The sequence below is a fragment of the Microvirga lupini genome (genome assembly GCF_014191055.1).
Taxonomy (GTDB): Bacteria; Pseudomonadota; Alphaproteobacteria; order Rhizobiales; family Beijerinckiaceae; genus Microvirga; species Microvirga lupini_A.
In genome coordinates this window covers 55,710-111,478 of record NZ_JACHWB010000007.1, presented here as the reverse complement: position 1 = coordinate 111,478, position 55,769 = coordinate 55,710, and the positions used below count along the sequence as shown (strand labels likewise).

Genomic DNA, 55,769 nt, shown 5'->3' with positions numbered 1-55,769 from the left:
GCGAGCGGATGACGTCTCGCCTGAAGACCCTCTCTCAGCGCCAGGGCATGGAGCGGATCGGCGACATCCGCGGGCTGGGCGCCATGGTGGCCTTCGAGCTGATCGAGGATCGAGCCTCGAAGCGTGCGGCATCGGAACTGACCACCCGCATCGTGGCGGAAGCCGAAAAGCGCGGCCTCATTCTCATCTCCTGCGGTACCCGCTTCAACGTGATCCGGTTGCTCGCGCCGCTGACCATTGCCGATGAGACATTGGCTGAAGGGCTCGACATTCTGGAAGAGGCGGTCGAAGCAGCCTTCTCGGCCTTTTGAATTCGCCATAGGCCTCCCCACCTGATACAGGCCATTCCTCCACTCCACGGAACCGATCCAGCCATGAATGCGATGACCCAGGCCTATCCCGACACGCAGCTCCTGATTGACGGCGTATGGCGTCCTGCCGCCCAGGGTGGCGTCATTCCGGTTCTCGATCCGGCCACGGGCGAAACCATCGGGACGGTTGCCCATGCCCGCCGGGAGGACCTCGATGCCGCGTTGGCTGCCGTCGAGAAGGGCTTCAGGACCTGGAGCAGCCTGTCGGCCTATGACCGCTCCACGATCATGCGCAGGGCCGCCGACATCCTGCGCACGCGCAAGGACCAGATCGCCTGGATCATGACCCGCGAGCAGGGCAAGCCGGTTGCCGAGGCCAAAGGCGAGATCGGGGCCGGCGCCGACATCATCGACTGGTTCGCGGAGGAAGCCCGGCGCACCTACGGCCAGATCATCCCGGCCAGGGCACCTGGCGTCATGCAGATGGCCGTCAAGCTGCCGGTCGGCCCCGTTGCGGCTTTCACGCCCTGGAACTTCCCCATCAACCAAGTGGTGCGCAAGCTCTCGGCGGCGTTGGCGGCCGGCTGCTCGATCATCGTGAAGGCTCCCGAGGAAACCCCGGCCTCGCCGGCAGAGCTGATCCGTGCCTTCGTCGAGGCCGGCGTTCCGGAAGGCGTGATCAACCTCGTCTACGGCAATCCAGCCGAGATCTCGGAATATCTCATCGCCCATCCGGTCATCCGCAAGATCTCCTTCACCGGCTCGACACCGGTCGGCAAGCAGCTCGCTGCCCTTGCGGGGCAGCACATGAAGCGCTCCACCATGGAGCTTGGCGGCCACGCGCCTGCAATCGTCTTCGACGATGCCGATCTGCAGAAGGCCGTGAGGGTTCTCGCCGGCTCCAAGTTCCGCAATGCCGGCCAGGTCTGCGTCTCCCCGACCCGGTTCCTAATTCAGGAAGGAAGCTTCGAGCCCTTCCTCGACGCTGTCACCGCGGCCGCCAAGGGTATCAAGGTCGGCAACGGGCTGGAGGACGGGGTGCAGATGGGCCCGCTCGCCAACGAGCGCCGCATCCCGGCGCTGGAGAGCCTGATCCAGGATGCCGTCGAGCGCGGAGCCGAGGTCAAGACCGGCGGCCGGCGCATCGGCAACAAGGGCTATTTCTTCGAGCCGACGGTCATCGCCAATGTGCCGAAGGACGCCCGATTGATGAACGAGGAGCCCTTCGGACCCGTGGCTATCGTCAATCCCTTCTCGACCCTGGAAGATGCCATCGCGGAGGCCAACCGCCTGCCCTTCGGCTTGGCGTCCTACGCCTTCACCGGGTCGACCGATACGGCTCATCAGCTCGGGATGCGGATCGAGGCCGGCATGACGACCATCAACCACAACGGCCTCGCCCTGCCGGAACTCCCCTTCGGCGGCATCAAGGATTCGGGATACGGCTCCGAGGGCGGATCGGATGCCGTCGAGCCCTACCTCATCACCAAGCTGGTGACGCAATCGGGACGCTGAAGCCTCTACACGCCGCACCCTGTTGTTTCAGGAGCCTTGCTCACGGAACGAGGCTCCGCCTTTCCTGGACCAACCGAGACAGGTCTTCAGGCGACCTGTGAAGGCCGCTCGCTTTCAGCTTTTGAATATGACGGATGCCATGTGATGGGCGAAGAAGCCCCGTGTGCATCACTCGGGCGCCTTCAAGCCTTTGATTGACTGAGAAGTCTTTGCGGATCAACCCCTTAAGGGATTGTTGGTGCCCAGGAGAGGACTCGAACCTCCACGGTGTTACCCGCTGCTACCTGAAAGCAGTGCGTCTACCAATTCCGCCACCTGGGCATGCCTTACCGGCGAGGCTTCGTTTACGGTGCTTCTGGCGGCGCGTCAATCGCTGAAAACGCGGCAGATGTGCTTTCTTCAGCCTGCACCTCTTCACAGGTCAACGGCGTTTGACTAGAGAGATTCAAAATTTCACACCCAAGCTCTGGACCACGTTCTTATCCGGGCAGGAGAGTTTCATGATCGGTGCCCTTCGCACGCCTGAGCAGCAAATCGTCACCGTCTTCGGCGGGTCGGGCTTCCTGGGCCGCTATGTGGTGAGCCTTCTCGCCCAGCGCGGCTACCGGGTGCTCGTGCCGACCCGGCAGCCGAACATGGCGAACTTCCTCCCCTTGGGAAAGGTGGGGCAGATCCACCCGATCCATGCCAACCTGCGGAACGAGGATTCGGTCGCCCATGCGGTCGCCCGGGCCGACCATGTGATCAATCTCGTGGGCATCCTTCAGGAAACCGGCCGTCAGCGCTTCGACACGTTGCAGGCTCAGGCGCCGGCCATGATCGCGCGGCTGGCCAAGAAGGCCGTTTCCTTCACCCATGTGTCGGCCATCGGGGCGGATGCGAACTCGGAATCGGCCTATGCCCGCACCAAGGCCGAGGGCGAGGCGGGCCTGCTCCGGGAGCGCCCGGATGCGGTGATCCTGCGCCCCTCCTTGCTGTTCGGACCGGGCGACAGCTCCTTCAACCGTTTCGCGACGCTCGCCCGCATGCTCCCCGTGCTGCCCCTGCCCGGCGCAGAGACCCGCTTCCAGCCGGTCTATGCCGGCGACGTAGCGGCCGCCATCGTGGCGGCGGTAGACGGCCGGGTCCCGACCGGCCGCACATATGAGCTCGGCGGACCTGAGATCCGCACGATGCGCCAGATGATGGAGTTCGTGTTCGAGGTCACCGAACGCAAGCGCGCTATCGTGCCCGTGCCGGGCAATGCCGCCCGGGCCATGGGCGGCGTCCTGGGCACGCTCGACTGGCTGACCCTCGGCCTGCTGCCGAACGAGCTTGTCACCACCCGCGACCAGGCGATCCTGCTCGAGAGCGACAACGTGGTGTCGGACAAAGCCGTCGCCGAGGGCCGCACGCTCCAGGGCCTGGGCATCACGCCCACGACCATTGAGGCCATCGTGCCGAGCTATCTGGTGCGCTTCCGCAAGACCGGTCAGTTCGACCTCAAGCGCAATGCGACGCAAACAACGCCAGACCTGCTCGCCCCCCGGTCAGGAGGGTCTGCCTCCGACTTCCACCCGGAACGGGCCTCCGGTCCGGCCGTCGGCCAGCAGGCGAGCCGCTGAACTGAGAAGCCCGTCCTTTTAGCGGCTGCCGAGGGAGGCCTGCCCTTCGCGGCGGTCTTAGATCGCCGCCCGGCCGCGGGTGAGCTTCTTATGCAGGTGAACCATCATCGCGGCGCCGAAGACCGGCGTGATGAGGTTCACCACCGGCACGAGCACGAGACCGGCCAGGACAGCGCCGGCGGCCAGCACCGTGCCCCGGTGTTCGACGCGCAGGCGCGCCACATCCTCGGCCGGCCAGAAGCGGCCCGCCGCGAGCTCGAAATATTCGCGCCCGAGCAGATATGCGTTGGCGACGAAGAACGCCCCGATATTGATGCCGGGGATGAAGAACAGCAGCAGGGCGACGAGATTCACCAGCAGCGACAGGCCGGCGAAGCGGATGCCGTAGAGGATCGCTTTGCCGAAGGGCAGCGCCCGGCCCGGCGGATCGGCCGGGTAATCCTTGTGCTCCACCACCTCGGCGACGTCGTCGAGAAAATAGCCCGCCACGACGGCCGAGACCGCCGGCAGAAGATAGACCAGGGCCACGAAGAGCCCGAAGCCCGCGAGGAAGAACGCGAAGCTGTCGATGATCGGATAGGTGGCACTGAGATCGTGATTGGTGAGGAAGATGTCGAAGAGCTTCGTCAGGCCAAGCCAGACCAGGACGAGCAGCGCCAGGGTCAATCCGATCGATTTCCAGAGAATGCGCCGCAGCGCGGGCGAGAAGACCTCGCGGGCCGCCGCGAAAACCGACTGGATGAGCATCTGTCCTTCGTCTCCTCGAACTTCAAGGCCAAGCTTGCTGTATGGCGCGGAGCTTACTTATGAACGAAGCCGTCGCAAAGCGAGGGGTGTGGAGCCTGTGTCGTTGGAAATCGAATCGTGGATTGCCCCTGTGGCGGATCCAGACGTGATCATCGTCGGCGCGGGCAGCGCCGGCATTGCGGCGGCGCGGCATCTCATGGCCCACGGGCTGACGGTCACGCTCCTGGAGGCTAGGGACCGCATCGGTGGTCGCACGCTGACGCGACGCTTCAAGGGCCATCCGCTGGATCTTGGCGCCCACTGGCTTCATGCGGGCCCGATCAACCCGCTGGTGAAGCTCGGTCGGGAGCGGCGCGAGCCCCTGCGCCGGGCTCCCGTGGACGGGCATTTCTTCGTGCGGGGCCGGGCAGGCCGCAGGGTTGAGCGAGCAGCGCTCGACCGCGCCTTCGCCATGGCCGACAGGGCCATGACTCAGGCGGCGAAAGCCCGTGAGGACCAGGCAGCCGCGAAGGTTCTGCCTCCCATGGGGCCGCAGGGGCACCGGGTGGCGGCCATCCATGGGCTGGTCTCAGGGCGGCCGCTCGAGGAGGTCAGCCTGCACGATTTCCCGAGCATGGAATATGCCGACAATCTCTTCATCGCCGGAGGGCTCGGCGCCTATGTGGCAAGGCTTGGGAAGGACCTGCCAATTCAACTGGAAGCTCCCGTCCGCGCCATCGACTGGTCGGGATCGGGCGTGCGGGTCGAGACCGCCGTCGGAACGCTGCGCGGAAAAGCCGTCATCGTGACCACCCCCATGGCGGTGCTGCAGCAGGACGCGATCCGCTTCGCGCCCGCCCTGCCGCAGGCCGTCCACGAGGCAATCCACGGCTTCACGCAGGGCGTCTACGAGCATGTGGTGCTGCACTGGCCGGATTCGCCGTTCCGCGGCGCGGATCGGCTGGCCAGCCTCACCGGCACGCGCCGGGAGCCGCCGGGCCTTCTCACCTGCATCGACAGCACGCCGTTCCATTTCTTTGAGCTCGACCAGCCTATCGCAGCCAGCTTCGACCGGCGGGATGCCCACGCGCCTTTCCGGTTCGCCCGCGACGTTCTGGCGGAGCATTTCGGCCACCGGGCCATCCGCAGTCTCACGGCCCTGCACGGCACCGCCTGGCGCAACGATCCGTGGTCGCGCGCCTCCTGGGCGGTGGTGCCACCGGGGCTCTCCGCCATCCGCGACACCCTGAAGGCGCCAGTGGGCGAGCGGATCTGGTTTGCCGGCGAGGCGCTCTCGCGCGCTCAATGGGGCACGGCGGGCGGTGCCTGGGAGGAGGGCGAGCGGGCCGCCGGCGAGATCGCCGCCAAGCTTAGCGGTCCTCGTTCTGCAGGCTGAGATACGTGGAGGTGAACTCGCCCACCGTCTTCAGCCGCTCCCAGTCGAGAATGGTGAGCGCATCGCCCTGGAAACGGATCAGCCCTTCCTTGCGCAGCTCCTGCAGCACGCGGTTCACGTGGACGGTCGAAAGCCCCAGGGTGTCGCCGAGCTCCGCCTGGGTGATCGGCAGCTGGACCGTGTCCCCCTCGGCGCGGCCGACGGCCCTGAGGCGCAGGTAAAGCTCGCAGATCAGATGCGCCATGTGGGCGGTCGCCGAGAGGCGCCCCATGGCGGTGAGCCATTCCCGGTGGATGGCCCCATCGATGAGCGTATTGAGCCAGAGCAACCGCGTGAGGTGCGGATATTCGTCGGTGATCTTCTCAAGAGTCGTGTGCGGCACGGTGGCGATCCGGCAGGTGGTCAGCGCCAGAACGCCGTGATCCATCGTCTTCAGCAGGAAGCTGTGCAGATCGAGGAAGTCGCCGGGCACATGGAGCGCGGAGATCTGCCGCCGTCCGTTCGACACGATCTTGTAGCGGGCGGCAAATCCATCCAGGAGCAGGGAACTCTCGGCCGGGCGGTCGCCCTCCCGCACGATGTCCTCGTCGGCCTCGACCACCCGAATGCGCGAGATCGCGTTTTCCAGCGTCCTCTTCTCTTCGTCGGAGAGCTGGTCGCGCTGTTCAAGCTTTAAAATCAGGGGGTTGGTCATACAGATCGTTGCTGAGGAGAAGAGCAGCCCTGTTCTGGCCAAACTCCGTTCTTAGCCGCACTCACATATGTTTATGCTCAAGGTGGTTTTCAGTTGCATCGTGACGCAGCCCACATGTTCACATCCAGGTGAGGGCTGTGGGTGTCAGGCATGCCGTCCAAACACGGATAGGGGCGCAAAGCCGCCCCTCTTGAACGTCAGATCAGAAGAGCCTCGATCGTCGCCGCCGAGTCGCCCTTGCTGCGGGGTTCGGCATTGATGTCACAGCATGCTGGGCAGCACGCGATCCGGTGGCTTGTGGCCGTCCACGAAGGCGCGGATGTTGACGATCACCTTCTCGCCCATGGCGACGCGCCCCTCGTGCGTCGCCGAGCCCATATGGGGCAGGAGCACCACCTTGCCCTGCTTGGCCAGCCGCACGAGGCGCGGATTGACGGCCGGCTCCTCCTCGAACACGTCGAGGCCCGCACCCGCGATGGCGCCCGCTTCGATGAGCTTGGTGAGAGCCCCCTCGTCGATGATTTCGCCGCGGGCGGTGTTCACCAGGATCGCGTCGGGCTTCATGAGCTTCAGGCGCCGGGCCGAGAGCAGGTGATAGGTGGCGGGCGTATGCGGGCAGTTCACGGACACGATGTCCATGCGGGCCAGCATCTGGTCGAGGGATTCCCAGTAGGTCGCCTCGAGCTCGGTCTCGATCTTCGGCGGCACGTGGCGACGATTGTGGTAGTGGATGGACAACCCGAAGGCTTTCGCACGCCGGGCCAGCGCCTGGCCGATGCGACCCATGCCGACGATGCCGAGGCGTTTGCCGGTGATGCGCCGCCCCAGCATCCAGGTGGGCGACCAGCCGGCCCAGTCTCCGTCGGGGATCACGCGGGCACCCTCGGGAATGCGGCGGGCCACCGCCAGGATCAGCGCCATGGTCATGTCGGCCGTGTCCTCGGTGAGAACCCCCGGCGTGTTCGTGACGGTGATGCTCTTCGCCACCGCGGCCGAGACGTCGATGTTGTCGACGCCGTTGCCGAAATTGGCGATGAGCTTCAGGTTGGGTCCGGCCTGCCCGATGACGCCCGCATCGATCTCGTCGGTGATGGTGGGAACCAGCACGTCGGCCGTCTTGACGGCCTCGCTAAGCTCTTCGGCTGAGAGCGGCTTGTCCTCGAGATTGAGGCGCGTGTCGAACAATTCACGCAGGCGCGTTTCGATCACGTCGGGCAGGCGGCGGGTGACAACGACCACGGGTCTTTTTTTCATCGGCTCACATGCCCCCAACACCGAAAAAACCGCGAACTGTAACGAGTTTCACGCTCTCTTAACCCTGGCTCAGTCATCAAAGGGGACGACCCGCCACATGGCGGCATCCGTCAAGCTTATCTACCAGAGCCGGCCATCCAAGACAAAGTCATGTTCGGAGGAACCATGCGCAAGATCATCCTTGCCCTTGCTGTCGCGAGCCTGAGCACTGGCGCGGCTCTTGCGCAGCAGCCTCCGGGCGGACGCCTGGGCACCGGCCTGCCCGTGCCCCGCTATGTCAGCCTCAAGACCGACCGGGTGAACCTGCGCGAGGGACCGTCCAAGGACCACCGAACCGCCTGGGTGTTCCAGCGCGCCGGTCTCCCCGTGGAGATCATCGCCGAATACGAGACCTGGCGCCGCATCCGCGATTCGGAGGGCACTGAGGGCTGGGTTCTCCACTCGCTCCTGTCGGGGCGCCGCACGGCCCTCGCCATGCCCTGGGCCAAGGGCAACCAGCCTCCGATCAGCCTGTTCGACCGCGCCGACGACAAGAGCGCCGTGGTGGCTCATCTTCAGCCGGGCGTGATCACCAACATCAAGGGCTGCGACGGCAAATGGTGCCGGGTGATGATCACCATGGACGGTGCCCGGGACGTGGATGGCTTCATCCAGCAGGAAAAGCTCTGGGGCGTCTATCCCAACGAGACGGTCGAGTAGGCCTTTACCGATTTTTCAAGAATTGCAGGGCTAGAAGGCAACATCGTAACCCTATGCGCGAAAGCCTTCTTCCATGAGTCTGAACCTGAGCTTCAAGCTGCTCCCGATCCTTGCCATCGTGCTGGGCATCGCCTCCCTGGTCGCGCCCCGTTTCCTCAACGTCTTCGTGGCGATCTTCCTGATCGTCTACGGGCTCGTGGGCTTCGGCTTCATCCGCTGAGGGCTACGGCTCGTCCTAAACCGCCCTGCGCCCCACGAGGCGCAGGCCGAAGACGTTGAAGGCGAGCCCCAGCACGATCACCGCTCCGCCGACGGCCTCGATCGGGTGCACGGCCTCGCCCAGGATCAGAACCGAGCCCAGGATGCCGGCTACGGGCACGAAGAGCGCGAAGGGTGTCACCGTGGCGGCCGGGTGGCGGGAGAGCAGATAGGCCCAGATCCCGAAGGCGAAGATCGTGGTCGGATAGGCGAGATAGGCCACCGCCGCCAGCGTCCCGCCATCCATCCGGGTGAACGCCGCCATCACCTGATCCGGACCGTCGAGCCACAGGGACAGCCCCAGCAGCGGCAGCGGCGCGACCAGGCTCGACCAGACGATATAGCCCAGCATGTCGACCCTCCCGGCCCGCTTGGACACGATATTGGCCACGCCCCAGCAACCGGCGGCGATCACCGTCATGAGAAACGGCCCGGCGCCCCCGCCGGTCATGCGGGGCCAGGCGATGAGGACGAGACCCAGGCCGGCAACAACGCCGCCGACGACCTGATGGGGCCCGGGCCGCTCGTTCATCAGGATGGCGGCGAAGAGGATCGTGAAGAAGACCTGCGCCTGCATGACCACGGAGGCGAGGCTCGCCGGCATGCCGAACGCGATGGCGGCAAAAAGCAGCCCGAACTGGGCGACGCCGAGGAAGAACCCGTAAGCCACCACGTTCGTCCAGCGGGTCTTCGGACGTGGAACGAAAAAAACCGCCGGGACGGCGGCGAAAAGGAAGCGAAGGGCTGCCAGCAGCAGGGGCGGCGTGGTGCCGACCCCAAGCTTGATGACCACGAAGCTCAGGCCCCAGAGGAGCGTGACGAAGAGGGCAATGAGGCTATGGCTGAGCGGCATCTGGAGTATCGGGCCCAAAAGTGGAAGGCACTTTTGGGATTGATCCGATGCTCAATCCCTTAAGCTGCGCCTCGTTGAGGCGGACCCAGCGGGCCGGGCTAGCGAAAACCGGGGCCACTTTTCCGCGCGCGATGGGCTAAACGGGGACGCCGCTCTCCCGAAAAGGATGCAGGTTCTCAGGCGCCCTTGCGGCGCAGGCGGACGATCACCTCGACGCCCGCCACCTCCATGCCCTCGGGCGGCTGGGGCAGGTCGGCGACGCTGAGCCCCGAGGAGGGCATGTCCACGAGCTCGCCCTCTTCCTCCAGGAAGAAATGGTGGTGCTCGGTGGGGTTGGTGTCGAAATAGGCCTTGGCGCCGTCCACCGCGAGCTGGCGCAGGAGGCCGGCTTCCGTGAACTGGTGCAGGGTGTTGTAGACGGTCGCGAGCGACACCGGAACGCGGGCGCGGGACGCCTCGTCGAAGAGCATCTCGGCCGTGATGTGCCGGTCGCCCTTGCCGAACAGAAGCCAGCCCAGGGACACGCGCTGACGGGTCGGACGCAGACCCACGCGACGCAGCTTGTCCCGCAATTCGGACACGGGGCAACCCTTCCGGTGAGCCGGAGCGGTGGTGGATGCGATGTAGGCGGACAAAGGATCGGTCATGTCACGGAACTGAATGGACGAATGCGCGCTTCTAACATCACCATCATAGGAAAGCGAGAGGGTTGCCGCAAGGCTGCCCCCACATGGCTCATGGGAAGCAGGGTTCTTGGCAAGGTTGTTGGGATCAGGTTTGAGGCTGCAAAGAATCCTCGCGCAGGTGCTTTGATGGATGGCCAAGCCTGTGCTACCAGAGCCGCATCCATGGCCCTGGGGTATCCCGCGGCCGCTCGTGCGACATCATGAAAGGATCGGCATCCGGCATGGCCCGCCAGTCCAGCTTTACGTATGAAGAGCTCCTTGCCTGCGGGCGCGGAGAGTTGTTCGGCTCCGGCAATGCGCAGTTGCCGCTCCCGCCCATGCTGATGTTCGACCGCATCACCTCCATCGGTGAGGACGGCGGCGCCTATGGCAAGGGCCATGTGGTGGCGGAACTCGATGTGCGGCCGGACCTCTGGTTCTTCCCCTGCCATTTCAAGGGCGATCCGGTGATGCCGGGCTGCCTTGGCCTCGATGCCCTGTGGCAGATGACCGGCTTCTTCCTCGGCTGGGGCGGCTCTCCGGGCCGCGGCCGGGCGCTCGGCGTCGGCGAGGTGAAGTTCTCCGATCAGGTGCTGCCCACCGTCAAGAAGGTGGTCTACGGCGTCGATCTCAAGCGCGTCTTCCGCTCTAAGCTCGTGCTCGGCATCGCCGACGGCTGGCTCGAAGCCGATGGTCGCCGGATCTATGAGGCCAAGGACATGCGCGTCGGGCTGTTCCAGGCCGAAGCCCCGGCGGGCGGGTAGTTCTGATCCAAACTGTTGACAAAGCGCGATCTTTTTTAAAGAACCGGCCCTGTCGTTCCACGGCAGGGCCTTCGTTCTTGGGATCACGCTTCATCCCATTCGCATGGCTCACTGTTGAGAATGCGCATCGTCGGCCTTACGTGTTGAATCGTTAAGGCAGGCCGTGAAGGTCCTTAGATAGAGGGTAGGCTATGAGGCGCGTCGTCGTCACCGGAATGGGCATCGTTTCGTCCATCGGCAACAACACCCAGGAGGTGCTGGCCTCTCTGCGCGAAGCGAGATCCGGCATCAGCAAGGCCGAGGACTTCGCCAAATACGGCTTCCGCTGCCAGGTGCAGGGCGCCCCGAGCCTGAACCCGGAGGAGATCGTCGACCGGCGCGCCATGCGCTTCCACGCCCGGGGCACGGCCTGGAACCATGTGGCCATGGACCAGGCGATCCGCGATGCCGGCCTCGAGGAGAGCGACATCTCCAACGAGCGCACCGGCATCATCATGGGCTCGGGCGGCCCCTCCACCCGCATCATCGTGGAAGCGGCCGACATCACCCGCGAGAAGGGCCCCAAGCGAATTGGTCCGTTCGCGGTGCCCAAGGCCATGTCGTCCACGGCTTCCGCGACGCTCGCCACCTGGTTCAAGATCAAGGGCGTGAACTATTCAATCTCGTCCGCCTGCGCGACCTCGAACCACTGCGTGGGCAATGCCTACGAGATGATCCAGTACGGCAAGCAGGACGTGATGTTCGCCGGCGGCTGCGAAGATCTGGACTGGACCATGTCCAACCTCTTCGACGCCATGGGGGCCATGTCCACCAAGTACAATGACACCCCGTCACGCGCCTCTCGCGCCTATGACGTCAACCGCGACGGCTTCGTCATCGCGGGCGGCGCGGGGGTTCTGGTGCTGGAGGAGTTGGAGCACGCCAAGGCGCGCGGCGCCCGCATCTATGGCGAGATCGTCGGCTACGGCATGACTTCCGACGGCTACGACATGGTGGCGCCGTCCGGCGAGGGCGCGATCCGCTGCATGCGCATGGCGCTCAAAGACGTCCATAACCCAGTCGACTACATCAACCCGCACGCCACCTCGACCCCCGTGGGCGACCAGAAGGAGATCGAGGCGATCCGCACGGTTTTCGGCTCGGGCGACAAGTGCCCGCCGATTTCCGCGACGAAATCGCTCACCGGCCACTCGCTGGGCGCCACCGGCGTGCAGGAGGCGATCTACTCGCTGCTCATGATGAACAACGGCTTCATCTGTGAGAGCGCCCATATCGACGAGATCGATCCGGAATTCGCCGACATGAACATCGTGCGCAAGCGGGTCGACGACGCCCGGATCGACACCGTCCTGTCGAACTCCTTCGGCTTTGGCGGCACCAATGCCACACTCGTCTTCAGCCGCTACAACGGGTAAGACATTGTCACAAACTTGAGACGGCACCATGCGAAGCCCCGGTGATTTCAAGGGGACCTCGCATGGATACGCTCAATCACACCACAATTCCGGCTCGCGATGCACACTTTCATAACAATTGGCGTCGCACTCTGGAGCCGATGCAGAGGGGGACCCACGTGAGCGGTCTGATGCAAGGAAAGCGCGGCCTCATCATGGGCGTCGCGAACGACCATTCCATCGCCTGGGGCATCGCCAAGGCCCTGGCGCAGCATGGCGCGGAACTCGCCTTTACCTATCAGGGCGAGGCGCTCGGCAAGCGCGTGACCCCACTGGCGCAGTCGCTCGGCTCCAACCTGGTCGTTCCCTGTGACGTGGAGGATCTCGCCTCCGTGGACCAGGTGTTCGACACCCTCGACAAGGCCTGGGACGGGCTCGACTTCGTGGTCCACGCCATTGGCTTCTCCGACAAGTCGCAGCTCAAGGGCTCCTACGTCGACGTCACCACCCGCGAGAACTTTTCCCGCACCATGGTGATCTCCTGCTTCTCCTTCACGGAGATCGCCCAGCGCGCCGCCAAGCGCATGCGCAAGGGCGGGTCGCTCCTGACTCTGACCTATGGCGGCTCCACCCGGGTCATGCCGAACTACAACGTCATGGGCGTGGCGAAGGCGGCGCTCGAGGCTTCCGTGCGCTACATCGCCAACGACCTCGGCCCGACGGGCATCCGCTGCAACGCCATCTCGGCCGGCCCCGTGCGGACCCTGGCGGGCGCGGGCATCGCCGATGCGCGCCTGATGTTCACCTACCAGAAGGCCCATTCGCCCCTGCGCCAGAACATCACCATCGAGGATGTGGGCGGCTCGGCCCTCTACCTGCTCTCCGACCTTTCCAGCGGCGTGACGGGCGAAATCCACTACGTGGATGCTGGCTACAACATCATCTCCATGCCGCGCCCCGAGGTGCTCAAGGCCCAGGATGCGGCCGGCGTGACGGGCGAGGAAGAGTAACTCCGGATTCCTGCATTCGAACATCACTCATTCCGAATAATTCGAGACCGGTCAGCGCAAGCTGGCCGGTCTTTTGCATGAGGCGGAGAAGATCTTCGGGGTGATTGGCGAATATCGTTAACGGTTCCTTCGCGTAGCCGCTCAAGGATGCACCCGTCTCTGCAGCACGAATATTTTTCTGCTCAAGCTATGCTTGTGAAGCTTCAACCGGAAGGAGCCATGACTGATCCGGTTTACCTTTCTGACCTTATGGATCTTCGTATGGATGGACAGGAGAATTGATGTCAGCCAAGATTTTGGTCTTCCTTCGGCAGTATTTTTAAGTCCGTTATATGCAGCGCAGCCAATTCATAACTCCTTTCCCAGGAGGTAGAAGTCACCGCGAGAAAGTATTTGAAGCGCCTGAGGGTAGCTTTTCCGAAACAGAGAATTTATACCGTTACGCAATCGAGCTGAGCCACCAGACTCCGTGGGTTTCGGATACAGAAGGCAATATCCTCTATATCGGGCCGGGCTGGGCGGACATGGTCGGCCACCCTCTCGAAGACCTGCTGGGATTCGGTTGGATGAAATTCGTGCATCCGGATGATGCCGAACGCCTCAAGCAGGCCCGCCGCGACACCCTCGCATCAGGCGCCTCCTACGAATGCGAATATCGGATCAGAACAGCCGACGGCAGCTACCGGTGGTTCCGCTCCAGCGCCGGAGCACGCCGAAATGCGGACGGCGCGGTCATGCTTTGGTATGGCACCACCCAGGACATCCATGACCGCAAGCTTGCCGAGCTGACCCACCAGGGCCATACGCGGGTTCTGGAGATGATCGCTGCCGGACGCCCGCTCGGCGAAGTGCTGACGGCTCTCTGCCGGCTGGCCGAAGACCAGATCAACGGGGCGCGCTGCTCGGTCCTTCTTTTCGATCCGTTGCGCCAGCTGCTCCGGAACGGAGCAGCACCCAACCTTCCGGCAGCCTACAACGCGGCCATCGATAACCTGCCCATCGGGCCGGCTGTCGGATCATGCGGCACCGCCGCCTACCGCCGCAGCACCGTGATCGTCTCGGATATCGCGAGCGATCCGCTCTGGGCGCCCTGGCGCGATCTCGCCCTGCAGCACGGCCTGCAGGCCTGCTGGTCGAAGCCGATTCTCACACGCTCCGGCGATGTGCTCGGCACCTTCGGCTTCTACTATGCCGAGCCGCGGTCCCCGACCCAAAGCGAGATGGCGAGCATCGATGGAGTGTCGCATCTGGCGGCCCTGGCCATCGAGCGGCAGCGCAGCGAGGCCGCCTTGCGCGAAAGCGAGGAGCATTACCGCTATTCGGTCGAGCTGAACCCGCAGATTCCCTGGACGGCGGATGCAAAGGGCAACGTCATCTCCACCTCCTCCCGCTGGAGCCAGCTCATGGGGGGCACGACCGACAAAACGGAAGGATCTGGCTGGGCCACGGCCGTGCATCCCGAGGATCTCCCCTTCGTTCGGGAGAACTGGTTCGAGGCTGTCCGCACCCGTGGTGCACTGGACGTGGAATGTCGCGGGTGCCTTGCGGATGGAAGCTACCGCTGGTTCCGGAGCCGGGCGATCCCGCGTTTTGCCGAGGACGGCACGGTGATCCGCTGGTACGGAACGGTCGAGGACATCCACGACCGCAAGGTCGCCGAGGAGCAGCTGCACCGGGCCGCATACCACGACGACCTCACCGGCCTCGCCAACCGGCGGTTCTTTCGCGAGCGCCTCAAGCACGCCCTGGACGGGGTTTCTGACGATTCACGGGCCGTCGGCCTCCTGGTCATGGATCTCGACCATCTCAAGCAGATCAACGACCGGTTCGGCCACGATGCCGGCGACGATCTCCTGAAGGAATTCGCCCAGCGTTTGCGCGATGGGGTGGCGAGCACCGATGTGGTGGCCCGCCTGGGTGGCGACGAGTTTGCCGTGATCCTGTCCGACGTCGCCGGCGAGGAGGAGGTTGCCGAGATCGCCCGGACGATCCTGTCACGGATGCAGGAGCCGCTGAAGCGGAGCGGGAAGGCACTCGATTGCCGCACCAGCATCGGCGGTGCCGTCGCATGCGGGGCCGGAACCAGCCCCGAAGATCTCCAGAAGCAGGCGGATCTGGCGCTCTATCACAGCAAGAGCTCCGGGCGCGGCGCGTTCAAGATGTTTATTCCGGCCCTGCGCCAGGAGGCGCAGCGGACGGCCTCGGCCCTGGAGGTGGCAGCGAAAGCGATCGAATCCGGTTGGATCATGCCGTTCTACCAGCCCAAGGTGGTGCTGGCCTCCGGCGCTCTTGGCGGCTTCGAGGCCCTGTTGCGCTGGCAGCACCCGCGCGGCGGCATCCAATCGCCCGAAAAGATCGCCCCGGCTTTCAACGACACCGAACTCGGCACCGCCATCGGCGAACGCATGCGCTCCTGCGTATTGTCCGACATGCGCGGCTGGCTCGATGCCGGGCTGAGCATCGGGCGCATCGCCATCAATGCGTCGGCGGCCGAGTTCCGGCGCGACGATTATGCCGAACGGGTGCTCGAGGAGCTGAGGCGAACAGGCGTGCCGGCGCGCTACCTTGAGGTGGAAGTCACCGAGAGCGTATTCCTCGGGTCCAGCACCCAGCTGGTCGAGCGGGCCCTGCGCACGTTGAGCGCCGAGGGCGTCACCATTGCGCTGGACGATTTCGGCACGGGCTATGCCTCCCTGTCCCATCTCAAGCGCTTTCCGGTGAACACGCTCAAGATCGATCGCAGCTTCGTGCAGGGCCTGGAATCGGACGCGGGGGACGCGGCCATCGTGAAGGCCGTGCTGAGCCTCGGACACAATCTCGACATCGAGGTGGTGGCGGAAGGCGTCGAGACGGCGTTCCAATCCTCTCTCCTGCAGCGCATGAGCTGCGACCTGGTCCAGGGCTACCATTTCGGACGCCCGATGCCGGCGAGCGACGTGCCCTCCTTCATCATTTCATGGCAGGGGGCGTGACCCCGAATCATTCCGGCACCTCGTCATAGGACAGGGCCCAGCCGGAACCGGTGAAGCAGGACCGTCCCGGCGGAGCGCTCTGCCGCCAGATCAGGCTGCGTACGAACTCCATGCCGCCGCTCTCGAAGGCGGCCTGCAGCGCCTGCCTGTCTTCCCCCGGCTGCGACAGACACCCTTCCGCGCAGACGAAGGACACGTGGCCGAGCCATTGCACGGCAAGGCCGGCGCTCTTGCGCGTCACGCACAACCCCGCGCCGTGAAGCGAGTGCGTGCCTCCCCAGGGGCTCTTCTTCGGCCGCGGAACGCCGAGGGGAAAGATGAGACGTCCGTTCAGTCGCAGATGCTCGATCCAGGTCTCGGCCGGTCGCTCCACGGCGAAATTCACATAGACCGCATCCACATCCTCGCGCGGCCATTCGGCCCCGTCCCCCTGCACGACGGTGACGTTGGGCAGGTCAGCCAGATTCGTCCGCGCGCGCTCGGCGAGAACGGAGTCGAACTCGACCGCGAGCACATGCCCCTGTGCTCCAACGAGATGCGCGAGCATCGCCGTGTAATAGCCCGTTCCCGCGCCGATATGGGCCACGCGCTCACCCGCACGCAGCGATAAGACGTGGAGGCAGCGGGCATGGAGGGATGGGCTGCCGTTGTTGACACCCTTGTCGGACGCGAGCGCGAAGAGCGCATCCTGATAGAGCACAACCGGGTCGTGCGAGGCCACGGTCTCGTAACCCCTTGCACCGCGCGACATCACCCACGGCGGCGCACCGAGGAAACGCTCGCGCGCAACCGCTGCGAATGCCTCTTCAAGCCTGTGATCGTCCCCGATTCCGGCAGCCGCCAGGATCTGCTTCGCATAGGCGAGCCGAATCAAGGCCAACGCGTTGTGGCTGAACACGGGACTCATCGGGCTTCCTCACATGGTGCACGGATTGTCGGCAGGATCGATGCCCGATGCAACTCAATAGCCAGGCTTCGTGCTCGGACGCGATCTTTCACGAGTGTGCGAGTGGGCAAACCTTGGCCTTGCCATCGCCATGATCGAACGGCACGAGGAGACTCCATCCCGCTGAGTTCGCTTTGTCATGATCCTGTCCCGCCGCACCCTTCTGGCCGGTCTCGCCGCATCCGGCACCGGCCTTCCCGCCTTCGCGCAATCCGGGCCGGAGCCGCAGCTCGTCCCCATCGAGCTGGTCGAGGACACGCTGAACCTGCCGTCCGCCGTGCGGCTTGGTCACAAGCATGGCGACGTGATCATGATCGAGTATTTCGATTACAACTGCCCCTGGTGCAAACGCTCGGCCGGGGACCTGCCGGCGCTCCTGAAGGCGGAGCCCGACCTCTCCTACGTGCTGGTGAATTTCGCCGTACTCGGCATCCCGTCCGTCACGGCCCACAAGGCGGCACTCGCCTATCTCCAGCTCCACGGCCCCGAGCCCTATCTCGACCTGCACCTCGCCCTGTTCCGCCTGCGCGGCGCGGTGGATGGCGGGCGGGTGCTCGCGGAAGCCGAGCGCCTCGGCGGCGACCGGAAGCGCCTGGAGGAAGCCGCCAACACGGATCGCACGGCGCAGTGGATGAAGGACACGCTCAAGCTCGGCGAGTCCCTGGGCTTCGTCGCAACCCCGTCCTTCCTGGTCGCCACGCAATCCTATGCGGGCGGCATGACGCTGGCCCAGAAGCGCGAGGCCATTGCACAGGCGAGGGGCTGATCAACCACTTCGCAAATTCATCCTCGGTGTCATTCCCGGCCGGAGCATAGCGGAGGGGAAGGGAATCCATAGGGCTGAGCGTGCCGGTGGATCCCCTTCCCGCACTTCGTGCGCCGGGGATGACACCAGGCAGCACTTCCTACCCTGGAACCAGTGGGAGAGTTGCACGATGCGACGCGAACTGGCTAAGTCCGAGGTTCATGTCGCTCATCCGCTCCTCCCTTCTGGTCGGCCTCGGCTCCATTGCGTCGCGCATCCTCGGCTTCGCGCGCGACGTGCTGTTCGCGCAGGCCCTGGGTGCCGGCCCGGTGGCGGATGCGTTTCTGGCGGCCTTCCGTCTGCCGAACCTCGTGCGTCGCATCCTCGGCGAGGGCGGGCTTAATCCGGCGCTCGTGCCGACCTTGAGCCGTCTGGGAGCGGACGAGGCAGCGGAAGCTGCAGGCGATACGCTCGGCGCCTTCGCCCTTGTGCTGCTGGTGCTCACGGGTCTCGTGGAAATCGGAGCGGGCCTTATCGCCTTCTTCCTCGCGCCGGGCCTTCACGACGATGGCGAGACGCTGGCGCTGGTCGCGCTTTATACCCGCCTGTCCTTTCCGATCGTGATCTGCGTGACGCTTGCCTCCATCGCGGCGGCCGTTCTCAACTGGCGCGGGCGCTTTACCGCGACGGCGCTTGCGCCGCTGGCGGTCAATGGCGGGCTGATCCTGGCGCTCATCGCGCTCGAGAGCGGCTTCGATCTTCCGCTCGCCCGAAAAGCCGCCTGGCTTGCCGCCGCCTCATCCCTCGCCGGCCTGATCCAGCTCGCCATCGTGGCCGTGGCACTCCTGAAAGGCGGACCCCGACTCGTGCGCTTTCGCCGACCGCGCTGGTCGCCGCTTCTGAAGAGCCTGCTCCTGGCAGGGCTGCCCGTCCTGGTAGCCAGCGGCGCGGTGCAGATCTTCTTTCTCGCCGCCACCCAGATCGCCTCGTTCTGGCCCTCCGGCGTCTCCTGGCTCTACTATGCCGAGCGGGTGATGCAGCTTCCGCTCGGCCTGATGGCGGGCCTGAGCGCAGGCCTGCTCCTGCCGGAGTTGGCCCGGCGCCACCAGGCGGGCGACACGCTCGCTCTCGTCACGGCCCAGAACCGGGCACTTGAGGTGGCGCTGCTGCTCGCCCTGCCGGCCAGCGCCGCCCTGTTCCTCCTCGCGCGTCCCATCAGCACGGTTCTCTTCGAGCGCGGCGCCTTTGAGGCGGCCGATGCCGAGGGCACCGCCCTGGTGCTCATGGCCCTCAGCCTGGGGCTTCCCTTCGCAACGGTGGGGAAGGTCCTGAGCCAGACCCTCTTCGCCCTGGGCTCCTTGAGAGCGGCACTCGCGGCGGCGGCCCTCGGCCTCGTCGTGACCGTGACCGCCTCCCTCCTCCTCGCCTGGTCGCTCGGCCAGACCGGGATTGCCCTGGGGGTCAGCCTCGGCTGCCTCGGGCATGCGGGCGCGGTGATCCTGGGTCTGCTCCGATTCGGCCTCTGGTCTCCCGGCCTGGACACCCTCAGCCGTCTCGTGCGAACCGCACTTGCTGCCCTCCTCATGAGCCTTGGGCTCCTGGGCGCTCAAAATATGCTTCCCGAGGCCGAGCCTCTCGTGCTGGCGGCTTTCTGCCTCGGCGGCCTGGTGCTTTATGCGCTTGCCGCCTTCGCGACTGGCGCCCTGACCCGCGACGATTGGGTCTCTCTCACGAAAAAATCGTCACAACCCTTGCGTCCCGACGCGGGCCTGTCATAACCCGCGCCGCAGAGAAGCATGTTCCGGAAAGGCGGGTCTTTCGCCTTCCGTCGAGACGATGCATTGAAAATTGGTTTGGGGCAGCGCGAGGATCCTTCGGCTCGCATGCATGTCCCGCGGGAGTTCAAGGCGATGGCGCAGTTCAAAGAGCTGGTATTCTCGGGCGTTCAGCCCACGGGAAACCTTCATCTCGGGAATTATCTCGGGGCCATCAAGCGCTTCGTGGCCATGCAGGAGAACTACGACTGCATCTACTGCGTCGTGGACATGCACGCGATCACCGTGCCGCAGAACCCAGCCGACCTCACCCGGCAGATCCGGGAGGTGACCGCCGCCTTCCTCGCCGCCGGCATCGACCCCAAGCGCCACATCGTCTTCAACCAGTCCCAGGTGCCCCAGCATGCGGAGCTCGCCTGGGTGTTCAACTGCGTCGCCCGTCTCGGCTGGCTCAACCGCATGACCCAGTTCAAGGACAAGGCCGGCAAGGACCGGGAGAACGCGTCGGTGGGCCTCTACGCCTACCCGAGCCTGATGGCGGCCGACATCCTGGTCTACCGCGCCACCCACGTTCCGGTGGGCGAGGACCAGAAGCAGCACCTGGAGCTCACCCGCGACATCGCCCAGAAGTTCAACAACGACTGGGCCGAGTCGATCGCGGCGCACGGCTTCGGCGAGGCGTTCTTCCCGTTGACGGAGCCCATGATCCAGGGCCCGGCCACCCGGGTGATGTCCCTGCGCGACGGTTCGAAGAAGATGTCGAAATCGGACCCCTCCGATTATTCGCGCATCAACCTCACGGACGACGCCGACACCATCGCCCAGAAGGTGCGCAAGGCGAAGACCGATCCCGAGCCTCTGCCCTCCGAGGTCGAGGGTCTGAAGGCGCGGCCCGAGGCCGAGAACCTCGTGGCGATCTATGCGGCGCTCATGGACACCACGCCGGAGGAGGTGCTGCGCCAGCATGGCGGCGCGCAGTTCTCGGGCTTCAAGGCTTCGCTGGTGGACGTGGCGGTGACGAAGCTCTCGCCGGTCGCCGACGAGATGCGCCGCCTCATGGCCGATCCCGGCCATATCGACGCGGTGCTGGCGGACGGCTCCGCGCGGGCGCGGGCGCTCGCCTCCGTAACCATGGATGCGGTGAAGGACATCGTGGGCTTCGTGCGCGCCCGCTGACCACATGGGCTGCTTAAAAGAGCGGCGTGAGACCCGCTTGCCCTTGCCCCAAAGGCAGGGCAGCATCCGGGTTCATCAGGAGAGCGTGCCGTGAGCGACAAGCGCCGATCCTACGAATCGGGCCACAGGCCGAAATTCATGGTGGTGGTCGACAAGACCCCGGAATGCGCCCGCGCGGTGCACTTCGCCTCCCGCCGCGTGGTTCGCACAGGCGCCAGCATGGTGATGCTGGCGGTCGTCGATCCACCCGACAATTTCGAGTGGATCGGCGTGGGCGAGGCCATGATCGAGGAGGCGAGCGAGGAAGCCCAGAAGCTCCTCGATGCTGCTGCCCGCGAAGCCCGCAATGCGGCCGGTGTCGAGCCCGAGCAGGTGATCCGCGTCGGCACCCGGGCGGACGAGATCATGAAGCTGATCCAGGAGGACGAGGACATCTCCTTCCTGGTGCTCGCCGCCGGCAGTGCCAAGGAAGGGCCGGGCCCTCTCGTCTCCACCCTTGGCGGACGCGCCGCCGCCTCCTTCCCGGTCCCCATCGTGATCGTGCCCGGGAGCCTGTCGGACGAGCAGATCGACGCGCTGGCGGGGTAATCAGCGACTTCTCAGCCCGGATGCCGCTCCCGCAGCCCCGCATGGCGGTCCCGGATTGCTTCTCCTCTTGGAATTCGACCCGATTCGATCCACATTGGGACAGGAATCTGTTAGAATAATTCTAAATCCCCCGCTCGGCCGGCCTTGAACCGGCGCAGAGGACCCAAAAGCCATGTTCATCCAGACTGAAGCGACTCCCAATCCGGCTACCCTGAAGTTCCTGCCCGGCCGCGTGGTCATGCCCGAAGGCACGTTCGAGGCGAAGACCCCCGAGCAGGGCGAAGTCTCGCCGCTGGCCCAGCGCCTCTTTGCCGTGCCGGGCGTCACCGGCGTGTTCTTCGGCTACGACTTCGTCACCGTCACCAAGGCGGATGGCGAGTGGCAGCACCTGAAGCCTGCGATCCTCGGGGCGATCATGGAGCATTTCATGACCGGCGCGCCGCTCTTCGCCAACGGCTATGGCGCCACGCAGGAGGACGGCGAGGAGTTCTTCGACGATGCGGACGCCGCCACCGTCGAGACCATCAAGGAACTGCTCGAGACCCGCATCCGCCCGGCCGTGGCCGGCGACGGCGGCGACATCACCTTCCGGGGCTTCAAGGACGGCACGGTCTATCTCGTGATGAAGGGCGCCTGCTCGGGCTGCCCATCCTCCACCGCCACCCTACGCCACGGCATCCAGAACCTGCTGCGCCACTTCCTGCCGGACGTGCGCGAGGTGCAGGCCGTCTAAGGATCGGTCGATTCCAACCTGTTTTTGCGACCGAAGCGCGGCTCCTGCAGCCGCGCTTTTCGTTTGATCAGAGCTTTGGGTTCTTCCTTGGATCTGCATAGGCTCAAAATTACAGGGAAGCCACAAACCGGGTTCCCACTCCTCCCGGTCATGCTCTAAAGAAACGGCACGACCTGACGGAGACTGACGTTGCGCGTCCTTGCCATCGATACCGCCCTCGGCGCCTGCTCGGCCTGCATCGTCCAGGCCGGCGAGACCGTGCCCCTGGCGGCCGACACCATCCCCATGGAGCGCGGCCATGCGGAGGCCTTGATGCCGCTCCTCGACCGCCTCTCCGCCCAGGTGGACGGCGGTTTCGAGAGTCTCGACCGGGTCGCCGTGACGGTCGGTCCCGGCAGTTATACGGGCCTGAGGGTCGGCATCAGCGCGGCCCGCGGCATCGGCCTGGCGGCCGGCATTCCGGTTGTGGGCGTCGCCACCCTGTCGGCGTTCCTGGCGCCGCTCATGACCGGCGACAGACGCGGGCTTTTTACCGCCGCCATCGACGCCAAGCACGGCCACCTCTACATCCAGGCTATCGCGCCGGGCGGGCGCACCATCATCCCGCCGGGGCTGATGACCTACCGCGACGCGATGCGGCTTCTCGGCTCGGGGCCGATCATCGTGGCCGGATCGGCCGCCCCCATGCTGGCCGCCGAGGCCCGGGTTCAGGGAGTCGAGGCGCATATCAGCGATGTGTCGGCCTTCCCCGACATCGCCTGGGTGGCGCGCCTCGGGGCGCTCGCCGACCCGGCCCAAGCCCTGCCGAAGCCGCTTTATCTGCGCGATCCCGACGCCAAGCCGCAGGACGGGGCGCGAATCGCCAGGCAGTAAGAATTCTCGCCATGAGCATTCTCGATCGCTTCCTCCATCCGCCTGCGCCCCATGTGGAGCCTGTCGGCACCGAGGCCGCCGCACGACTCGCGGCGATCCACGCCTCGGCCTTCCCGCGGCCGTGGAGCACCCTCGATTTCGAGCGCCTGCTCGGAGAGCGCAGTGTCATGGCGGACGGGCTTTTCCTCGGCCGCACCACCAAGCCGTCGGGTTTCATCCTGTCGCGGACCGTGCTGGACGAGGCGGAGATCATCACGGTGGCCATCGTCCCTGAGGCGCGGGGGAAGGGCCAGGCGCGCGCCCTGCTCACCCACCATCTCGACGCTCTGTCCCGTCGCGGCGTCGCCCGCGTGCATCTGGAGGTCGAGGAGGGGAACGGGCCGGCCATCGCCCTCTACCGCCGCGCCGGGTTTCGCGAGACCGGACGGCGGGAGGGCTATTACCACAAGGCCGATGGCACGCGGGCTTCGGCGCTGACCATGGCCCTGGACCTATAGCCCGCTTCGTTTCTGTCCCGTATAAGGCTGCCCAAGGAGACCTTTCAGCCTTGGCCACACGCAACAGCACATCCGCCAGAACGCGCCGGTCGGACGCCATCGAGCGCGCCTGCCGCGAGAAGGGCCTTCGCATGACGGGGCAGCGCAAGATCATCGCGCAGGTGCTCGATTCGGCCGAGGACCACCCGGATGTGGTGGAACTGCATCGGCGCGCGGCACAGGTCGACGACCGCATCTCGCTTTCCACGGTCTATCGCACGGTGAAGTTGTTCGAGACCGAAGGCATTCTGGAGCGGCTCGATTTCCGCGACGGACGCTCGCGCTATGAGCAGGCCGCCCGTGAGCACCACGACCACCTGATCAATCTCGAGACCGGCGACGTGATCGAGTTCCGCTCCGAGGAGATCGAAGCGCTCCAGAACCAGATCGCCAGACGCCTCGGCTACAAGGTGGTCTACCACCGGCTCGAACTCTATGCGGTACCGCTGGACAAGGACGACGCGTGACGACACTCGCCGTCGCCTTCAGGCTGGCGCTGCTCGGTCTGTGCAGCCTTGTGCTCGTGCCCCTGCAGATGCTGGCCCTGCGCCTCGGCTGGTCGGCCACCCTGCACGTGCTGCCCGTGTGGTTTCACCGGGCGCTTCTTAAAATCTTCAACGTGCGGGTGATCGAGCGGGGCACGCCGCCCGGCCGGGCGGCGACCATCGTGGTGTCGAACCACGTCTCGTGGCTCGACATTCCGGTGATCGGGTCGCTCCATCCGCTCTCCTTCATCGCGAAATCCGAGATCGAGGGCTGGCCCGTGGTAGGCTCTATGGCAAGGCTCCAGCGCTCCGTCTTCATCGACCGCCAGCGCCGCAAGGCGACGGCCGAGGTCAACGACACGTTGGCCCACCGGCTGGTGAAGGGCGAGGTGATCGTGCTGTTCGCCGAAGGCACCACGGGCGACGGCAACCGGCTCCTGCCCTTCCGCTCCTCCCTGGTGGGCGCGGCCCAGACCGCGCTCATGCATGACAGCGTCGAGCGCGTGCTCCTGCAGCCGCTCGCCATCACCTACACCCATCGCCTCGGCCTGCCCGTGACCCGGCGCGACCGCCCCTTCATCGCCTGGTACGGCGACATGGAGCTCGCGCCCCATCTGAAAATGTTCATCCGGGGCATCCCGCTCGATGTGGTGGTGACCTGGGGCGAGCCGATGCCCTTCAACGGCAGCCGCAAGCAGGCGACCGCCTTCGCCGAGGCCGAGGTGCGGCGGGCGCTGAGGGCGGCGTGAGCAGGTTCATCCCCGGCGGCCCGCAGGACCGGGAAGGGGATCCACTCGCACATGCAACGCTATGGATTCCCTTCCTCTCTGCTTTCGCTCCGACCGGGAATGACACTACGACCCTCCGCTTCCTGCGCCTTTGCCTCGTCTAGCAGCCAGGCTCTGAACGCCGCGATGGCTGGCCGGTCCGCCATCGCCTCGGGGCAGACGACGTAGTAGCGGTAGGCTCCCTTCACCTGATGCGGGAAGGGCTGAACCAGGCGGCCCGCCTGGAGATAGTCGCCGATGAGGACGCTGGTCGCCAGCGCCACGCCCTGGCCGGAGGCGGCCGCCTGCAGGCAGAGATAGGTGTGAGGGAAACTCGGGCCGCGGGAGGTGTCCACACCCTCGACACCGATGGCGGCCAGCCAGCGGTCCCAGGTGGTGTAATCCGGGATGCTGTAGACGGATTCGTGCACCAGGGTGTGGTGGCGCAGATCCGCAGGCTCTCTCAAGGGACGCTTCGGATTGTTCAGCAACGATGCGCTGCACACGGCGAAGAAGAATTCCTCCATCAGCAGATCGGTGCGCAGGCCTGGATAGTTCCCCTGTCCGAAGCGGATCACCACATCCACGTCCTCGCGGGCAAAGTCGGTCAGCCGCGTGTCGACCGAGACCCGCACCTCCAGGTCAGGATGCCGCTCCTTCAATGACCCGAGCCGTGGAATGAGCCAGCCGGAGGCGAAACTCGGCATGGAACTCACCGTGATCACGTTGGCCCGGTCGGATCGCAGGGCCTGGGCCGTTGCCTCGTCGAGGCGGTCGAGGATGTCGGAGAGCGAGGCGGCGTAGCGCTCGCCCAAGGGCGTCAGCACCACGCCCCGGCTCGGCTGGCGCACGAAAAGCGGCCGCCCGAGCCAGGCTTCGAGGGATTTGACCTGCTGGCCTACGGCGCTCGCCGTGACGGCGATCTCGCCACCGGCCTTTTCGAAACTGAGATGACGGGCGGCAGCCTCGAAGGCGCGCAGAGCGTTGAGGGGCGGGAAACGACGGCGGGACATGGCAGGCCCTTGAGGTGCTTTGCCCAAGATTTGCTTGGGCTAAACTGAAGAACTTCTCGTTTGCTTATAACCTATCACAGGAGCACATTTCTCTCCAGTAAAACGCCATTGAAGGAGAACCGTCATGGCGACCGGTTATGCCACAGCAAATCTTGGGTTCCACACCACCCACCGCAATCATGGGAACACGCTCATGAATCTGCTTTTGCGCTATGAGGCCTGGCTCGACCGGCGCAGGACCTCCAAGATCCTGTACGAACTCGACGACCATGCGCTGCATGATATCGGTCTGTCGCGGGCCGACGTGGAGGGCTTGAATGAGGCCTCCTGGCAGGATCATCTGCCGCCGTCCCTTGGCCGCTAAGCACAATTCGAAAGGCTTTCGATGAAGCTCTATTCCGGTCCCGTCAGCCTCTTCTCGCGTAAGGTCGAGATTGCCCTTTACGAGAAGGGGCTTGCCTTCGAGCGCATCGAGGTCGCCTTCACCCAGACCAGGGGCTACTCGCCCAAGCACCCGGACGTGCAGGCGCTCAACCCGAAGGGACAGGTTCCGGTCCTCGTCGACGGGGATCTGTCTCTCTACGATTCGACCGTGATCGTCGAATACCTGGAAGACGCTTACCCCGAGCCGGCCCTCTACCCTGCCGATCCCCGGGAGCGCGCCCGTTGCCGCCTTTTCGATCTCTTCGCCGACGAGGTGATGCTGGCCCCCTTGCGCTTCCTCATGCACCGGACCGAGCCGAAGCCGGAGGATCTTGAGCGCTGGGAGGCCAAGGAGCTGAAGGCCCGCGAGGCCGAGCCTGTGCTGGCCGACCACTTCACCACGCTCGACCGTCAGCTCCAGGGCCGGAATTATCTCTGCGGAGCGTTTTCCGCCGCGGATATCGCAGTGTTCATGACGGTGTTCTGGACGCGGCGCCTCGCTGGGCCTTCGTTAAGGGGGTATGAGAACCTAGCCGGCTGGTATGAGCGGCTGAGCAGCCGACCAGCCTTCGCGAAAGTCGTGTCCGAAATCCTCGCAGCGGACGCGGAATTGTCAGCCCCGGTCGAGGGTGCTTTCCGGGAGTAGAGCCTTGGTGTCATTCCCGGCCGGAGCGCAGCGGAGGGGAAGGGAAGCCACGATCAAGCGCCGGGCTATGGATCCCCTTCCCTCGCCTGCGGCTCGCCGGGGATGACACAGGGCATTAAAATCCTTGAGCCAAACGGCCGCTATTCTCTTGCACGCATAAAAGGCTTAAAAGGGCGCTCATCTTCGCCCGCCCGATTGCAAGCAGAACAGGCCGACCTCGTGAAAAAAGTCTTCGTCAAATCCTATGGCTGCCAGATGAACGTCTATGACGCCGAGCGCATGGCCGACATGCTGGCCAGCGAGGGCTACAGCGAAACCAAGGCCATGGAGGAGGCGGACCTCGTCATCCTCAACACCTGCCATATCCGCGAGAAGGCCGCCGAAAAGGTCTATTCCGAGCTTGGCCGGGTGCGCGAACTGAAAAAGGAGCGCGAGGCTGCAGGCTACGAGACCAAGATCGTGGTGGCGGGCTGCGTCGCCCAGGCGGAAGGCAAGGAGATCCTGCGCCGGGCGCCCGCCGTCGACGTGGTGGTGGGCCCCCAGAACTATCACAACCTGCCGAGCCTCTTGAATAAGCCGCGCTCCGAGCGCGTGGTCGACACGGAATTCCCGGTCGAGGACAAGTTCGACCATCTGCCCAAGCCCTCCAAGGCGGCGATCCGGAACCGGGGCGTGTCCGCCTTCCTCACCATCCAGGAAGGCTGCGACAAGTTCTGCACCTTCTGCGTGGTGCCCTATACCCGCGGGGCCGAGGTCTCCCGTCCCGTGGCCAAGATCGTGGATGAAGCCTTGCGGCTCGCCGATGCGGGCGTGCGCGAGCTGACCCTGATCGGCCAGAACGTGAACGCCTATCACGGCGAGGGACCTGACGGCGCCGTGTGGTCGCTCGGACGGCTGCTGCACCGCCTCGCCGAGATCCCCGGAATCGCACGGCTGCGCTATACCACCAGCCACCCGCGCGATATGGACGATGAACTGATCGCCGCCCACCGCGACCTGCCGGCAGTGATGCCCTACCTGCACCTGCCCGTGCAGTCCGGTTCCGACCGCATCCTCGACGTCATGAACCGCAAGCACACGGGCGACGAGTACCGCCGCCTGATCGAGCGCATCCGCAAGGCGCAGCCCGATCTGGCGCTCTCCTCCGACTTCATCGTGGGTTTCCCCGGCGAGACGGATGCGGAGTTCGAGGACACCATGCGGCTCATCGCCGATGTGGGCTTTGCCAGCTCCTTCTCGTTCAAGTACAGCCCGCGCCCCGGAACGCCAGCGGCCGATATCGAAACCCAGGTTTCCGAGGCCGTGAAGGCCGAGCGTCTGGCGCGGCTGCAGAATCTGCTGGAAATCCAAAGACAGGCCTTCAACCACGGAACCGTGGGACGGACCCTCGACGTTCTCTTGGAGAAGCCGGGTCGTCACCCGGGCCAGATGGCCGGCAAGTCGCCTTATCTGCAGCCCGTGCAGTTCGAGAGCGATCGCCATGCCATCGGCGAGATCGTGACGGTGCGGATTATTCAAGCAGGCTCGAACAGCCTGTTCGGGGAAATATCCGAGCCCGGCAACCAGGCCGCGGCCTAGATCCTTTCCCTGCGAGACCCCATATTCGTCCGTCGCCACACCGGCAGCGGATCATCAGAGGAGAGGCATTTGAGCCCAGCGGACAACGCGACCGCACGTGCACAAAAGGGACGTAACCCCAGCGGCTTGCATCCCGGCGTCGTCGAAGAGGCCGAAATCATCCTCACCTTCGACGACAATCGCCTCGCCAGCCTCGTTTTCGGACAATACGACCAGAACCTCGCCCATCTGGAGCGGCGCCTCGACGTAACGGCCATCGCCAACGGCAACCGGGTCACCGTGAAGGGTACGCCGGAAGCCTCCGAGATGGCCCGGCGCGTGCTGGAAGGCCTCTACGAGCGCGCCCGCCAGGGCGGAGCCCTCGGCACCGGCGACGTAGACGGCGCCATCGAGGAGAGCACCCTCCAGGGCAGTCTCTTCCCGGCTGCCGAGGAGCAGCCCGCTCCGGGACTGACCGCCTTCGATCAGATTTCCACGCGCCGGCGCGGGCCGGTGCGTGCCCGCAACGCCTCGCAGAACACCTATATCAAGGCGCTTAAGACCAACGAGCTCGTCTTCGCCGAAGGCCCGGCCGGCACCGGCAAGACCTGGCTGGCCGTGGGCTATGCGGTGTCGCTGCTCGAAGCAGGCCAAGTCGACCGCCTGATCATCTCGCGGCCTGCCGTGGAAGCGGGCGAGCGCCTCGGCTTCCTGCCCGGCGACATGCGCGAGAAGGTCGATCCGTATCTGCGCCCGATCTACGATGCGCTCTACGACTTCATGGAAGCGCGCCATGTGGACCGGGGCCTGCAGACCGGCATGATCGAGATCGCGCCGCTCGCCTTCATGCGCGGACGCACGCTGACCAACGCCCTGGTCCTGCTGGACGAAGCCCAGAACACCACGTCGATGCAGATGAAGATGTTCCTGACCCGTCTCGGCGAGGGCTCGCGGATGATCATCACCGGGGACCCGACACAGATCGACCTGCCGCCGGGGCAGAAATCCGGGCTCGTCGAGGCTACGCGTATCCTGAACGGGGTGGAAGGCATCGCCCGCGTGACCTTCAAGGAGGCGGACGTGGTGCGCCACGATCTCGTGCGCCGCATCGTGACTGCCTACGACAAGGCTGCCCGCGAAGCGCCGCCGGAACCGCCGCGCCAGGATTATCGGGACCGCCGGCCGTGATCACCCTCGACATCATGATCGAGGCGGGGGACTGGAACCGCCTCGAAGACGCGGAGGCCCTGGCCCAGAAGGCCGCCGAGGCCGCGCTTGCCGTCACCTACGAGGCGGATGGCGCGTTCGAGGCCAGCGTCATGCTCACCGACGACGCCCAGATCCGGGAATTGAACCGCACCTGGCGGAGCAAGGACAAGCCCACCAACGTGCTGTCTTTCCCCTCCCCCGAGCAGCCTGGTGCGACAGGCCCTCGCTATTTGGGCGATATTGCTCTAGCGTACGAAACGCTGGTGCGTGAGTCCGAGGAGGAATCCAAGGAGCTCGCGCATCATTTTGCCCATTTGATCGTCCATGGAGTCCTGCATCTCCTCGGCTACGACCACGAGGTCGAGGCGGAGGCGGAGATCATGGAAGGTCTTGAGGTCAAGGCGCTTGCCACCCTCGGCATCGCCGATCCCTATCGCGATATGGCAGCTTGAACGGCTGACAACCCAGAGCAATGAACGAAGATCGAAGTCGTAGCGAACGCCCTGTCCGAACCCTCACCGAGACAGACGACACACGCGACCATTGGTACGACCGGGTTCTGACCCGGCTGGGCCTGAAATCCCGCGAATCCATCCGCCATGATCTTGAGGATGTTCTCGCGGAAACCGTCGAGGACACGGACTTCTCGCCCCAGGAGCGGGCGATGCTCAAGAACGTGCTGTCCTTCCACCGGATCCGGGTGGAGGACGTGATGGTGCCCCGCGCCGACATCGTGGCGGTGGCGGCCGAGACCAATCTCGGGGAGCTGCTCAGCCTGTTCCGTACGGCCGGTCACTCGCGCCTGCCGGTCTATGGCGAGACGCTCGACGATCCCAAGGGCATGGTCCACATCCGGGACTTCCTCGACTTCATCGCCATGCGGGCCGATGGCGGCGCCTCGGAAGCCGGCGCCGGTGACGAGGCGGCTGCGCCGAGCCTCGGACAGATCGACCTGTCGATGATGCTGGCCTCCGCCAATATCCTGCGCCCGGTGCTGTTCGTGCCGCGCTCCATGCCGGCCATCGACCTCCTGGTGCGAATGCAGGCGACGCGCACCCACATGGCCCTCGTCATTGACGAATACGGCGGCACCGATGGTCTCGTGTCCATCGAGGATCTCGTCGAGATGGTGGTGGGCGACATCGAGGATGAGCACGACGAGGATGCGACGCTCACGATCACCCAGGCCGCCGACGGCACCACCATCGCCGATGCCCGCGCGAGCCTCGACGAGGTCAAGGAGACGCTCGGCGTCGACCTCACCGAGGAGGAGGGCGCCGAGGACATCGACACGATCGGCGGCTTCATCGTGACGCTCGCCGGCCGCGTGCCATCCCGCAGCGAAGTGATCGTCGGTCCGGCCGGCCTCGAATTCGAGGTTCTGGACGCCGACCCCCGGCGCGTGAAGCGGCTTCGCATCCATCGCCGCGCCGTGGCCTCGACAGAAGTGGAAATCACCGAGGGCAAACCGGTCGCCGCGCGCCCTGAAAGCGCTGCCGCCGAATGATCCTGCTGGCAAAGCGCACCAGCCTCCTGCGAGGCTGGCGCCGATGGCTTGCGGCCTTCGCGGCTGGCGCGACTGGCGCGTTGGCCATGCCGCCCTTCGGATTCCTGCCGGCGCTTGTTCTATCTTTGGTACCAGCCATCTGGCTCCTCGACGGAACCATGAAGGAGGGGCCGTCCCGCTGGGCTCCCCTCAAGGCCGCGGCCCTGCTGGGCTGGTTCTGGGGCTTCGGCACTTTCGTTGCCGGGCTCTGGTGGCTCGGCGCGGCTTTTCTGGTCGAGGCCGATCAGTTCGCCTGGGCCATGCCCTTCGGGGTCCTGGGCCTGCCGGCGCTTCTGGCCTTCTTCCCCGCCTTCGGCTTTGCGCTCGCCCGCCTGCTCTGGCTGCCTGACGCCCGGCGCATCCTGGCCTTCGCGCTCGGCGTCACCGTGGCCGAGTGGTTGCGTGGCCATCTCTTCACCGGCTTTCCCTGGAACAGTCCGGGCATGGCGCTCGGCCAGAATCTCTGGCTGATGCAGACCGCCTCCCTGGTCGGCCTCTATGGATTGACCTTTCTGAGCCTCTGCATCGGCGCGGCTCCGGCTGTCCTGGCCAGCGGACAGACAACCCGCGCCCGCTGGATGGCGCCGGTTCTCGCAGCCGTGCTGCTTCTGGGCCTCGCCGGCTTCGGCTTCTGGCGTGTGCCGGCGGAGGCTTCCGCCAGTGTGCCCGATGTCCGCCTGCGCATCATGCAGCCGAACCTGCCCCAGGACGCCAAGTTCAACCCGCGCAACCGCGACGCCATCATGCGGCATTACCTGTCCTTGAGTGCGAGACCGGCCCGCGATGGGGCTGCACCGACGCACATCGTATGGCCCGAATCGGCCTTTCCGTTCCTCCTCCATCGGGATGCGGGCTCGCTCGCCCAGATTGCTGCCCTCCTTGAGCCCGGCTCCGTCCTGATCACAGGAGCGGCCCGCATGGATGAACCACTGCCCGGCGAGGCGGTGGGCAAGTTCTACAACGCCATCCAGGTGATCGACGATCGGGGCACGATCCTCGGCTCCTACGACAAGGTGCATCTGGTGCCGTTCGGCGAGTACGTGCCGAAGGTGCTCGATGCCGTGATCCGGGCGGTGGGTCTGCGCCAGTTCGTGCATATCCCGGGTGGGTTCGAGCCCGCCGGGAAGCGCATGACGCTATCCATCCCCGGTCTGCCGCCGGTGGCCGCCACGGTCTGCTACGAAGCCATCTTTCCGGGAGAGATTCTGAGCGATGGCCCTCGCCCCAATCTCATATTGAATGTGACCAACGATGCCTGGTTCGGTGAGACTCCGGGCCCCTACCAGCACTTTGCTCAAGCCCGCCTGCGCGCCGTCGAGGAAGCACTGCCTTTGGTGCGCGCCGCCAACACGGGGATCTCGGCCATTGTCGATCCTTTCGGCCGCATAGTGGATCGCATTCCACTCTCAGTTGAAGGCATTCTAGATTCAACTCTTCCAGTTGCGGAACCTGCCACTGTTTACAGCAAATGGGGCAAGTTTTCTTTGACGGTTACGCTTGTCATCTGCTTAATGCTGCTGGTTGTACGTCGTGGGCGCCATTCAACTTTTCCTTAAGTAACCCATGACCTTGCGTGACAGTGAATCCGGTAAGGAAGTGGGGCCAATGAAGAAATCGACGGGCTCTATCGACAAGGAAGTGGGAAGCCGCGTGCGCATGCGCCGCGTGTCTATCGGGATGAGCCAGGAGAAGCTTGGCGACATGCTCGGCCTGACCTTTCAGCAGGTTCAGAAATACGAGAAAGGCATGAACCGGATCAGCGTCGCTCGTCTGATCGAGATCGCGAAGATCCTCGGGGTCGACATTCATTTCTTTCTCAACGGCATCGAGAGCACGAAGCCTACACCCGGTTTTGCCGAGGAGAACCCACCCACTTACGTGGCAGACATGATGTCGACCCCGGAGGGCCTGCAGCTCGTCCGGAATTTCACGGGTATCAAGAACCCCAAAGTCCGCAAAAGCATCGTCCAGCTTGTCGCGTCCCTCGCCGTCCAAGAAGAGGTAGAGCGTTCGTCATAAAGAACACGTTCGCTTGACCTTTCTCGAAGCCTGCGGCATGAGCATGGTTTCAGACCTGCGGGGATCCGCAGGCTCCGCCTTCTCTATTGCCTGAAGGAATTCCGTCGTGCGGCGTTCGAGCTATCTTTTCACCAGCGAATCTGTGTCCGAGGGGCATCCGGACAAGGTCTGCGACCGGATCTCCGATGCCGTCGTCGATGCCTATCTGGCCGCAGAGCCGGAAGCCCGCGTCGCCTGCGAGACCCTCGCCACCACCAACCGCGTGGTCATCGCCGGCGAGGTGCGCGGCCCTGATTCCATCACCAAGGACACGGTGATCGGGCTTGCCCGCGAGGCCATCAAGGACATCGGCTACGAGCAGGCAGGCTTCCACTGGAAGAATGCCGAGATCGACGTGTACCTGCACGCCCAGTCGGCTCACATCGCCCAGGGCGTCGATGCCTCCGGCAACAAGGACGAGGGCGCGGGCGACCAGGGCATCATGTTCGGCTATGCCTGCACCGAAACGCCCGACCTCATGCCGGCGCCGATCTACTACGCCCACAAGATCCTCGAGAACCTGACCGCGGCCCGCAAGGCCAAGCAGGGCGATGCCGCCAAGCTCGGCCCCGATGCCAAGAGCCAGGTCACCGTTCGCTACGAGAACGGCAAGCCGGTTGCCGCCACGCAGATCGTTCTCTCGACGCAGCACCTCGACGAGAGCCTCTCGTCGGACGACGTGCGCAAGATCGTCGAGCCCTATATCCGCCAGACCCTGCCGGAAGGCTGGATCTCGGCTGACACCATCTGGCACGTGAACCCCACGGGCAAGTTCGTGATCGGCGGCCCCGACGGCGATTGCGGCCTCACCGGCCGCAAGATCATCGTCGACACCTATGGCGGCGCGGCTCCCCACGGCGGCGGCGCCTTCTCCGGCAAGGATCCGACCAAGGTGGACCGCTCGGCGGCCTACGCGGCCCGCTATCTGGCCAAGAACGTGGTGGCGGCCGGTCTCGCCGACAACTGCACCCTCCAGCTCTCCTACGCCATCGGCGTGGCGAAGCCCCTGTCGATCTACGTGGACCTGCACGGCACCGGCAAGGTGGACGAGGGCAAGCTCGAGGCCGTGCTCATGGACGCCATGGACCTTTCGCCCCGCGGCATCCGCACGCATCTCGGCCTCAACCGGCCCATCTATGCCCGCACTTCCGCCTATGGCCATTTCGGCCGCAAGCCGGATGCGGACGGTGGCTTCTCCTGGGAGCGCACGGACCTCGCCGACAAGCTCAAGGCGGCGTTCCGCTAGGAGGAGCGTCGACGGGCCGGCGACAATTCGGCCACTGTAAGCCTCATCAGAGAGAGCCGGTTCCCCGGAAGGAGGGCCGGCTCTAAATGCATGGTCCTGCACGAAAGCGCCGTGCTGTTTTCAGGAGCATTTGTCCCATGAGCGAAGCCTCGGAACGCGCCGGTGCCTTCTTCGGTCGCCGGAAAGGCAAGAAGCTTCGCGCCGGACAGGACGATCTCGTTCAGAACCTGCTGCCCGCGATCCGCGTGGTCCCGGGCAGCGACCCCGCGGGCCAGTTCCCGAACCGCCAGGCGTGCGAAACCTGGCTCGAGATCGGCTTCGGCGGTGGCGAGCATCTCGCGGCGCAAGCCCGCGCCCATCGGGACGTGAACATCATCGGCTGCGAGCCCTTCGTGAACGGCATGGCCAAGCTCCTGGCCGTGATCGAGCACGAGCATCTCGACAATGTCCGGGTCTGGGACGAAGACGTCACCGATCTGCTGCCGAGTCTGCCCGACGCCTCGTTCGACCGGGTCTACATCCTCTATCCCGATCCCTGGCCCAAGCGCCGGCAGCGCAAGCGCCGCCTCGTCTCCGACGAGACTTTGGAGATGCTCGCCCGCGTGATGAAGCCGGGCGCCGAGCTGCGCTTTGCCAGCGATATCGACGATTATATCGGCTGGGTGCTCGCCCGGATCCTGCGCTCCCCGCATTTCCGCTGGACCGCCACCCGGGCCGACGACTGGCGCAAGCCCTATGAAGGCTGGCCGGGCACCCGCTACGAGGCCAAGGCCATCCGCGAAGGCCGCGTACCGAGTTACCTGACCTTCGTACGGGTCTAGTCGTCAGACAGCCGCCTGAGCCACGCGCTCGTCGCTCACCACCCGACCATCGACGAGATGGATGCGCCGGTCCACGCGCGCCGCGATGTCCATGTCGTGCGTGACGGCAATCACCGTCTTGCCGCGCTTCTTCACGAGGTCGCGCAGGATCTGGAACACCTGCTCGGAACTCTTGCTGTCGAGGCTGCCCGTCGGCTCGTCGGCCAGCACCACATGGGGATCGTTGGCGAGCGCACGGGCGACGGCCACGCGCTGGCGCTGGCCGCCGGAGAGCTGGTCCGGGCGCTTGTCGAGATGCCCCGCAAGGCCGAGCTCCTCCAGCAGGCTCGCGGCGCGCTCGCGCATGGCCGTGGAGGACAGGCGTCCCGCCTTGCGCATGGGCAGCATCACGTTCTCCAGCACTGAGAATTCCGGCAGGAGAAAGTGAAACTGGAACACGAAGCCCAGCATCTCGAGCCGCAGGTGGGCGAGAGCATCGTCATTCAGCGACGACGTATCCTGCCCGGCGATCCTCAAATGCCCGCTCGTCGGACGGTCGAGGAGCCCGAGCAGGTAGAGCAGCGACGACTTGCCCGAGCCGGACGGGCCGGTAATGGCGATGAACTCGTGCTCGTCCACACTCAGCGACACGTCCCGCACGAGGGTCACCGGCACGGTGGCGGGCAGGACGCGGGTGAGATGATCGGCTTCGATGAGAAGGCTCATGTGGCCCCCCGGATGATGTCGACCGGGTTGAGCCGCGCTGCCTGCCGGGCCGGAAGATAGCCGGCGACCCCCGACGAGATCAGCGCGAAGGCCGACGCGATGGCGTAGTGCCAGGGGCTCCAGAACAGCGGCAGGTTGGTCATCTCGCGCCCGATGGCGGCGCCCGAGACCTTGAACTCCACCTGGGACAGGACAAAGCACAGCACAAAGCCGATAAGCCAGCCCACCAGCGAGCCGGCCAGCCCCAAGGCCAATCCTTCGAGGAGGAACAGTCGGCGCATGTTGCCTTGGGTGAAGCCGAGCGACTTCAGGATGGCGATGTCGCGCGCCTTCTCGTGAGTAATGGTAGAGATGATGTTGAAGATGCCGAAGCCTGCCACCAGCAGGATCGCGCCCACCACCGTGTACATGACCACGTTGCGGACCACGAGCGCCTCCAGAAGCGATTCGTTCGCCTCCTGCCAGGGCACAGCCTTGTAGCCGAGTTCGGCCTCCGCCTGGCGGGCGACACGGGGTGCGGCTTCCGGATCGTCCAGGCGCAGGCGGATGTCGTTGATGGCGTTGGGACGCTCGGAGAGGATCTGGGCGCTTTTCAGGAGCACATAGGCCTCGCCCTCGTCGCGGGCGACGTTGCCGGTGTGGAACTGCCCGACGATGCGAAAGCCCCGCGACTGCCCGGTGGGTGCGACCACCTGGATCGTGGTGCCCGTCGAGGCGCCGATCCGGCGCGCGAGCCTGTCACCGATCAGGATGTTGTTGCCTCCCGCCCGCAGGGAATCGAAGCTGCCCTCGACGAAATCGCCCGCCACCGACGAGACCCGGGCCTCGGTTTCCGGTTCGATGCCGATGATGGACACCCCCACATCGCGACCCGCATAGCGGACCACGCCCTGCGTGCGCAGGCTCTGGGCCATGCGGCCGGGCACCCAGGAGCGCAGTGAGGCGAAAGCGGCCGCCGGATTGAGGATGCCGCGCCGGTCCTCCTTGGGCCGCAGACCCTCGAACTGGGCCGCGGCGAAGAGGTCTTCCGCCGGTTGCCGGCGCGCCGTGCGGCGCTCATCCGAGATCTGCACATGCGGCATGGTGTCGACGAGCTGGGCGATGAAATCCTTCTCGGTGCCCTGCATCAGGGCCGCCATGGCGATGGAAAAGCCCACGCCGAGCGCCACACCGAGAATCGCCACGATGGTCTGGCGGCCGCGCCCGGCGATATGGGTCAGGGCGAGTTCGAGGATGAGGCGCACGCTTACCTCCCCTTTTCCGAGACCTTCGTGCCGTCCGCGAGATCGTCCGGGAAGGGCGTGATCACCCGGCCGGACTCGTTCAGGCCTTCGAGGATCTGCGTGTTGCCCGTGCCGCGGATCCCCACCTTCACGTCACGGCGCCTCGCCACGCCGTCCTCCGCCACGAAGAGGCTGGCGCCGCGAAGGGCATTGGTGGGCACGAGGAGAGCCTCGGACGCGACACGGGCGATCACATTCACCTCTACGGTCATGCCGATCCGCAGCGGCGTGTTATCCGGCAGGGCCAGGTGGATCCGGTAGGTCTTGGCCACCGGATCGCCCTTCGGGGTGATCGAGTCGACCTTCGCCTCCAGCGCCTGATCCGGAAAGGCATCGGCCTTGAGGACGGCGCGCTGCCCGACCGTGACGCGGGGGATGTCCTCCTCGTTCACCTCGGCCTCGATCTGCAGGGGCTTGGGCTCGCCCACCCAGAACAGAACCGTTCCGGGCTCGGCCACCTCCCCGACCTCCCCGTCCTGGCGCAGCACGACGCCGCTCACCGGCGCTCGCAGGACATAGGATTCGAGCCGCGTCTCCTGGCCGGCGATGAGGGCCTGGATCTGGCCGAGCTCGCTGCGGGCCCGGTCCAGAGCCTGCTCGCTCGCCACCCGCCGTTCCACGAGGGCGGCGATCCGCTCGTAATCGGACGCGTTCAGCTTCTGGCGCGCACGCAATTCGGCCAGGGTCGCCTCCGGCTGCCGGCTGTCGAGGCGGGCCAGCACGGCCCCCTTCTCCACTGCCTCGCCCTCGCAATTGCACAGCTCGATGATCCGCTCCCGCAGCAGGGGCGTCACCTTGGCCCAGGTGCGGGGCTCGACGATGCCCGTGGCATAGACGATCTCGGCGGCCTCGCCGCGCCGAGGCGACACGAGAGCCACCTCCTGCGGCCGGCTGAAGCGCCAAATGGCCGCTCCCGCCGCGAGCAGCAGCGCCAGGACAATGATGAGGCGGGACAGCTTCACGGAACGGCTCCAAGAACACCGATCCCTTATCATAAGCGAAGCGTGGCGGCGACTGACGACCTTTCCGGAGGTCCCTTGTCGTGACCGAGGGCGGTGCCCGACGGTCCTTTTGCAGGACTCTTGCTTTTTTTGACTTGAATCGCTATAAGTTCGACGTCAGCTCTGGTTGCAGCGTCAAGCTGCTGGTCAAGAGTGGGCCCCGCCGGGTCCGCTCTTTTTTATTGCCTGAATGCCGGAGCGTGCGGAGAGCCATGACAAACGAACGCGACAAGCGGCTGATTACCGAGAACGGCGTGGCAGCCCGAGTGGCGACCATCGTCGAGCCTGTGATCGAGGATCTGGGCTTCAACCTCGTGCGGGTGCGGGTCACCGGCGCGAATGGATGCACGGTGCAGATCATGGCCGAGAGGCCGGACGGCACCATGTCGGTGAGCGATTGCGAGACCGTGAGCCGGGCGATTTCGCCGGTGCTCGACCTCGAGGATCCCATCGACACGGCCTACCACCTCGAGATCTCCTCGCCGGGGATCGACCGGCCGCTCGTGCGTGAGAGCGATTTCAAGCGCTGGACCGGCTACGATGCCAAGATCGAGATGGCCGTGCCGCTCGAAGGCCGCAAGCGGTTCCGGGGTTTTCTCCGGGGCGTCGAGAACGGAAAGCTCGTTGTCGAGTTGCCGGACGTGAAGGAGGGTCTCGACCCCATCGCGCGCCTGCCCCTGACGGATCTAGGCGAGGCTCACCTCGTTCTGACCGATGACCTGATCCGTGAATCGCTGCGCCGGGGAACGGCGCCGACCACGGACGACCTTGATGAAGACACGGATGTGGTGGATGCGCCCGATGAGCCGCAGGACCCGTCCGATCAGAAGAAACCAAACTAAGGAGCGACCTCGATGGCTATCAGTGCCAACAGGCTTGAACTCTTGCAGATCGCCGATGCGGTCGCCCGCGAGAAGGTGATCGACAAGCAGATCGTTCTCGACGCCATGGCGGATGCCATCGCCAAGGCGGCCCGGTCGCGCTACGGCGCCGAGACCGACATTCATGCCGAGATCAACTCGAAGACCGGCGAGCTGCGCCTGTCCCGGCACCTCCTCGTGGTCGAGGACGGCGCGGTGGAGAACGATTCCCGCGAGATTACGCTGGCCGAGGCCCGCACCCGCCACAACCCGGCCGCTCAGGTGGGCGACGTAATCGCCGACACTCTGCCGCCCTTCGATTTCGGCCGCATCGCGGCGCAATCGGCCAAGCAGGTGATCGTCCAGAAGGTGCGCGACGCCGAGCGCGACCGCCAGTACCAGGAATACAAGGACCGCATCGGCGAGATCGTCAACGGCGCGGTCAAGCGCGTCGAGTACGGCAACGTGATCGTCGATCTTGGCCGTGGCGAGGCGATCATCCGCCGCGACGAGCTCATTCCCCGCGAGACCTTCCGCCCGGGCGACCGCATCCGCGCCTATCTCTTCGACGTGCGCCGCGAGGCCCGTGGGCCGCAGATCTTCCTGTCGCGCACCCATCCGCAGTTCATGGCCAAGCTCTTCGCGTCCGAAGTGCCGGAGATCTATGACGGCATCGTCACGGTTCAGGCCGTGGCCCGCGATCCCGGCTCCCGCGCCAAGATCGCCGTGATCTCGCGCGACTCCTCCATCGATCCGGTCGGCGCCTGCGTGGGTATGCGCGGCTCCCGCGTCCAGGCGGTGGTCGGCGAGCTTCAGGGCGAGAAGATCGACATCATCCCGTGGTCGCCCGACCAAGCGACCTTCATCGTCAACGCGCTCCAGCCTGCCGAAGTGGTCAAGGTGGTGCTCGACGAGGAGGCCGACCGCATCGAGGTGGTGGTGCCCGACGACCAGCTCTCGCTCGCCATCGGCCGCCGCGGCCAGAACGTGCGTCTGGCCTCGCAGCTCACCGGCTGGGACATCGACATCCTCACCGAGGCCGAGGAATCCGAGCGCCGTCAGAAGGAATTCGCCGAGCGCACCGAGCTGTTCATGAACGCGCTCGACGTGGACGAAGTCGTAGGCCAGCTCCTGGCCTCCGAAGGCTTCCGCTCCGTCGAGGAAATCGCCTATGTGGATGCCGGCGAAGTCGCCGCCATCGAGGGCTTCGACGAGGACACGGCCGCCGAGATCCAGAGCCGCGCGCAGGACTACCTCGCCCGCATCGAGGCCGAGAACGACGCCCGCCGCCAGGAATTGGGCGTCTCCGACGACCTGAAGGAGATCGACGGCGTCACGACCGCCATGATGGTGGCTCTGGGCGAGAACGACATCAAGAATGTCGAGGACCTGGCCGGCTGCGCCACCGACGATCTCGTCGGCTGGACGGAAGGCCGCGGTCCCGAGGCCACCCGTTACAAGGGTGCGCTCGACGGCTTCGACGTGTCCCGTGCGGACGCCGAGAACATGATCATGGCCGCCCGCGTGAAGGCGGGCTGGATCGAGCAGCCGGAAGAGATTGTTGAGACCGAGGGATCGGCCGAAGAGGCCGAGACCGAGGCTCAGCCGTCTTAAATCCGGTTATGGCAAAGCGAGGTCAGCACCCGTGCCGCGGCATGAACCGGAGCGCACCTGCATCGTCACCCGCGAGGCGAACAGCCCCGCGGGACTGATCCGCTTTGTCCTCGGGCCCGACCAGCAGGTCGTGCCCGATCTTAGGAACAAGCTGCCGGGCCGGGGGGCCTGGGTCACGGCTCGCTACGACATGGTGGAAGAGGCGGCCAAACGTCGCCTCTTCTCCCGCGCATTCAAGACCGACGCGAGGGTGCCGGAGACCCTGGCGCAGGATATCGAACGTCTTCTCCGGGACGACCTTCGCCAGGGCCTGTCGCTCGCCAACAAGGCCGGATCGGTGATCACCGGCTTCCACAAAGTCGAGTCGGCGATCACGGATAAGCCCATCGTTGCCCTTATTCATGCCGCAGAGGCGGCCGAAGATGGGCGAAGAAAATTGGCGAACCAGTTGCGAAAACGCCTCGGCGAGGCAATATCTAGCTTTCCGGTCATCCAAGAATTGTCGAATGACGAATTGGATTTGGCATTAGGCCGGTCACATGTGATACATGCTGCCCTCGTCGCGGGCGCTGGGAGCGACGGCTTTCTGAACCGCTGGCAACGTTACCGCGTCTTTCGCGGCATCGGCGCCGATCAAACTGGCCTCGGCGACGAGACCGGCGAACCCACGATTATGAAACCCGCAGGAACTGAGGCGGAATGACTGATACGAAAAACCAGGGCGACAAGACTCTTCACGTGTCGTCCAAGACGCTGTCTCTGAAGCGACCCGTCGAGCAAGGCACGGTGCGCCAAAGCTTCTCCCATGGCCGTTCCAAGTCGGTCGTGGTGGAGACGGTCAAGCGTCGCCCTGCCGTTGGCCCTGCCGGGGCCAAGGAAGACAGCAGGCCCGCGCCACAACAGGCAGCGGCCCCCGCGGCTGCGCCCAAGCCTGCGGCTCCAACGCCGAAGCCGGCTGCGCCCGCCCAGGGTGGCCGCCCGCAGCGGTCCGCTCCGAACACCCCCCGGTCTGGCGGCATGGTGCTGCAGACGCTCTCCGAGCAGGAGCGCGATGCGCGCATGAACGCGCTCGTCGACGCGCGCCGCCGCGACGAGGAAGACCGCAAGAGACAGGCCGAAGAGGCAGCCCGCCGCGCCGAGCGCGAGGCCGCCGAGGCCCAGGAGCGCGAAGCCGCCGAAGCCCGCAAGCGCGAGGAGGACGAGCGCCGCCGTCAGGACGAGGAGCGCAAGCGCCGCGCCGAGGACGAAGCCCGCCGCCGTCTCGGCGAGGAGGCTCCGCGTTCCGCTCAGGGCGCCGCTCCCGCAGCCCGCACCGGTGCTCCGCGCCAGGAAGGTGGCCGCTTCGAGGGTCCGCGCCCGGATCGTCCCCGCACGGATGGGCCGCGTCCCGCCGGCGCTCGTTCCGACGGTCCGCGCCCCAGCGGCCCGCGTTCTGATGGTCCCCGTCCGGGTGGTTTCAGCCGTCCCGGCGTCGGCACCACGGGTGGCCGTCCGCCGAGCCTCAACCATATGGCCCGCCCTGCCGCCCCGGTCGTACCCGATCCGGAAACGGCGAAGCCCCATGCCCGCACGGCTCCTCCCATGGCCGCCCGCGCTGCCCTGGTGGATGACGAGGAGGGTGCACGCACCATCCGTCGTCCCGGCGTTGCCGCGAAGCCCGCAGCCCTGCCGAAGACTCCCAAGGCTGCTCCCGGCGAGGAGAAGCGCCGTGGACGTCTGACGCTCGCCAACGCGACCTCGGGCGAAGAGGAGCGCACCCGCTCGCTCGCCGCCTTCCGGCGCCGCAATCAGCGGCTTATGGGCCACCGCCAGGTGGAACAGAAGGAAAAGATCGCCCGCGAGGTGACGATTCCGGAGACGATCACCATCCAGGAGCTCGCCAACCGCATGTCGGAGCGCGCCGTGGACGTGATCAAGTTCCTGATGAAGCAGGGACAGATGCACAAGATCACCGACGTGATCGATGCCGATACCGCGCAGCTCGTGGCGGAAGAACTCGGCCACACGGTGAAGCGCGTTGCGGAGTCGGACGTCGAGGAAGGCCTGTTCGACACCCCGGACGTGGACGAGAACCTCGTCACCCGTCCGCCGGTCGTGACCATCATGGGCCACGTCGACCACGGCAAGACCTCGCTGCTCGACGCGATCCGCAAGACCAACGTGGTGTCCGGCGAAGCCGGCGGCATCACGCAGCATATCGGCGCCTATCAGGTGACCTCGCCGCTCGGCGGCAAGATCACCTTCATCGACACGCCGGGTCACGCGGCCTTCACGGCCATGCGCGCCCGCGGCGCCAAGGTGACGGACATCGTGGTGCTGGTGGTGGCGGCCGATGACGGCGTCATGCCGCAGACCGTCGAGGCGATCAATCACGCGCAGGCGGCCGGCGTGCCCCTGATCGTGGCGATCAACAAGATCGACAAGCCCGACGCGAACCCGCAGCGGGTGCGAACCGAGCTGCTGCAGCACTCCATCGTGGTCGAGTCCATGGGCGGCGAGACCCTCGAGTTCGAGGTCTCGGCCAAGACAGGCGACGGTCTCGAGACCCTTCTCGAAGGTCTCCAGCTGCAGGCGGAAATTCTCGAGCTCAAGGCCAATGCCGAGCGCTCGGCGGAAGGAACCGTCATCGAGGCCAAGCTCGATCGCGGACGGGGGCCCGTGGCCACCGTGCTCGTGCAGCGCGGAACGCTGCGCACCGGCGACATCGTCGTGGCCGGCGCCGAGTGGGGTCGCGTGCGTGCCCTGATCAACGATCTCGGTGCCAACGTGAAGGAGGCAGGTCCCTCCGTCCCGGTCGAGGTTCTGGGCTTCAACGGCACGCCCGAGGCCGGCGACCGCGTGGCGGTGGTCGAGTCGGAGGCCCGCGCCCGCGAGGTCACCGAATACCGCACCCGCCAGAAGCGCGAGCGTCAGGCGGCCCGCATGGGTTCGGCCGGGCGCACGCTCGCCGACATGATGCACGACCTCAAGGCCGGAGCGGGCCGCAAGGAATTCCCGCTCGTGGTTCGCGCGGACGTGCAGGGCTCGGCGGAAGCGATCGTCGGTGCTCTTGAGAAGGTCGGCAACGAGGAAGTGGCCGCCCGTATCGTCCAGGCCGGCGTCGGCGGCATCTCGGAATCGGACGTCACCCTGGCGGAAGCCTCGGGCGCCATCATCCTGGCCTTCAATGTGCGTGCCCACAAGGAAGCGCGCGAGGCGGCCGAGCGTGCCGGCATCGAGATCCGCTACTACAACATCATCTACGACCTCGTGGATGACGTGAAGGCGGCGATGTCCGGACTGCTGGCTCCGACGCTCCGCGAGGAGCGGCTCGGCGAGGCGCAGATCCTCGAGGTGTTCAACGTGTCGAAGGTCGGCAAGATCGCCGGCTGCCGCGTCCTCGACGGCGTGGTCCAGCGCGGCGCCCATGTCCGCCTGATCCGCGACAACGTTGTGATCCACGAGGGCAAGCTCTCGCAGCTCAAGCGCTTCAAGGACGATGCCCGCGAGGTCACCTCGGGTCAGGAATGCGGTATGTCCTTCGAGAACTACCAGGACATGCGCGTCGGCGACCTCATCGAGTGCTACCGCGTGGAAGAGGTGAAGCGGTCGCTGTAAGCAGCCTCCGTCTTCGCCCCACCGCAATCTCTCTTCAATGTCATGGCCGGGTCGCTCCCGGCCATGACCCCTTTTGAACGATCCGGTCCAACCCCGGAGATATAACAATGGCCAAACGTTTCGAACAAACCACTGGACCCTCCCAGCGCCAGCAGCGCGTGGCCGAGCTTGTCCGCCATGCACTCGCAGAAGTTCTCTCCCGCGGCGACCTGCAGGACGATGTGCTGACGAGGAACGTTATCACGATTCCGGAAGTGCGCATGTCGCCGGATCTCAAGCTCGCTACCGCCTACATCATGCCGCTCGGCGGCAAGGATGAGGACGCGGTGCTGAAAGCTCTGGAGAAGAACAAGAAGCTGCTGCGCCAGGAGGTCGCCCGCCGGGTGAACCTGAAATTCGCCCCCGACCTGCGCTTCCGCCGCGACGAGAGCTTCGACGAGGCCGCCCGCATCGACGCGCTCCTGCGCACCGAGCGTGTGGCCCGCGACACGGGCCGATCCGGCCCCGACCTTTCCGACGACGACAACGAGCAAGAGTGATGAGCGAGGAACGCCCGCAGCGGAGGCCCCATGGGGACCGACCGAAGAAGCGCGACGTCAACGGATGGATCATTCTCGACAAGGGCGTCGGCATGACCTCGACCCATGCGGTGGCGGTGGTCAAGCGCGGCCTCTCGGCCAAGAAGGCCGGACACGCCGGCACCCTCGATCCGCTCGCCTCCGGCATCCTGCCGATTGCGCTCGGCGAAGCCACCAAGACCGTGCCCTTCGTCATGGACGGTCGCAAATCCTACGTGTTCACCGTCGCCTGGGGGGCGGAGACCACCACGGACGATACTGAGGGCGAGGTTGTCGAGCGCACGGACAGGCTGCCCGATCCGTCGGACATCGAAGACTTCCTTCCGCGCTTCACCGGGTCGATCCAGCAGGTGCCGCCGCGCTTTTCCGCCATCAAGATCGCCGGCGAGCGCGCTTATGACCTAGCGCGTGACGGGGAGGTGGTGGAGCTGCAGCCGCGCACCGTTGAGATCGACCGCCTTGCCCTCGTGCATCATGACGGCAACCGCTCGATCATCGAGGCCGATTGCGGCAAGGGCACCTATGTCCGGGCCATCGCCCGCGATCTCGGCCGGGCGCTCGGCTGTCTCGGCCATATCGCGGCGCTCCGGCGGACCCGCGTCGGCCCGTTCACGGAGCACGACGCCGTCACGGTCGACGACGTCGCCACCGATCCGGCGGCCCTGCGCCCGGTGGAGGCGGCGCTCAGCGAAATCCCATCCATCGCGGTGAGCCGCGACATGGCCGGGCGCCTCATGCGCGGCCAGTCGATCATCCTGCGCGGCCGCGAGGCGCCGCTCTCGGGGAAGGTGTACGCCACCTGCAACGGCGTGCTCATCGCCGTAGGCGACGTGGAGCGCGGCGAATTGGTGCCGCACCGGGTGTTCAATCTAGGGGCTTAGCATACCCTCACCTATCATCCCCGGAACAAGTCCGGGGATCCACGTCTTTAGCCTTCCAAAACGTGGATGGCCGGGACAAGCCCGGCCATGACGTCAGAGGAATGCAAACCTTACCGGTCGGCCTTCAGCCCCTGCGCCGAGCGCATCAGGAACTTCTGGGTGATCGGCACGATCATGTCGTAGACCGCCTGAGCGGTCTTTTCCTCTTCGCGCAGGCTCTCCTGGAGGGCCGGGATGAACTTCTGGTTCCCGGACGCCTCGGCCATGGCGATCAGCGACTTGTAGGATGCGATCTCGAAATTCTCGAAGGCATGGTTGGCGAAGGTGTTCTTGAGAACCTCATCGGCCATCGGCATATGACCGGCCGCCGCCAGGTTGGCCATGAACTGGGTGGCCATGTCCTTCAAGATCGAGCGGTCCGCCCCGAAGCTGTGCAGAGCCTCGTCGAGGCGGCGGATCTGGCCTTCCGTTTCGACGATGTGCCGGCGCAGGAGGTCGGACATCTCCGGATAGTTTTCGAACCGCTCGACCTGCCGCTCCATGAGCTGAATGGCCTGCTTCTCGAGGGCGTGGGCGTTTTCCAGCCCGGTGATGAAGATGTTCCGGATGTCTTCCGAGGACGTCAAATCGGCCATGCCTGTGGTGGCAGTCATGATATCGGTTTCCTGTGTTGGGGGTGTCTCGTTCACCAACCGTGACCTGAAAGACTTGTTCCGCCAGGGAATGGCCCAAATCGGCGCATCTTATTGCCCCGCTTGAGAAAAACGATTTTTCTGGCACTCGGGCGCATTTCGTGTATGGTGCGCCATCTTTTGGCAGGCTTTTAGCCCTGAAAGACGCGTCCGAGTTCGGACCGCGCTGGACGACATCCCGGCCCGGCCCTTCCGGATGCCCCGGACCGAAGCCCTGAAGGCCAAGGTCTCCTTATAAAACCAACCTGAAAGGACACACGATGTCGATTACGGCTGAGCGCAAGAACGCGCTTGTAAAGGAATTCGCCCAGAAGGCTGGCGATACCGGCTCCCCCGAGGTGCAGGTTGCCATTCTGACCGAGCGGATCAACAACCTGACCGGTCACTTCAAGAGCCACAACAAGGACAACCACTCCCGTCGTGGCCTCCTGAAGATGGTGTCGTCGCGCCGTTCGCTTCTCGACTACCTGAAGAAGAAGGACGAGAGCCGCTACCGCACGCTGATCGAGAAGCTCGGCATCCGCCGCTAAGCTTTTCAAACGACTTCCGTCCGGAGCCCGGCTCCGGACGGTTTCTACACCGGTCGACGATCAAGTCCCGGTGTCCTCTGAGGAGACGGCCGACGCGATGACCATGGCAGGATCGCAAGGAGCTTATGAGGTGGGCTTGCCCGCCGGCACGAGCTTCTTGCCGTCTTGCTCATGGCATCGAGCCCCCGCTCCTGCTGTCATGAAAGACGAAAAAGCATGTTCGATATTCAACGCGAAGAACTGATCTGGGCCGGCCGCAAGCTCGTGCTCGAAACGGGCAAGATGGCCCGCCAGGCCGACGGCGCCGTCGTCGCCACCTACGGTGAGACCACCGTTCTTGCCACCGTCGTGTCGGCCAAGGAGCCGAAGCCCGGTTTCGATTTCTTCCCGCTCACGGTGAACTACCAGGAGCGCACCTACGCCGCCGGCCGCATCCCGGGCGGCTATTTCAAGCGTGAAGGCCGTCCAACCGAGAAGGAGACCCTCGTCTCCCGCCTCATCGACCGCCCGATCCGCCCCCTCTTCGTCGAGGGCTACAAGAACGACACCCAGGTTGTCGTGACCGTGCTCTCGCACGATCTCGAGAACGATCCTGACATCGTCGGCATGGTTGCCGCTTCGGCTGCCCTCACCCTCTCGGGCGTGCCCTTCATGGGTCCCGTGGGCGCCGCCCGCGTCGGCTACATCGGCGGTCAGTACAAGCTGAACCCGCCGCTGCAGGAGATGGACCAGACCTCCCTCGACCTCGTGGTCGCCGGCACGGCCGACGCCGTTCTGATGGTCGAGTCCGAGGCCAAGGAACTGGCGGAAGACGTGATGCTCGGCGCCGTGATGTTCGGCCACAAGCACTTCCAGCCGGTGATCGAGGCGATCATCCGCCTTGCCGAGAAGGCCGCCAAGGAGCCGCGCGACTACCAGCCGGCCGACGTGTCCGAGGTGGAGAAGGCCGTTCTCGCCATCGCCGAGACAGACCTGCGCGAAGCCTACAAGATCACCAAGAAGCAGGACCGCTACGCCGCCGTCGACGCCGTGAAGGCGAAGGTGATGGCCGAGCTTCTTCCCGCCGACGGCGAGCCGAAGTTCGACCCCGAGAAGGTCAAGGCGGTCTTCAAGGAAGCCCAGGCCAAGGTCGTGCGCTGGAACATCCTCGACACCGGCTCGCGCATCGACGGCCGCGACCTCAAGACGGTCCGTCCGATCCAGTCGGAAGTGGGCGTCCTGCCGCGCACTCACGGCTCGGCCGTGTTCACCCGCGGTGAGACCCAGGCGCTGGTCGTGACCACGCTCGGCACCGGCGAGGACGAGCAGTTCATCGACGAGCTGGAGGGCACCCGCAAGGAAACCTTCCTGCTGCACTACAACTTCCCGCCCTATTCCGTCGGTGAGACGGGCCGCATGGGATCGCCCGGCCGCCGCGAAATCGGCCACGGCAAGCTCGCCTGGCGCGCCATCCACCCGATGCTGCCGGCCTCTCACGAGTTCCCTTACACGATCCGCGTCGTCAGCGAGATCACCGAGTCCAACGGCTCCTCGTCCATGGCCTCCGTCTGCGGCGCCTCGCTCGCCCTGATGGATGCGGGCGTGCCGCTGCGCCGTCCGGTGGCGGGCATCGCCATGGGCCTCATCCTCGAGGGTGAGCGCTTCGCGGTTCTGTCCGACATCCTCGGCGACGAGGATCACCTCGGCGACATGGACTTCAAGGTGGCCGGAACGGAGCAGGGCATCACCTCGCTCCAGATGGACATCAAGATCGCCGGCATCACGGAAGAGATCATGCGCGTGGCGCTGGACCAGGCTCAGGCCGGCCGCACGCACATCCTCGCCGAGATGAACAAGGCGCTGACCGCGCCGCGCGCCGAGCTCGGCGAGCATGCCCCGCGCATCGAGACCATGCAGATCCCGGTCGACAAGATCCGCGAAGTCATCGGTTCGGGCGGCAAGGTCATCCGCGAGATCGTGGAGAAGACCGGCGCGAAGATCGACATCAACGACGACGGCCTCATCAAGATCGCGTCGGCCGACGGCAAGTCGATCAAGGCGGCCTACAACTGGATCCGCTCCATCGTGGCCGAGCCCGAGATCAACACGATCTACGAGGGCACGGTTGTGAAGGTGATGGAGTTCGGCGCCTTCGTGAACTTCTTCGGTTCGCGCGACGGCCTCGTGCACATCTCGGAGCTCGCCAAGAACCGCGTCGGCAAGGTCACCGACGTGGTCAAGGAAGGCGACAAGGTGAAGGTGAAGTTCCTCGGCATGGACGAGCGCGGCAAGGTCCGTCTCTCCATGAAGGTGGTCAACCAGGAGACCGGTGAGGACATCACAGAGCAGCTCAAGGCCGAACGCGATGCGGAACGCGCCCAGCGCGACCAGCAGAAGCAGGCCGGCGAGTAACTGGCGTTAAGCCTGACGGAAGAACAGAAGGCGCGGCTCCGGCCGCGCCTTTTTATTGTCTCAAAGACTGGCACAAACCTGAGCCCTCATCCTGAGGAGGTCACTTCAGTGACCGTCTCGAAGGGTCAGGGCGTCTCCAGCGCATTCTGGAGCCTCCTTCGAGACGCCTGCTCCGCAGGCTCCTCAGGATGAGGCTGAGTGTATGACCAGCATCACAGGAGAGTTTCACTTCAACGGCAGGTAGATATCCGTCCGCAGCTCGGTCGGCGGCGTGTCGCGCGGGCTGTTGAGATACTCCTCGAAGACCGGCGCGTCGGCGACGTCGCGTCCCGACGCGGGAAGCCACTGACCATAGAGCCAGTCATAAGCCGCGCGCATGTCGCCGTAGGGTCCCTTGTATTTCAGCACGGCATAATCGCCGCCTCGGATCCGGGTCGTGAAAAGCGGCCCGTCGACGGAGACAGGTTCATTCACGGCGACAGCGGCGTGCGATCTCAACTCGGCTTCCGGAACGCTCGTCGGATCGTCGAGATAGACACCCACCATTGTGAGATCCGGCCGGATCAGGCCGCGCTGCGCCAGCGTCGTGAAGAGCAGATCATAGCTCTTGCCAATGGCCATGTAGGAGCCGCGATGCTCCACGGCGATCAGGTTTTTCGGGGAAACATGCGTGATGCCGACATCGTACATGGCGTGAACCTCTTGGTGGCTAGGGGCTTTGAAGACGGAATGGCTGCCGACCTCGCGATAGGTGGCAGGCGGCAGGCCGAAGGCGGCGCTGAAGGCGCGGGTGAACGAGGCCTGGCTGTCGTAGCCCGCCCGTTCCGCCACTTTCGGGACCGGCATGTTGGTATGGGCCAAGTGGGCAGCGGCCCGTTGCAATCTCAAGCGCCGGACGGTCGCCGCGACGGTCTCGCCGAAATGGGCGTGGTAGATGCGATGCCAGTGATAGGGCGACAGGCACGCGATCCCGGCCAGCACATCGAGGCTGAGCTCCTCGTCCAAGTGATCGTGGATGTAGGAGGAAACGCGGGTGAGGCGGCTGGCGTAACTCTCTGCGGTGGCTTGTTCCATTGAGGCATCCGTTCTGAAGGCTGTTGATCCAACCTTAAGCGTGATGCCTTTGACAAATCCTGCGATTCTTCTACAGCCGCGCCAAGCTTCCTGCCTCCGGGATGATCCAGCTGCCCAACGGCGCCGCCCGGCCGCGGATCGAGACGATCTGGCGGTTGCGGTCTGAGAGGTCGAGGCCAGCGCGGGTGGCGAGATCCTCGGAGATCACCAGTTCCACATCGAGTTCCTTGGCGAGCCCCTCCAGGCGGCTTGCCGCATTGATGGTGTCGCCCACCGCCGTGAGGCTGGTAGCCTGGCCGTAGCCCATCTGGCCGACGATGGCCGGTCCCGCATGGAGGCTCATGGCGATGCGCAGGGGATGCTCGAACTCGCTGGCGTAATCCTCGTTGAGGCGGGTAAGCCCCGCCTTGATCCGCAAAGCGGCATCGAGCGCTTGGCGGGCCGCCTCCTGCGGGCTCGTGCTCAGGCCGAACAGGGCCAGGACCCCGTCGCCGATGAACTTGTCGATGTAGCCGCCCGCATCCTCCACCGCCTCGCCCACCGCCTCGAAATAGCGGTTGAGAATGAAGACCGTGTCGAAGGGCAGGCGCTTTTCGGTGAGGCCCGTGAAGCCGCGCAGGTCGCAGAACAGCACCGCCACCTCCCGCTCCTGCCCCTGGGCCCGGCCGCCGCGCACCAGGGCGGTTACGCCGTTGCGGCCCGTCGATAGGATCGGCACGACGGCGATCTCGCCCACCGGCCTGAACTGGCAGGCGAGCCTCACATTGGGGCCGGCCTTGATACGCGCCAGCGTACCCCGCTCCTGGGCCGTCGGCGCCGGCTGGTGCTCCAGGCCGTCAATCACCCGCACCCGGCAGGTGGAGCAGCGGCCGCGGCCGCCGCAGACGGAGATGTGCGGGATGCCGGCCGTGCGGCTCGCCTCCAGCACGCTGAACCCGGCCGGCACGGTCACCACCTGATCGTTGGGATAGCGGATGCGGACCCGGCGCGACCAGAGATTGGCGCTGCGCAAGATGCGGCCGGCAATCGTCAGGGCCAGAAGACCACCGAAGAAGGCATAGAGAGCTGGACCGATCAGAGGCAGGAGATCGGATGCGGGCGGCACGCGCAGGGCAAAAAACTCCGGCGCGTCGGCGATCTCCTGGCCGGCTTCCGCAAAGCCGAGCAAGGCCAGAAGGGGAACCAGGATGGCTCCCGTATAGAGAAGGAGCGCCCAAGCGGGAAACCAGGGCTTCGGACGCAGCCAGAAATAGACGCCGAGGCAGCCGTGCAGCCACGCGATGATAAGCGCAATCGCCTGGCGCATTCCGATTCCAGGGTTCAACAGCCAGAGGCTCCTGACCACCTCGGGATAGCCGGAATCGTGCCCCGTCAGTGCCCATTCGATGCGGGTTCCCGTCACATGACCGATCAGCAGGAAGGGCAGGCTCAGGCCCAAGGCCAGCTGCGCCGCCTCGCGGACGGGCATGCGCAGGGTGCGGCGGCGGTAGAGGGCCTGGAGCGCCAGCCCGAAGTGCAGGAGAAGGGAGCCGTAGAGGAGAATCGTGCCCACCGGGTTGCGCCACAGGCGGTTGAACCAGGCCCGGCCGGCTTCCATCGCGTCCACGGAGACAAGCCCCAGGGCATGGTTGCTGAAATGGGTGAGCAGGAATGTCGCGAGCACCAGCCCTGAGGCCAGCCGGATTTCCCGCCAGGGGATCGGGGCTCCGGGCAAGCCCGTCTCGGATGCCTGCTTTGTACGCGATAGCTTCATGGGCGAGTGAGGAATCCCGATCCTGTAGAAGGCGTATGGTCAGCTATGCAGGTGCAGCCGCACGCGCCAATGTCAAATCACAGCTGCTGGACCGAGGCGGCGAACCGTATATTCCTGAGCGCCGCACAAGCAGAACCCGAATCATGCCTCACACCATCACCAGCCTCTCCGAGCTCGAAGCCCTCTATGGCGAGGTCAGCCAAGCCTCGCTCCTGAAGGAGACGGACCGCATCGTGCCGGAATACCGCGCCCTGATCGAGGCCTCGCCCTTCGCAGCACTCGCCACGCGCGGGCCGCAGGGGCTCGACTGCTCGCCCCGGGGCGACGGGCCGGGCTTCGTGCGCATTCGGGACGACAAGACCCTGCTCCTGCCGGACCGGCGCGGCAACAACCGGATCGATTCGCTGCGCAACATCGTGCAGGACCCGAGCGTGGCCCTGCTCTTTCTGATCCCCGGCATCGGCGAGACCTTAAGGGTGAACGGCCGTGCGGTGATCTCCGTCGAGCCGGCGCTGCTGGAGAGTTTTGCCGTGGACGGCAAGGTGCCGAAATCCGTGATCGCGATCACTGTCGATACGGTGTTCTTCCAGTGCGCCCGCGCGATCCTGCGCTCGGAACTGTGGAACCCGGCCCGCCACGTGCCGCGCGAGAGCCTGCCGAGCGCCGGTCAGATCCTGGCGGCGATCACCAACAACGAGGCGGGAGGCGAGGCCTATGACAGGGCCTTGCCCGAGCGGCAGAAGACGACGCTCTACTAAAGGCGCTGCCCTATTGCGTCTTCGCCGTCGACAGGGTTTCGACGGTTTGCAGGTGGTTTTTCAACGTCGGAAGAGTTTCGTTGGCGTAGGACGCAACGGGATCGTTCTGCCGTTTGGCTTCCCTTTCGTATTCCGCCACGTCCTTCTTGTGATCCGCCACCATGTCCTTGATGAACTCACGGTCGAAGGCGGCGCCCGAGAGCTTGGAGAGTTTCTGGTAGGTCTCCTGCTGCTGCTTGTTCGGCCCCGTGGGCGGGGTCATGTTCACCGAAGTCGCAACCGACATGGCCTTCTGATTGGCGGCGGAATGGTCGGTCTCGAGCTGACGTCCGAAATTCTTGACGCCGTCGCTGTTGCCCTTCTGCTGGGCCAGCTTGCCCACGGCCACCTCTGCGAGATTGCCCTCGATGGCCTTCTTGAGGAAGGCCTCGTTCGGCTTGCTCTGCGCTAAAGCGTAGGACGGTCCTGCGAGGACCGCGGCAACGGCCAGGCTGACGATCAGTCTCTTGGACATGATGCACCTCGTGCGAAACGATGGCTTGGTTACGCATCACAGGATTTTGGGGAACGGTTGCAATGCAAGCCAGTTCCCTGCCGCCGAGGAGGCCTCTTATTCACGGGAGCCTGCGCCGGGCTCTTTACGCTGCGCCCCGGAGCAGCCAAAAGAGCAGCCTCATCGACTGAAGAGAGGCACATCATGACGATTCAACGCATCAAGCCCGGCCCGCGCATGAGCGGCGCCGTCGTTCACGGGAACACGGTTTACCTCGCCGGTCAGGTTGCCAGCCAGAGCGCCGGCGGGAGCGTCACCGAGCAGACCAAGGAAATCCTCTCGATCATCGACAACCTGCTGGCCGAGGCCGGCACCGACAAGTCGAAGATCCTGATGGCCAATATCTGGATCACCGACATGGGCACATTCCAGGAGATGAACGCCGTGTGGGATGCCTGGGTGTCTCCCGGCAACACGCCGGCCCGCGCCACCGTCGAGGCCAAGCTCGCGACCCCGGCCTTCAAGGTCGAGATCGCCGTCATCGCGGCGAAGTAAATTCTGCAGAAAAGAAGCGGGCCGAAAGGCCCGCTTCTTTTATCTTAAGCTGCGTCGCGCTTATGGGCAGGGATGGCGCATGCCATCGTAACCGAGATAGGTGCCCGAAGCCGGATCGTAGGACTTGAAGCGCTGTGCGCAGTAGGCGTGATTGCCGCCATAAACCGGAGCGGCCTGAGCCTGCGACTGAGCGATGGCGCCGCCGATGATGGCGCCGGTGGCAAGACCGATCGCGCCGGCAGCCGCAGCCGAGCCGTAATCACGACGATAGTAGCGACGATCGCCATAATAGCGGCGCGGGCCGTAATAGCGGCGTTCCACATAGCGCGGGCCACCACGGTAATAGCGGCGGTACTGCACGTAGTCGGCGTTCACAGTGCCGTTCTGAACGGCGGATACAAGCTCATTGATCGGCGCGGTCTGCGTCTCGGCGGCAGAGGCCGGAGCAGCAAGACCGAAGGTGCCGAGAGCGGCCGTAGCGGCCACAGCCATGAAGAACTTACGCATGGAATCACTCCTCCAATGTCGGGAGGCGAACGCGAAAAGGCGGATCTCGTTCCGCATTTTGGGAATTTTAGATTATCTCTCGCGCGAACGTGAGGAACGAAGATCATCGGGGGAGGTCTCGGGTCTGGTCGATGAAACCCGCCTCCCCTCCACCCTTGCCTGCCCGGTCGGACAGAGATCCAGAATCGCGCAACGGTGGCAGGCCGGATTCTTGAAGAAGCAGCAGCGCTGTCCGTGCAGCATCATGACTTCGTGGTTGTCATAAACCTGCTGCGCGTCCCAATCCTGCGGCAGAAGAGCAGCGAGCGCCGCATGGGATGGTCCCACCGCTGTCGATTGCGGAATGAGACCTGTGCGCTGGGCCACCCGGTGGTGATGGCTGTCCACCGGAAGAGCCGCCTTGCGCAGCACCGAAAACGACAGTACCGCCGCGCTGGTCTTCGGACCAATGCCCGGAATGCTCTCAAGCCAGGCCCGCGCCTCCTCGACCGGCATGTCCTTCAAGAAGTCGAGCGAGAGGCTGCCGTGCCGCTCCTCGATGGCGTGCAGCACGGCCTGGAGGCGCGGCGCTTTCTGCTCGGGCCAGGTCACGCCCTGGATCGTCGCCTCGACCTCCTCTGTCGGTGCATGCATCAGCGCGCGCCAATCGCTGAAGCGTGCCCGCAGCGCCTTGAAGGCACGGCCGGAATCCGCGTTGCGGGTGCGGTGCGACAGCAGCGAGGAGATCAGCTCGCTCAGCGGATCGAGGGTGTGGAAATACGGGATCGGACAGCCATAGATCGCGCAGAGCCGCTCGTGGATGACGAGCGCCTTCGCTTTCAGATCCTGCAGGTCCGGATTCATCCCGTGGCAAGTCGCGAATCAGCGGGGTGGTTCCATGCCGTCGGCGTCATGCCTGGCCTTGTGCCGGGTATCCACGTTTTTGCAGCGCTGCGGTTCTCAAGACGTGGATGGCCGGGACAAGCCCGGCCATGACGGAGTTGTTTCGCGTTACAAAATGAACCGGCTCAGGTCCGCGTTCTTCGCCAGTGATTCCACCTCGCCGCGCACGTAAGCCGAATCGATCTTCACCGTTTCGCCGGAGCGGTCGGGCGCCGTGTAGGACACATCGTCGAGCACCCGTTCCAGCACCGTCTGGAGGCGGCGCGCGCCGATGTTCTCGACGGTGCTGTTCACCTCCACGGCCACTTCAGCCAGCGCGTCGATGGCATCGTCGGTGAAGACGAGATCGACGCCTTC

At 65.3% G+C, this 55,769-nt stretch carries 56 protein-coding genes and 1 tRNA gene (2 of these 57 cut by a window edge); 39 read left to right on the top strand and 18 right to left on the bottom strand.

Going from position 1 to position 55,769, the window contains the following annotated elements:
* Both gabT and FHR70_RS20405 read left to right on the top strand, forming a co-directional pair.
* A protein-coding gene (gene gabT, locus FHR70_RS20410; RefSeq protein WP_183453660.1) for a 4-aminobutyrate--2-oxoglutarate transaminase crosses the window boundary here: on the top strand, positions 1-311 show its final stretch. Its footprint begins 979 nt before the window's first position; 311 of the gene's 1,290 nt are visible here — the last part of the coding sequence; the start codon falls outside the window, past its left edge; its stop codon occupies positions 309-311.
* Between the two features lie 72 nt (positions 312-383).
* Entirely contained in the window at positions 384-1,826 is a 1,443-nt protein-coding gene (locus FHR70_RS20405; protein WP_183453770.1) for an NAD-dependent succinate-semialdehyde dehydrogenase, read from the top strand.
* A gap of 236 nt (positions 1,827-2,062) precedes the next feature.
* On the opposite strand, the gene FHR70_RS20400 is transcribed toward FHR70_RS20405, so the two are convergent.
* Positions 2,063-2,147 (bottom strand) — tRNA-Leu (locus FHR70_RS20400).
* A 179-nt stretch (positions 2,148-2,326) separates the two neighbouring features.
* On the opposite strand from FHR70_RS20400, the gene FHR70_RS20395 reads away from it, so the two are divergent.
* Positions 2,327-3,430 (top strand): complex I NDUFA9 subunit family protein, encoded by a 1,104-nt coding sequence (locus FHR70_RS20395; protein WP_183453658.1) that lies wholly within the window; start codon positions 2,327-2,329, stop codon positions 3,428-3,430.
* A gap of 57 nt (positions 3,431-3,487) precedes the next feature.
* On the opposite strand, the gene FHR70_RS20390 is transcribed toward FHR70_RS20395, so the two are convergent.
* Entirely contained in the window at positions 3,488-4,177 is a 690-nt protein-coding gene (locus tag FHR70_RS20390) for a sulfate transporter family protein (protein ID WP_183453656.1), read from the bottom strand.
* A 103-nt stretch (positions 4,178-4,280) separates the two neighbouring features.
* Here FHR70_RS20390 and FHR70_RS20385 point away from each other — a divergent pair, with 103 nt between their 5' ends.
* Positions 4,281-5,552: a flavin monoamine oxidase family protein gene (locus FHR70_RS20385; protein ID WP_246408356.1), complete on the top strand. Its 1,272-nt coding sequence runs from the start codon at positions 4,281-4,283 to the stop codon at positions 5,550-5,552.
* Here FHR70_RS20385 and FHR70_RS20380 read toward each other — a convergent pair.
* Positions 5,527-6,246 carry a Crp/Fnr family transcriptional regulator gene (locus tag FHR70_RS20380; protein ID WP_183453652.1) on the bottom strand — a complete coding sequence of 240 codons (720 nt, stop codon included), beginning with the start codon at positions 6,244-6,246 and terminating at the stop codon, positions 5,527-5,529. The genes FHR70_RS20385 and FHR70_RS20380 overlap by 26 nt on opposite strands.
* Before the next feature lie 261 nt (positions 6,247-6,507).
* The gene (locus tag FHR70_RS20375; protein ID WP_183453650.1) at positions 6,508-7,500 is read right to left on the bottom strand and encodes a 2-hydroxyacid dehydrogenase; all 993 of its coding nucleotides are present in this window, start codon (positions 7,498-7,500) and stop codon (positions 6,508-6,510) included.
* A gap of 165 nt (positions 7,501-7,665) precedes the next feature.
* Between FHR70_RS20375 and FHR70_RS20370 the strand changes: the two genes are divergently transcribed.
* Together FHR70_RS20370 and FHR70_RS20365 are read left to right on the top strand one after the other, a co-directional pair.
* Positions 7,666-8,199: an SH3 domain-containing protein gene (locus FHR70_RS20370; RefSeq protein WP_183453648.1), complete on the top strand. Its 534-nt coding sequence runs from the start codon at positions 7,666-7,668 to the stop codon at positions 8,197-8,199.
* Between the two features lie 73 nt (positions 8,200-8,272).
* Entirely contained in the window at positions 8,273-8,419 is a 147-nt protein-coding gene (locus tag FHR70_RS20365) for a DUF3096 domain-containing protein (protein WP_081929037.1), read from the top strand.
* A 15-nt stretch (positions 8,420-8,434) separates the two neighbouring features.
* Here the strand turns inward: FHR70_RS20365 and FHR70_RS20360 are convergent, their stop codons facing one another.
* On the bottom strand, positions 8,435-9,310 hold the full coding sequence (locus FHR70_RS20360) for an EamA family transporter (RefSeq protein ID WP_183453646.1): 876 nt from the start codon (positions 9,308-9,310) through the stop codon (positions 8,435-8,437).
* A gap of 176 nt (positions 9,311-9,486) precedes the next feature.
* Positions 9,487-9,957 (bottom strand): iron response transcriptional regulator IrrA, encoded by a 471-nt coding sequence (irrA, locus tag FHR70_RS20355; protein ID WP_183453644.1) that lies wholly within the window; start codon positions 9,955-9,957, stop codon positions 9,487-9,489.
* 260 nt (positions 9,958-10,217) lie between these two features.
* On the opposite strand from irrA, the gene fabA reads away from it, so the two are divergent.
* From fabA to FHR70_RS20335, 4 genes are all read left to right on the top strand, one after another.
* Positions 10,218-10,739 (top strand): 3-hydroxyacyl-[acyl-carrier-protein] dehydratase FabA, encoded by a 522-nt coding sequence (fabA, locus tag FHR70_RS20350; RefSeq protein WP_183453642.1) that lies wholly within the window; start codon positions 10,218-10,220, stop codon positions 10,737-10,739.
* Positions 10,740-10,930: 191 nt separating this feature from the next.
* The gene (gene fabB, locus FHR70_RS20345; protein WP_183453640.1) at positions 10,931-12,154 is read left to right on the top strand and encodes a beta-ketoacyl-ACP synthase I; all 1,224 of its coding nucleotides are present in this window, start codon (positions 10,931-10,933) and stop codon (positions 12,152-12,154) included.
* A gap of 158 nt (positions 12,155-12,312) precedes the next feature.
* Positions 12,313-13,143 carry an enoyl-ACP reductase FabI gene (gene fabI / locus FHR70_RS20340; protein WP_343058856.1) on the top strand — a complete coding sequence of 277 codons (831 nt, stop codon included), beginning with the start codon at positions 12,313-12,315 and terminating at the stop codon, positions 13,141-13,143.
* A gap of 332 nt (positions 13,144-13,475) precedes the next feature.
* A complete protein-coding gene (locus tag FHR70_RS20335; RefSeq protein WP_183453638.1) occupies positions 13,476-16,115 on the top strand; it encodes a bifunctional diguanylate cyclase/phosphodiesterase in 2,640 nt (879 codons plus the stop codon).
* 7 nt (positions 16,116-16,122) lie between these two features.
* Here FHR70_RS20335 and FHR70_RS20330 read toward each other — a convergent pair whose 3' ends face one another.
* On the bottom strand, positions 16,123-17,022 hold the full coding sequence (locus tag FHR70_RS20330) for a protein-L-isoaspartate O-methyltransferase family protein (RefSeq protein ID WP_246408354.1): 900 nt from the start codon (positions 17,020-17,022) through the stop codon (positions 16,123-16,125).
* Positions 17,023-17,200: 178 nt separating this feature from the next.
* On the opposite strand from FHR70_RS20330, the gene FHR70_RS20325 reads away from it, so the two are divergent.
* From FHR70_RS20325 to FHR70_RS20285, 9 genes are all read left to right on the top strand, one after another.
* Positions 17,201-17,827, top strand: a complete 627-nt coding sequence (locus FHR70_RS20325; RefSeq protein ID WP_183453629.1) for a thioredoxin domain-containing protein — start codon at positions 17,201-17,203, stop codon at positions 17,825-17,827.
* A gap of 200 nt (positions 17,828-18,027) precedes the next feature.
* Complete coding sequence (murJ, locus tag FHR70_RS20320) at positions 18,028-19,584, top strand: murein biosynthesis integral membrane protein MurJ (RefSeq protein ID WP_183453627.1); 1,557 nt, start codon at positions 18,028-18,030, stop codon at positions 19,582-19,584.
* 132 nt (positions 19,585-19,716) lie between these two features.
* Positions 19,717-20,757 (top strand): tryptophan--tRNA ligase, encoded by a 1,041-nt coding sequence (trpS, locus tag FHR70_RS20315; RefSeq protein ID WP_183453625.1) that lies wholly within the window; start codon positions 19,717-19,719, stop codon positions 20,755-20,757.
* Between the two features lie 90 nt (positions 20,758-20,847).
* Positions 20,848-21,345, top strand: coding sequence for a universal stress protein (locus tag FHR70_RS20310; RefSeq protein ID WP_183453623.1), 498 nt, complete (start codon positions 20,848-20,850; stop codon positions 21,343-21,345).
* A gap of 172 nt (positions 21,346-21,517) precedes the next feature.
* Positions 21,518-22,078 carry a NifU family protein gene (locus FHR70_RS20305; RefSeq protein WP_183453621.1) on the top strand — a complete coding sequence of 187 codons (561 nt, stop codon included), beginning with the start codon at positions 21,518-21,520 and terminating at the stop codon, positions 22,076-22,078.
* A gap of 189 nt (positions 22,079-22,267) precedes the next feature.
* The gene (tsaB, locus tag FHR70_RS20300) at positions 22,268-22,951 is read left to right on the top strand and encodes a tRNA (adenosine(37)-N6)-threonylcarbamoyltransferase complex dimerization subunit type 1 TsaB (RefSeq protein ID WP_183453619.1); all 684 of its coding nucleotides are present in this window, start codon (positions 22,268-22,270) and stop codon (positions 22,949-22,951) included.
* An 11-nt stretch (positions 22,952-22,962) separates the two neighbouring features.
* Positions 22,963-23,448: a GNAT family N-acetyltransferase gene (locus FHR70_RS20295; protein WP_183453617.1), complete on the top strand. Its 486-nt coding sequence runs from the start codon at positions 22,963-22,965 to the stop codon at positions 23,446-23,448.
* A gap of 50 nt (positions 23,449-23,498) precedes the next feature.
* The gene (locus FHR70_RS20290; protein WP_281381403.1) at positions 23,499-23,954 is read left to right on the top strand and encodes a Fur family transcriptional regulator; all 456 of its coding nucleotides are present in this window, start codon (positions 23,499-23,501) and stop codon (positions 23,952-23,954) included.
* Positions 23,951-24,721 carry a 1-acyl-sn-glycerol-3-phosphate acyltransferase gene (locus tag FHR70_RS20285; RefSeq protein WP_183453615.1) on the top strand — a complete coding sequence of 257 codons (771 nt, stop codon included), beginning with the start codon at positions 23,951-23,953 and terminating at the stop codon, positions 24,719-24,721. The genes FHR70_RS20290 and FHR70_RS20285 overlap by 4 nt, the downstream gene beginning before the upstream one ends.
* Before the next feature lie 59 nt (positions 24,722-24,780).
* Here the strand turns inward: FHR70_RS20285 and FHR70_RS20280 are convergent, their stop codons facing one another.
* Entirely contained in the window at positions 24,781-25,752 is a 972-nt protein-coding gene (locus FHR70_RS20280; RefSeq protein WP_183453613.1) for a transcriptional regulator GcvA, read from the bottom strand.
* A 124-nt stretch (positions 25,753-25,876) separates the two neighbouring features.
* Between FHR70_RS20280 and FHR70_RS20275 the strand changes: the two genes are divergently transcribed.
* From FHR70_RS20275 to trmB, 10 genes are all read left to right on the top strand, one after another.
* A complete protein-coding gene (locus FHR70_RS20275) occupies positions 25,877-26,116 on the top strand; it encodes a DUF1127 domain-containing protein (protein WP_183453611.1) in 240 nt (79 codons plus the stop codon).
* Positions 26,117-26,137: 21 nt separating this feature from the next.
* Positions 26,138-26,821, top strand: a complete 684-nt coding sequence (locus tag FHR70_RS20270; RefSeq protein WP_183453609.1) for a glutathione S-transferase family protein — start codon at positions 26,138-26,140, stop codon at positions 26,819-26,821.
* Positions 26,822-27,040: 219 nt separating this feature from the next.
* Positions 27,041-28,399, top strand: a complete 1,359-nt coding sequence (gene miaB, locus FHR70_RS20265) for a tRNA (N6-isopentenyl adenosine(37)-C2)-methylthiotransferase MiaB (protein ID WP_183453607.1) — start codon at positions 27,041-27,043, stop codon at positions 28,397-28,399.
* Positions 28,400-28,468: 69 nt separating this feature from the next.
* Positions 28,469-29,566 carry a PhoH family protein gene (locus FHR70_RS20260; protein WP_183453606.1) on the top strand — a complete coding sequence of 366 codons (1,098 nt, stop codon included), beginning with the start codon at positions 28,469-28,471 and terminating at the stop codon, positions 29,564-29,566.
* Positions 29,567-29,580: 14 nt separating this feature from the next.
* Positions 29,581-30,039, top strand: coding sequence for an rRNA maturation RNase YbeY (ybeY, locus tag FHR70_RS20255; RefSeq protein ID WP_183453763.1), 459 nt, complete (start codon positions 29,581-29,583; stop codon positions 30,037-30,039).
* 20 nt (positions 30,040-30,059) lie between these two features.
* A complete protein-coding gene (locus FHR70_RS20250; RefSeq protein ID WP_183453604.1) occupies positions 30,060-31,094 on the top strand; it encodes a hemolysin family protein in 1,035 nt (344 codons plus the stop codon).
* Positions 31,091-32,689 (top strand): apolipoprotein N-acyltransferase, encoded by a 1,599-nt coding sequence (lnt, locus tag FHR70_RS20245; RefSeq protein WP_183453602.1) that lies wholly within the window; start codon positions 31,091-31,093, stop codon positions 32,687-32,689. Before FHR70_RS20250 ends, lnt begins: the two co-directional genes overlap by 4 nt.
* Before the next feature lie 49 nt (positions 32,690-32,738).
* Positions 32,739-33,152, top strand: a complete 414-nt coding sequence (locus tag FHR70_RS20240) for a helix-turn-helix domain-containing protein (RefSeq protein ID WP_183453600.1) — start codon at positions 32,739-32,741, stop codon at positions 33,150-33,152.
* Positions 33,153-33,258: 106 nt separating this feature from the next.
* The gene (metK, locus tag FHR70_RS20235) at positions 33,259-34,437 is read left to right on the top strand and encodes a methionine adenosyltransferase (RefSeq protein ID WP_183453598.1); all 1,179 of its coding nucleotides are present in this window, start codon (positions 33,259-33,261) and stop codon (positions 34,435-34,437) included.
* Positions 34,438-34,574: 137 nt separating this feature from the next.
* Positions 34,575-35,258: a tRNA (guanine(46)-N(7))-methyltransferase TrmB gene (gene trmB, locus FHR70_RS20230; protein ID WP_183453596.1), complete on the top strand. Its 684-nt coding sequence runs from the start codon at positions 34,575-34,577 to the stop codon at positions 35,256-35,258.
* Positions 35,259-35,261: 3 nt separating this feature from the next.
* Here trmB and FHR70_RS20225 read toward each other — a convergent pair whose 3' ends face one another.
* The 3 genes from FHR70_RS20225 to FHR70_RS20215 are packed head-to-tail and all read right to left on the bottom strand — an operon-like array spanning position 35,262 to position 38,241.
* A complete protein-coding gene (locus FHR70_RS20225; RefSeq protein WP_183453594.1) occupies positions 35,262-35,963 on the bottom strand; it encodes an ABC transporter ATP-binding protein in 702 nt (233 codons plus the stop codon).
* Positions 35,960-37,207 carry an FtsX-like permease family protein gene (locus tag FHR70_RS20220; protein ID WP_183453591.1) on the bottom strand — a complete coding sequence of 416 codons (1,248 nt, stop codon included), beginning with the start codon at positions 37,205-37,207 and terminating at the stop codon, positions 35,960-35,962. The genes FHR70_RS20225 and FHR70_RS20220 overlap by 4 nt, the downstream gene beginning before the upstream one ends.
* Before the next feature lie 2 nt (positions 37,208-37,209).
* Complete coding sequence (locus FHR70_RS20215; protein WP_183453589.1) at positions 37,210-38,241, bottom strand: efflux RND transporter periplasmic adaptor subunit; 1,032 nt, start codon at positions 38,239-38,241, stop codon at positions 37,210-37,212.
* A 218-nt stretch (positions 38,242-38,459) separates the two neighbouring features.
* On the opposite strand from FHR70_RS20215, the gene rimP reads away from it, so the two are divergent.
* From rimP to truB, 6 genes are all read left to right on the top strand, one after another.
* The gene (gene rimP / locus FHR70_RS20210) at positions 38,460-39,089 is read left to right on the top strand and encodes a ribosome maturation factor RimP (protein ID WP_183453587.1); all 630 of its coding nucleotides are present in this window, start codon (positions 38,460-38,462) and stop codon (positions 39,087-39,089) included.
* Positions 39,090-39,101: 12 nt separating this feature from the next.
* Positions 39,102-40,721, top strand: a complete 1,620-nt coding sequence (gene nusA / locus FHR70_RS20205) for a transcription termination factor NusA (RefSeq protein WP_183453585.1) — start codon at positions 39,102-39,104, stop codon at positions 40,719-40,721.
* Positions 40,722-40,752: 31 nt separating this feature from the next.
* Positions 40,753-41,424, top strand: a complete 672-nt coding sequence (locus FHR70_RS20200) for an RNA-binding protein (protein ID WP_183453583.1) — start codon at positions 40,753-40,755, stop codon at positions 41,422-41,424.
* Positions 41,421-44,318, top strand: coding sequence for a translation initiation factor IF-2 (gene infB / locus FHR70_RS20195; RefSeq protein ID WP_183453581.1), 2,898 nt, complete (start codon positions 41,421-41,423; stop codon positions 44,316-44,318). The genes FHR70_RS20200 and infB overlap by 4 nt, the downstream gene beginning before the upstream one ends.
* 107 nt (positions 44,319-44,425) lie before the next feature.
* A complete protein-coding gene (gene rbfA, locus FHR70_RS20190; RefSeq protein WP_183453579.1) occupies positions 44,426-44,857 on the top strand; it encodes a 30S ribosome-binding factor RbfA in 432 nt (143 codons plus the stop codon).
* Positions 44,857-45,777 carry a tRNA pseudouridine(55) synthase TruB gene (gene truB / locus FHR70_RS20185; protein WP_183453577.1) on the top strand — a complete coding sequence of 307 codons (921 nt, stop codon included), beginning with the start codon at positions 44,857-44,859 and terminating at the stop codon, positions 45,775-45,777. The genes rbfA and truB overlap by 1 nt, the downstream gene beginning before the upstream one ends.
* 110 nt (positions 45,778-45,887) lie before the next feature.
* Here the strand turns inward: truB and FHR70_RS20180 are convergent, their stop codons facing one another.
* Complete coding sequence (locus tag FHR70_RS20180) at positions 45,888-46,430, bottom strand: ferritin-like domain-containing protein (protein WP_183453575.1); 543 nt, start codon at positions 46,428-46,430, stop codon at positions 45,888-45,890.
* Between the two features lie 299 nt (positions 46,431-46,729).
* Between FHR70_RS20180 and rpsO the strand changes: the two genes are divergently transcribed.
* Both rpsO and pnp read left to right on the top strand, forming a co-directional pair.
* Positions 46,730-46,999 (top strand): 30S ribosomal protein S15, encoded by a 270-nt coding sequence (gene rpsO, locus FHR70_RS20175; RefSeq protein WP_036349523.1) that lies wholly within the window; start codon positions 46,730-46,732, stop codon positions 46,997-46,999.
* A gap of 216 nt (positions 47,000-47,215) precedes the next feature.
* Positions 47,216-49,390 carry a polyribonucleotide nucleotidyltransferase gene (gene pnp, locus FHR70_RS20170; RefSeq protein ID WP_183453573.1) on the top strand — a complete coding sequence of 725 codons (2,175 nt, stop codon included), beginning with the start codon at positions 47,216-47,218 and terminating at the stop codon, positions 49,388-49,390.
* 225 nt (positions 49,391-49,615) lie between these two features.
* Here the strand turns inward: pnp and FHR70_RS20165 are convergent, their stop codons facing one another.
* Positions 49,616-50,464, bottom strand: a complete 849-nt coding sequence (locus tag FHR70_RS20165) for an AraC family transcriptional regulator (protein ID WP_183453571.1) — start codon at positions 50,462-50,464, stop codon at positions 49,616-49,618.
* 70 nt (positions 50,465-50,534) lie between these two features.
* Positions 50,535-52,217 (bottom strand): adenylate/guanylate cyclase domain-containing protein, encoded by a 1,683-nt coding sequence (locus tag FHR70_RS20160; RefSeq protein ID WP_183453569.1) that lies wholly within the window; start codon positions 52,215-52,217, stop codon positions 50,535-50,537.
* A 143-nt stretch (positions 52,218-52,360) separates the two neighbouring features.
* On the opposite strand from FHR70_RS20160, the gene FHR70_RS20155 reads away from it, so the two are divergent.
* Complete coding sequence (locus FHR70_RS20155; RefSeq protein ID WP_183453567.1) at positions 52,361-52,975, top strand: pyridoxamine 5'-phosphate oxidase family protein; 615 nt, start codon at positions 52,361-52,363, stop codon at positions 52,973-52,975.
* A 10-nt stretch (positions 52,976-52,985) separates the two neighbouring features.
* Here the strand turns inward: FHR70_RS20155 and FHR70_RS20150 are convergent, their stop codons facing one another.
* Positions 52,986-53,489, bottom strand: coding sequence for a DUF4142 domain-containing protein (locus FHR70_RS20150; RefSeq protein ID WP_183453565.1), 504 nt, complete (start codon positions 53,487-53,489; stop codon positions 52,986-52,988).
* 183 nt (positions 53,490-53,672) lie between these two features.
* Between FHR70_RS20150 and FHR70_RS20145 the strand changes: the two genes are divergently transcribed.
* The gene (locus FHR70_RS20145) at positions 53,673-54,023 is read left to right on the top strand and encodes a RidA family protein (RefSeq protein WP_183453563.1); all 351 of its coding nucleotides are present in this window, start codon (positions 53,673-53,675) and stop codon (positions 54,021-54,023) included.
* A 60-nt stretch (positions 54,024-54,083) separates the two neighbouring features.
* On the opposite strand, the gene FHR70_RS20140 is transcribed toward FHR70_RS20145, so the two are convergent.
* The 3 genes from FHR70_RS20140 to hslU all read right to left on the bottom strand — a co-directional run.
* On the bottom strand, positions 54,084-54,530 hold the full coding sequence (locus FHR70_RS20140) for a BA14K family protein (protein WP_246408351.1): 447 nt from the start codon (positions 54,528-54,530) through the stop codon (positions 54,084-54,086).
* A gap of 72 nt (positions 54,531-54,602) precedes the next feature.
* Complete coding sequence (locus FHR70_RS20135; RefSeq protein WP_183453561.1) at positions 54,603-55,373, bottom strand: endonuclease III domain-containing protein; 771 nt, start codon at positions 55,371-55,373, stop codon at positions 54,603-54,605.
* 147 nt (positions 55,374-55,520) lie between these two features.
* On the bottom strand, positions 55,521-55,769 hold the 3' end of the coding sequence (gene hslU / locus FHR70_RS20130) for an ATP-dependent protease ATPase subunit HslU (RefSeq protein WP_183453559.1). 1,062 nt of this gene lie beyond the right edge of the window; 249 of the gene's 1,311 nt are visible here — the last part of the coding sequence; its start codon lies beyond the right edge, outside the window; the stop codon is at positions 55,521-55,523.

Bases quoted from the DNA above. Each gene is read 5' to 3' on its own strand.
- FHR70_RS20405 (WP_183453770.1), top strand. From the start codon at position 384: ATGACCCAGGCCTATCCCGACACGCAGCTCCTGATTGACGGCGTATGG.
- FHR70_RS20395 (WP_183453658.1), top strand. From the start codon at position 2,327: ATGATCGGTGCCCTTCGCACGCCTGAGCAGCAAATCGTCACCGTCTTC.
- FHR70_RS20390 (WP_183453656.1), bottom strand. From the start codon at position 4,177: ATGCTCATCCAGTCGGTTTTCGCGGCGGCCCGCGAGGTCTTCTCGCCC.
- FHR70_RS20380 (WP_183453652.1), bottom strand. From the start codon at position 6,246: ATGACCAACCCCCTGATTTTAAAGCTTGAACAGCGCGACCAGCTCTCC.
- FHR70_RS20375 (WP_183453650.1), bottom strand. From the start codon at position 7,500: ATGAAAAAAAGACCCGTGGTCGTTGTCACCCGCCGCCTGCCCGACGTG.
- FHR70_RS20370 (WP_183453648.1), top strand. From the start codon at position 7,666: ATGCGCAAGATCATCCTTGCCCTTGCTGTCGCGAGCCTGAGCACTGGC.
- FHR70_RS20365 (WP_081929037.1), top strand. From the start codon at position 8,273: ATGAGTCTGAACCTGAGCTTCAAGCTGCTCCCGATCCTTGCCATCGTG.
- FHR70_RS20360 (WP_183453646.1), bottom strand. From the start codon at position 9,310: ATGCCGCTCAGCCATAGCCTCATTGCCCTCTTCGTCACGCTCCTCTGG.
- irrA (WP_183453644.1), bottom strand. From the start codon at position 9,957: ATGACCGATCCTTTGTCCGCCTACATCGCATCCACCACCGCTCCGGCT.
- fabA (WP_183453642.1), top strand. From the start codon at position 10,218: ATGGCCCGCCAGTCCAGCTTTACGTATGAAGAGCTCCTTGCCTGCGGG.
- fabB (WP_183453640.1), top strand. From the start codon at position 10,931: ATGAGGCGCGTCGTCGTCACCGGAATGGGCATCGTTTCGTCCATCGGC.
- FHR70_RS20335 (WP_183453638.1), top strand. From the start codon at position 13,476: ATGCAGCGCAGCCAATTCATAACTCCTTTCCCAGGAGGTAGAAGTCAC.
- FHR70_RS20330 (WP_246408354.1), bottom strand. From the start codon at position 17,022: ATGAGTCCCGTGTTCAGCCACAACGCGTTGGCCTTGATTCGGCTCGCC.
- FHR70_RS20325 (WP_183453629.1), top strand. From the start codon at position 17,201: ATGATCCTGTCCCGCCGCACCCTTCTGGCCGGTCTCGCCGCATCCGGC.
- murJ (WP_183453627.1), top strand. From the start codon at position 18,028: ATGTCGCTCATCCGCTCCTCCCTTCTGGTCGGCCTCGGCTCCATTGCG.
- trpS (WP_183453625.1), top strand. From the start codon at position 19,717: ATGGCGCAGTTCAAAGAGCTGGTATTCTCGGGCGTTCAGCCCACGGGA.
- FHR70_RS20305 (WP_183453621.1), top strand. From the start codon at position 21,518: ATGTTCATCCAGACTGAAGCGACTCCCAATCCGGCTACCCTGAAGTTC.
- FHR70_RS20295 (WP_183453617.1), top strand. From the start codon at position 22,963: ATGAGCATTCTCGATCGCTTCCTCCATCCGCCTGCGCCCCATGTGGAG.
- FHR70_RS20280 (WP_183453613.1), bottom strand. From the start codon at position 25,752: ATGTCCCGCCGTCGTTTCCCGCCCCTCAACGCTCTGCGCGCCTTCGAG.
- FHR70_RS20275 (WP_183453611.1), top strand. From the start codon at position 25,877: ATGGCGACCGGTTATGCCACAGCAAATCTTGGGTTCCACACCACCCAC.
- FHR70_RS20270 (WP_183453609.1), top strand. From the start codon at position 26,138: ATGAAGCTCTATTCCGGTCCCGTCAGCCTCTTCTCGCGTAAGGTCGAG.
- ybeY (WP_183453763.1), top strand. From the start codon at position 29,581: ATGATCGAGGCGGGGGACTGGAACCGCCTCGAAGACGCGGAGGCCCTG.
- FHR70_RS20250 (WP_183453604.1), top strand. From the start codon at position 30,060: ATGAACGAAGATCGAAGTCGTAGCGAACGCCCTGTCCGAACCCTCACC.
- lnt (WP_183453602.1), top strand. From the start codon at position 31,091: ATGATCCTGCTGGCAAAGCGCACCAGCCTCCTGCGAGGCTGGCGCCGA.
- FHR70_RS20240 (WP_183453600.1), top strand. From the start codon at position 32,739: ATGAAGAAATCGACGGGCTCTATCGACAAGGAAGTGGGAAGCCGCGTG.
- trmB (WP_183453596.1), top strand. From the start codon at position 34,575: ATGAGCGAAGCCTCGGAACGCGCCGGTGCCTTCTTCGGTCGCCGGAAA.
- FHR70_RS20225 (WP_183453594.1), bottom strand. From the start codon at position 35,963: ATGAGCCTTCTCATCGAAGCCGATCATCTCACCCGCGTCCTGCCCGCC.
- FHR70_RS20215 (WP_183453589.1), bottom strand. From the start codon at position 38,241: ATGATAAGGGATCGGTGTTCTTGGAGCCGTTCCGTGAAGCTGTCCCGC.
- rimP (WP_183453587.1), top strand. From the start codon at position 38,460: ATGACAAACGAACGCGACAAGCGGCTGATTACCGAGAACGGCGTGGCA.
- nusA (WP_183453585.1), top strand. From the start codon at position 39,102: ATGGCTATCAGTGCCAACAGGCTTGAACTCTTGCAGATCGCCGATGCG.
- infB (WP_183453581.1), top strand. From the start codon at position 41,421: ATGACTGATACGAAAAACCAGGGCGACAAGACTCTTCACGTGTCGTCC.
- rbfA (WP_183453579.1), top strand. From the start codon at position 44,426: ATGGCCAAACGTTTCGAACAAACCACTGGACCCTCCCAGCGCCAGCAG.
- truB (WP_183453577.1), top strand. From the start codon at position 44,857: ATGAGCGAGGAACGCCCGCAGCGGAGGCCCCATGGGGACCGACCGAAG.
- FHR70_RS20180 (WP_183453575.1), bottom strand. From the start codon at position 46,430: ATGACTGCCACCACAGGCATGGCCGATTTGACGTCCTCGGAAGACATC.
- rpsO (WP_036349523.1), top strand. From the start codon at position 46,730: ATGTCGATTACGGCTGAGCGCAAGAACGCGCTTGTAAAGGAATTCGCC.
- pnp (WP_183453573.1), top strand. From the start codon at position 47,216: ATGTTCGATATTCAACGCGAAGAACTGATCTGGGCCGGCCGCAAGCTC.
- FHR70_RS20165 (WP_183453571.1), bottom strand. From the start codon at position 50,464: ATGGAACAAGCCACCGCAGAGAGTTACGCCAGCCGCCTCACCCGCGTT.
- FHR70_RS20160 (WP_183453569.1), bottom strand. From the start codon at position 52,217: ATGAAGCTATCGCGTACAAAGCAGGCATCCGAGACGGGCTTGCCCGGA.
- FHR70_RS20155 (WP_183453567.1), top strand. From the start codon at position 52,361: ATGCCTCACACCATCACCAGCCTCTCCGAGCTCGAAGCCCTCTATGGC.
- FHR70_RS20150 (WP_183453565.1), bottom strand. From the start codon at position 53,489: ATGTCCAAGAGACTGATCGTCAGCCTGGCCGTTGCCGCGGTCCTCGCA.
- FHR70_RS20145 (WP_183453563.1), top strand. From the start codon at position 53,673: ATGACGATTCAACGCATCAAGCCCGGCCCGCGCATGAGCGGCGCCGTC.
- FHR70_RS20140 (WP_246408351.1), bottom strand. From the start codon at position 54,530: ATGCGTAAGTTCTTCATGGCTGTGGCCGCTACGGCCGCTCTCGGCACC.
- FHR70_RS20135 (WP_183453561.1), bottom strand. From the start codon at position 55,373: ATGAATCCGGACCTGCAGGATCTGAAAGCGAAGGCGCTCGTCATCCAC.